This is a genomic window from Thalassobacillus devorans MSP14, from assembly GCF_000496835.1.
In the GTDB taxonomy this organism is placed as follows: domain Bacteria; phylum Bacillota; class Bacilli; order Bacillales; family Halobacillaceae; genus Thalassobacillus; species Thalassobacillus devorans_B.
Window position 1 is genome coordinate 243192 of the sequence record NZ_KI543237.1, and the last position, 50464, is coordinate 293655.

52 protein-coding genes and 1 riboswitch (1 of these 53 running past the window's edge) are annotated in these 50464 nt (G+C 42.8%); of the genes, 5 read left to right on the plus strand and 47 right to left on the minus strand.

Annotated elements, in window-relative coordinates:
* The 29 genes from P855_RS0111690 to P855_RS0111830 form a co-directional block, all read right to left on the minus strand.
* Positions 1–1010, minus strand: partial view of a murein hydrolase activator EnvC family protein gene (locus P855_RS0111690; protein WP_028783747.1) — the 5' portion only. It extends 355 nt beyond the left edge of the window; only the first 1010 of its 1365 coding nucleotides appear in the window; it begins with the start codon at positions 1008–1010; the stop codon falls past the left edge of the window.
* A 75-nt stretch (positions 1011–1085) separates the two neighbouring features.
* Complete coding sequence (gene ftsX, locus P855_RS0111695; protein WP_028783748.1) at positions 1086–1982, minus strand: permease-like cell division protein FtsX; 897 nt, start codon at positions 1980–1982, stop codon at positions 1086–1088.
* Positions 1972–2658, minus strand: coding sequence for a cell division ATP-binding protein FtsE (gene ftsE / locus P855_RS0111700; protein WP_028783749.1), 687 nt, complete (start codon positions 2656–2658; stop codon positions 1972–1974). The genes ftsX and ftsE overlap by 11 nt, the downstream gene beginning before the upstream one ends.
* Before the next feature lie 277 nt (positions 2659–2935).
* A complete protein-coding gene (gene cccB / locus P855_RS0111705; protein ID WP_028783750.1) occupies positions 2936–3295 on the minus strand; it encodes a cytochrome c551 in 360 nt (119 codons plus the stop codon).
* Between the two features lie 67 nt (positions 3296–3362).
* Positions 3363–4202 carry a YitT family protein gene (locus tag P855_RS0111710; RefSeq protein WP_419177278.1) on the minus strand — a complete coding sequence of 280 codons (840 nt, stop codon included), beginning with the start codon at positions 4200–4202 and terminating at the stop codon, positions 3363–3365.
* Positions 4203–4452: 250 nt separating this feature from the next.
* A complete protein-coding gene (gene galU, locus P855_RS0111715) occupies positions 4453–5331 on the minus strand; it encodes a UTP--glucose-1-phosphate uridylyltransferase GalU (RefSeq protein WP_028783752.1) in 879 nt (292 codons plus the stop codon).
* 69 nt (positions 5332–5400) lie between these two features.
* Positions 5401–6849 (minus strand): sodium/pantothenate symporter, encoded by a 1449-nt coding sequence (panF, locus tag P855_RS0111720; RefSeq protein ID WP_028783753.1) that lies wholly within the window; start codon positions 6847–6849, stop codon positions 5401–5403.
* Positions 6846–7118, minus strand: a complete 273-nt coding sequence (locus tag P855_RS0111725) for a YhdT family protein (protein ID WP_028783754.1) — start codon at positions 7116–7118, stop codon at positions 6846–6848. The genes panF and P855_RS0111725 overlap by 4 nt, the downstream gene beginning before the upstream one ends.
* 229 nt (positions 7119–7347) lie before the next feature.
* Positions 7348–8449 (minus strand): peptide chain release factor 2 gene (prfB, locus tag P855_RS0111730; RefSeq protein ID WP_152526231.1). Its coding sequence is split into 2 segments (ribosomal slippage): positions 7348–8376 and positions 8378–8449, totalling 1101 coding nucleotides; the frame shifts between segments, so codons are not numbered across the junction.
* A gap of 75 nt (positions 8450–8524) precedes the next feature.
* Positions 8525–11038: a preprotein translocase subunit SecA gene (gene secA, locus P855_RS0111735; protein ID WP_028783756.1), complete on the minus strand. Its 2514-nt coding sequence runs from the start codon at positions 11036–11038 to the stop codon at positions 8525–8527.
* A gap of 195 nt (positions 11039–11233) precedes the next feature.
* Entirely contained in the window at positions 11234–11458 is a 225-nt protein-coding gene (locus P855_RS0111740; protein WP_028783757.1) for a hypothetical protein, read from the minus strand.
* A 906-nt stretch (positions 11459–12364) separates the two neighbouring features.
* Complete coding sequence (gene hpf / locus P855_RS0111750) at positions 12365–12922, minus strand: ribosome hibernation-promoting factor, HPF/YfiA family (RefSeq protein ID WP_028783759.1); 558 nt, start codon at positions 12920–12922, stop codon at positions 12365–12367.
* Between the two features lie 294 nt (positions 12923–13216).
* Complete coding sequence (locus P855_RS0111755) at positions 13217–13570, minus strand: flagellar protein FliT (protein WP_028783760.1); 354 nt, start codon at positions 13568–13570, stop codon at positions 13217–13219.
* On the minus strand, positions 13570–13959 hold the full coding sequence (gene fliS, locus P855_RS0111760) for a flagellar export chaperone FliS (protein ID WP_028783761.1): 390 nt from the start codon (positions 13957–13959) through the stop codon (positions 13570–13572). The genes P855_RS0111755 and fliS overlap by 1 nt, the downstream gene beginning before the upstream one ends.
* Before the next feature lie 15 nt (positions 13960–13974).
* Positions 13975–15558, minus strand: coding sequence for a flagellar hook-associated protein 2 (locus P855_RS0111765; RefSeq protein WP_028783762.1), 1584 nt, complete (start codon positions 15556–15558; stop codon positions 13975–13977).
* Between the two features lie 15 nt (positions 15559–15573).
* The gene (locus P855_RS21830; RefSeq protein WP_327084781.1) at positions 15574–15687 is read right to left on the minus strand and encodes a flagellar protein FlaG; all 114 of its coding nucleotides are present in this window, start codon (positions 15685–15687) and stop codon (positions 15574–15576) included.
* Between the two features lie 92 nt (positions 15688–15779).
* Complete coding sequence (locus P855_RS0111770) at positions 15780–16703, minus strand: DMT family transporter (protein WP_235062639.1); 924 nt, start codon at positions 16701–16703, stop codon at positions 15780–15782.
* A gap of 18 nt (positions 16704–16721) precedes the next feature.
* Positions 16722–16955 (minus strand): carbon storage regulator CsrA, encoded by a 234-nt coding sequence (csrA, locus tag P855_RS0111775; RefSeq protein ID WP_028783764.1) that lies wholly within the window; start codon positions 16953–16955, stop codon positions 16722–16724.
* Entirely contained in the window at positions 16927–17397 is a 471-nt protein-coding gene (fliW, locus tag P855_RS0111780) for a flagellar assembly protein FliW (protein ID WP_028783765.1), read from the minus strand. The genes csrA and fliW overlap by 29 nt, the downstream gene beginning before the upstream one ends.
* A gap of 11 nt (positions 17398–17408) precedes the next feature.
* Entirely contained in the window at positions 17409–17996 is a 588-nt protein-coding gene (locus P855_RS0111785; protein WP_028783766.1) for a DUF6470 family protein, read from the minus strand.
* 137 nt (positions 17997–18133) lie between these two features.
* On the minus strand, positions 18134–19036 hold the full coding sequence (gene flgL / locus P855_RS0111790; RefSeq protein ID WP_028783767.1) for a flagellar hook-associated protein FlgL: 903 nt from the start codon (positions 19034–19036) through the stop codon (positions 18134–18136).
* An 11-nt stretch (positions 19037–19047) separates the two neighbouring features.
* Positions 19048–20637 (minus strand): flagellar hook-associated protein FlgK, encoded by a 1590-nt coding sequence (gene flgK / locus P855_RS0111795; protein WP_028783768.1) that lies wholly within the window; start codon positions 20635–20637, stop codon positions 19048–19050.
* 18 nt (positions 20638–20655) lie between these two features.
* On the minus strand, positions 20656–21147 hold the full coding sequence (locus tag P855_RS0111800; RefSeq protein WP_028783769.1) for a flagellar protein FlgN: 492 nt from the start codon (positions 21145–21147) through the stop codon (positions 20656–20658).
* A gap of 14 nt (positions 21148–21161) precedes the next feature.
* Positions 21162–21428 (minus strand): flagellar biosynthesis anti-sigma factor FlgM, encoded by a 267-nt coding sequence (flgM, locus tag P855_RS0111805; RefSeq protein ID WP_028783770.1) that lies wholly within the window; start codon positions 21426–21428, stop codon positions 21162–21164.
* Between the two features lie 302 nt (positions 21429–21730).
* Complete coding sequence (locus P855_RS0111810; RefSeq protein WP_028783771.1) at positions 21731–22414, minus strand: ComF family protein; 684 nt, start codon at positions 22412–22414, stop codon at positions 21731–21733.
* 1 nt (position 22415) lies between these two features.
* Positions 22416–23717, minus strand: a complete 1302-nt coding sequence (locus P855_RS0111815; RefSeq protein WP_235062640.1) for a DEAD/DEAH box helicase — start codon at positions 23715–23717, stop codon at positions 22416–22418.
* A gap of 184 nt (positions 23718–23901) precedes the next feature.
* Positions 23902–24744, minus strand: coding sequence for a DegV family protein (locus tag P855_RS0111820; RefSeq protein WP_028783773.1), 843 nt, complete (start codon positions 24742–24744; stop codon positions 23902–23904).
* A 171-nt stretch (positions 24745–24915) separates the two neighbouring features.
* Positions 24916–25596, minus strand: a complete 681-nt coding sequence (locus tag P855_RS0111825) for a response regulator (protein ID WP_028783774.1) — start codon at positions 25594–25596, stop codon at positions 24916–24918.
* Between the two features lie 170 nt (positions 25597–25766).
* Positions 25767–26909, minus strand: coding sequence for a sensor histidine kinase (locus tag P855_RS0111830; RefSeq protein WP_028783775.1), 1143 nt, complete (start codon positions 26907–26909; stop codon positions 25767–25769).
* 159 nt (positions 26910–27068) lie between these two features.
* Here P855_RS0111830 and P855_RS0111835 point away from each other — a divergent pair, with 159 nt between their 5' ends.
* The 3 genes from P855_RS0111835 to P855_RS0111845 all read left to right on the plus strand — a co-directional run bounded on the left by P855_RS0111835 (position 27069) and on the right by P855_RS0111845 (position 31109).
* Positions 27069–27710 carry a YigZ family protein gene (locus tag P855_RS0111835; protein ID WP_028783776.1) on the plus strand — a complete coding sequence of 214 codons (642 nt, stop codon included), beginning with the start codon at positions 27069–27071 and terminating at the stop codon, positions 27708–27710.
* A gap of 706 nt (positions 27711–28416) precedes the next feature.
* Entirely contained in the window at positions 28417–29418 is a 1002-nt protein-coding gene (locus P855_RS0111840) for an LCP family protein (RefSeq protein ID WP_037986026.1), read from the plus strand.
* Positions 29419–29657: 239 nt separating this feature from the next.
* Complete coding sequence (locus P855_RS0111845) at positions 29658–31109, plus strand: APC family permease (protein ID WP_028783778.1); 1452 nt, start codon at positions 29658–29660, stop codon at positions 31107–31109.
* A 28-nt stretch (positions 31110–31137) separates the two neighbouring features.
* Here P855_RS0111845 and P855_RS0111850 read toward each other — a convergent pair whose 3' ends face one another.
* The 14 genes from P855_RS0111850 to P855_RS0111915 all read right to left on the minus strand — a co-directional run bounded on the left by P855_RS0111850 (position 31138) and on the right by P855_RS0111915 (position 44795).
* Positions 31138–31389: a helix-turn-helix domain-containing protein gene (locus P855_RS0111850; RefSeq protein ID WP_028783779.1), complete on the minus strand. Its 252-nt coding sequence runs from the start codon at positions 31387–31389 to the stop codon at positions 31138–31140.
* A 245-nt stretch (positions 31390–31634) separates the two neighbouring features.
* Positions 31635–32093, minus strand: a complete 459-nt coding sequence (locus P855_RS0111855; RefSeq protein WP_235062641.1) for an IDEAL domain-containing protein — start codon at positions 32091–32093, stop codon at positions 31635–31637.
* A gap of 142 nt (positions 32094–32235) precedes the next feature.
* Positions 32236–32571 carry a helix-turn-helix domain-containing protein gene (locus P855_RS0111860; protein WP_028783781.1) on the minus strand — a complete coding sequence of 112 codons (336 nt, stop codon included), beginning with the start codon at positions 32569–32571 and terminating at the stop codon, positions 32236–32238.
* A gap of 55 nt (positions 32572–32626) precedes the next feature.
* Positions 32627–32788, minus strand: coding sequence for a hypothetical protein (locus P855_RS22405; protein WP_200865954.1), 162 nt, complete (start codon positions 32786–32788; stop codon positions 32627–32629).
* A 26-nt stretch (positions 32789–32814) separates the two neighbouring features.
* A riboswitch (cyclic di-GMP riboswitch) is annotated at positions 32815–32929 on the minus strand.
* A 101-nt stretch (positions 32930–33030) separates the two neighbouring features.
* Positions 33031–33318 carry a hypothetical protein gene (locus tag P855_RS0111870; RefSeq protein ID WP_028783782.1) on the minus strand — a complete coding sequence of 96 codons (288 nt, stop codon included), beginning with the start codon at positions 33316–33318 and terminating at the stop codon, positions 33031–33033.
* A gap of 120 nt (positions 33319–33438) precedes the next feature.
* On the minus strand, positions 33439–35163 hold the full coding sequence (locus tag P855_RS0111875) for a phospho-sugar mutase (RefSeq protein WP_028783783.1): 1725 nt from the start codon (positions 35161–35163) through the stop codon (positions 33439–33441).
* Positions 35164–35323: 160 nt separating this feature from the next.
* On the minus strand, positions 35324–36280 hold the full coding sequence (gene manA / locus P855_RS0111880) for a mannose-6-phosphate isomerase, class I (protein WP_028783784.1): 957 nt from the start codon (positions 36278–36280) through the stop codon (positions 35324–35326).
* 137 nt (positions 36281–36417) lie between these two features.
* Positions 36418–37347 (minus strand): manganese-dependent inorganic pyrophosphatase, encoded by a 930-nt coding sequence (locus P855_RS0111885; RefSeq protein WP_028783785.1) that lies wholly within the window; start codon positions 37345–37347, stop codon positions 36418–36420.
* 130 nt (positions 37348–37477) lie between these two features.
* Complete coding sequence (locus tag P855_RS0111890; RefSeq protein WP_028783786.1) at positions 37478–39157, minus strand: glycoside hydrolase family 13 protein; 1680 nt, start codon at positions 39155–39157, stop codon at positions 37478–37480.
* 155 nt (positions 39158–39312) lie between these two features.
* Positions 39313–40179, minus strand: coding sequence for an ROK family protein (locus tag P855_RS0111895; RefSeq protein ID WP_028783787.1), 867 nt, complete (start codon positions 40177–40179; stop codon positions 39313–39315).
* Between the two features lie 15 nt (positions 40180–40194).
* Positions 40195–41652 (minus strand): sucrose-6-phosphate hydrolase, encoded by a 1458-nt coding sequence (locus P855_RS20855; RefSeq protein ID WP_051353191.1) that lies wholly within the window; start codon positions 41650–41652, stop codon positions 40195–40197.
* 75 nt (positions 41653–41727) lie between these two features.
* Positions 41728–43125 (minus strand): sucrose-specific PTS transporter subunit IIBC, encoded by a 1398-nt coding sequence (locus tag P855_RS0111905; protein ID WP_028783788.1) that lies wholly within the window; start codon positions 43123–43125, stop codon positions 41728–41730.
* A gap of 193 nt (positions 43126–43318) precedes the next feature.
* A complete protein-coding gene (locus P855_RS0111910; RefSeq protein ID WP_028783789.1) occupies positions 43319–44308 on the minus strand; it encodes a LacI family DNA-binding transcriptional regulator in 990 nt (329 codons plus the stop codon).
* A 157-nt stretch (positions 44309–44465) separates the two neighbouring features.
* Positions 44466–44795, minus strand: coding sequence for a hypothetical protein (locus P855_RS0111915; RefSeq protein WP_028783790.1), 330 nt, complete (start codon positions 44793–44795; stop codon positions 44466–44468).
* Positions 44796–45080: 285 nt separating this feature from the next.
* On the opposite strand from P855_RS0111915, the gene P855_RS0111920 reads away from it, so the two are divergent.
* The gene (locus P855_RS0111920; protein ID WP_028783791.1) at positions 45081–45503 is read left to right on the plus strand and encodes a hypothetical protein; all 423 of its coding nucleotides are present in this window, start codon (positions 45081–45083) and stop codon (positions 45501–45503) included.
* A 49-nt stretch (positions 45504–45552) separates the two neighbouring features.
* On the opposite strand, the gene P855_RS21835 is transcribed toward P855_RS0111920, so the two are convergent.
* From P855_RS21835 to P855_RS0111940, 4 genes are all read right to left on the minus strand, one after another.
* The gene (locus P855_RS21835) at positions 45553–45702 is read right to left on the minus strand and encodes an aspartyl-phosphate phosphatase Spo0E family protein (protein WP_084315688.1); all 150 of its coding nucleotides are present in this window, start codon (positions 45700–45702) and stop codon (positions 45553–45555) included.
* 40 nt (positions 45703–45742) lie between these two features.
* Complete coding sequence (locus P855_RS0111930) at positions 45743–46486, minus strand: hypothetical protein (RefSeq protein ID WP_028783792.1); 744 nt, start codon at positions 46484–46486, stop codon at positions 45743–45745.
* A gap of 145 nt (positions 46487–46631) precedes the next feature.
* Positions 46632–48461 (minus strand): M6 family metalloprotease domain-containing protein, encoded by a 1830-nt coding sequence (locus P855_RS0111935; protein ID WP_028783793.1) that lies wholly within the window; start codon positions 48459–48461, stop codon positions 46632–46634.
* A gap of 289 nt (positions 48462–48750) precedes the next feature.
* Positions 48751–49686, minus strand: a complete 936-nt coding sequence (locus tag P855_RS0111940; protein ID WP_028783794.1) for an LCP family protein — start codon at positions 49684–49686, stop codon at positions 48751–48753.
* A 167-nt stretch (positions 49687–49853) separates the two neighbouring features.
* Between P855_RS0111940 and P855_RS0111945 the strand changes: the two genes are divergently transcribed.
* A complete protein-coding gene (locus tag P855_RS0111945; protein WP_028783795.1) occupies positions 49854–50444 on the plus strand; it encodes a hypothetical protein in 591 nt (196 codons plus the stop codon).
* Positions 50445–50464 lie beyond the last annotated feature (20 nt).

The following is a 50464-nucleotide window of genomic DNA, read 5'->3' on the forward strand; positions in this document are numbered from 1 at the left end:
CCGGATGCAGGCCAGCTGAAGATTCCGCTGCCACCTGAGCTGCTGCTTGCACTGGCTGAAGTCTGTTGTGGCTGGCTCTCTTCCTGCTGTGCTTGCAACGCCTCTAAACGCTCACGCTCTTTACGTGCGGCTTCTTCTTTTTTACGTTGTTTTTTCAGTCGTGCCTGACGCTCTAATTCTTTTTGACGGGCAATTTCCTGTTCAATTTGGCTTTTCTTTTGACCTGCCTGCTGCATTGCTTTTTCGATTGCAGCAGCCTGGTCTCTTAATACTTTCTCTTCTTCTTCCAGTGACATTTTATGTTCATGCAGGGATTCATGCTGCTTTTCCAGTTTCTTTAATAGCTCTTTCTTTTCTTTTTTCTGGCTATCAAGTTGCGCTTTCAAATCTTCCAGCTGTTTTTTCTGTGCTTTCAGCTGCTTCATCTTTTCTTCTACTTGTTTTTTCTTCTCTTCCAGTTCTTTCTTTTCTGCAATATGGGTATCCATGATGTTTTTATCCTGGTCCATGATTGTAGTTACCGCACTGGCCCTGTCCAGAAAATCACCAAAGTCCTGTGCTCCTAAAAGAACCTCTAAGTAGCTTACATTTCCTCCGTTGCTTTGAAGGGATTTCAAGCGATCCGTCAATACTTCTTCACGCTTGGCAATACGTTTCTTCAATGCTTTGATCTCTTCTTTTAATTTAGCGATTTCTTCTTCCGTTTTTTTGATTTCAGCTTGTTTGGCGTTCAGCTTTTCCTGTGTATCTGATAGTTTCCGATCCAAAGCAGCAATCTGTTCCTCTGTGTCTGCCTGCTCTGCAAGGTTCTTCTCTATCTTGTCTTCTGTTTTACTTTTTTCATCTCTGACAGAAGCTTTATCGGAATTTATATTTCCCTTTTCTTGTTCTAATTGGTTCAGTTCTTTCTTAATTTCTTCCAGTTCACTGTTGGCGAATACTTCACCTGTTGAGAAAAGAGTGGTTGCTGTCACCATTACTGTAGTTAAGACAGTGAAAAACTTCTTCATCTCCTGGTTCCTCCCCAAATTTTAACTATTCAAATCATGTTTTTCTATCTAATACACCGGATAATATAATTATCGTTATACTTTCAAAAACTTACGTACACTCATGACGCTTCCCCAGATTCCAATAAACACTCCGATGCCGAGAATCAATAAAGAAAGCTGCCATGCAAATGGATCGAAAGGAAGCAGCTGGATAAACTCGAATTGAATTTTATCTCTCAGCTTGTAATACAAGTAATAATAACCTGATACAACTGCCGTAATCGGGATGATAGCCCCGAGAACTCCCAGAAGCATTCCTTCAATGAAAAATGGCCAGCGAATGAAACCGTTTGTCGCTCCAACCAGCTTCATAATGCCTATTTCTTTTTTACGGGCAATAATTGTGATTTTAATCGTATTGGAAATCAGGAATATAGCCGTAAATACGAGCGCAATAATTAAAGCCAGACCGATGGTCCGTGCATATTCATTGAACTGAAGAAGTCTTTGGACGATTTCTTCTCCGTAGTTGACTTCTGAAACTCCTTTAATGCTTTTGATCTTATCCGCTACCGCTATGGTCTCGGTGGGATCTGAAGGTTTCACCACAAAAGCATCTTTCAGTGGGTTGCTTTGGTCAAATAGTTCAAAGGCTTTCCCTTCGTCGCCCATACTTTCAATCAACTGCTCCAGTTCCTTCTCTTTAGAAGAAAACTTGACACTTCTTACATCTGAAATCGACTTCAACTCTTTTTCGACACGGTTGATATCCTGATCATCCTGAAGTGTCCGATCCAGCAATACTTTAATTTCTACATCCTTTTCAACTTCCTGCGTGATTTGATTTAAATTCAACATCAATGCAAGGAATACACCGACAAGTAGCAGTGTGGTGGTTACTGCCCCGACGGATGAAACAGTCATCCAGCCATTACGCCATACACTCTTGCTGCCTTCACGAAAATGTCTGCCCATTGTCCTAAGCTTCATAACCGTACTCACCCCGGTGTTCATCACGCGCTACCAATCCATCTTCAATGGCTATGACCCGTTTTCTCATTTTATCGACAATATCTTTACTATGAGTAGCCATCACTACGGTAGTTCCTGATGCATTTATTTCCTCTAAGATGCTCATGATTTCCCATGAGGTTTCAGGATCAAGGTTTCCTGTAGGTTCGTCGGCAATCAGCAGCTTCGGATAATTGACGATAGCACGAGCAATCGATACCCGCTGCTGTTCACCACCCGACAACTCGTCCGGAATAAACCGTGCCTTGTTTTTCAGCCGAACCTGGTCTAATACATCCATGACCCGCTTTCGAATGTTTTTTTGCGACTCTTCTATCACTTCAAGTGCGAAAGCGATGTTTTCATAGACTGATAGTTTAGGAAGTAAACGGAAATCCTGATACACCACGCCGATTTGGCGGCGAAGTTTAGGGATTTTCCTTTCTTTTAATTTAGAAAGATTAATATTGTTCACTAATACGGTGCCTTTGGTCGGTTTCTCTTCACGGAACATCAATCGTGTAAACGTCGACTTCCCAGCCCCGCTTGGACCTACTACATATACAAACTCGCCTTGAGCTATATGTACATCTATTCCATTCAAAGCCGTAACCCCATTTGGATACGTCTTATAAACAGATTGCATTTCTATCATATAAAAATCACCTTTATTTTCCTTTGTTGTAATTCTCCTGTTGCTTAAGCATATATTTACCAAATCTGAATTCTGCTGGATAACCATAAACATTATAACATCATCATTCGCCTTTTTATGACACAAAATTATTACATTTTCATTTCAAATTGACTTATTGCTTAACAAAATTGCAATATTAGCCACGAATCGACAAATGATGCTGGCGGTTTTCATTGTAAAAAACACAAAAAAGCTCGAGCAAGTGCTCAAGCTTCTTTGTTAAGTATTACCTTTTTTACTTTTGAGTAGCTAACCAGCCAGCAATCATCTCTGCATCTTCACCAGTAGCTTGCCCGGCAGGCATAGAACCTTTTCCGTTCTTGATGATTTCAAGAATTTCCTCTTTGGAATACTTGGATCCAACCTCTTTGAGAGAAGGGCCCGCACCACCAGAAAGATCACCGCCATGACAGCTTGCGCAGCTTTCCTGAAAAGCCTGTTCAGCAGCTGCAGTGTCAACTTCACCGCCGCCACCGTTTTCTTCTGTACCGGCATCGCCGCCGCCATTCTCTTCAGCGCCTTCATCTCCGCCGCCACCGCATGCTCCGAGCACTAGCGCAGAACCAAAAAGTACAGCCATTAACGCTTTCTTCATTTCTTTACTCCCCCAATCGAAGTAGTTTTATGATAGCGTATACACCATCAAGAATATTATAACCAATTCAGGAAGTTTTAAAACCCTTGCCTAGAACCTCTGTGGCGTTCATTGCCACAACAAATGCCTCCGGGTCAATCATTTTAACAGTTTGTGTCAATTTGATGAATTCGTTCTGCTGGACCACACACATGATCACTTTTCGGCTTTGTTCCGTGTATCCGCCTGAACCTTCAAGCACTGTGACTCCACGATCAATTTCATTCAAAATCGCTGCTCGTACTTCTTCGACATTCTCGGATATAATCATGACATTTTTTGAAGTGTTCAGGCCAACTTGTACAAAATCGATGGTCCTGCTGGTAGCAAACAAACCGATCAATGCATATAAACCCTCTTCCACGGAGAAAACAACGGCTGAAGTAGTAACAATCATACCATCAAGCATTGCTAAGCTTATTCCCAACGGCAGGTGCGTATATTTATGAATGATTTGAGCTGCTAAATCAATTCCTCCAGTCGAGGCTCTGCCACGAAAAACAATGCCAAGGCCCAGCCCCACGCCCATGCCTCCGAAAATAGCTCCCAATAAAGGATTTGGCGTAGCTGGTGACAACCCGCTTGTCAGGTAAACGAAAAGCGGAAGAATAAGTGTTCCGACAAAAGATTTCAGTCCAAAGTTTTTACCAAGTATGATTACCCCTGTAATGAATAAGGGTACGTTCAATAAACCTTGCACCAGGCCTGGCTCCCAGCCGAAGACTCCTTTTGTGATGGTACTGATGCCGGCAACCCCACCTGATGCAATATTGTTAGGAAGTAAAAAGACGTTAAATGCTAAAGCCACAAAAAAAGATCCGATTATCACAAAGCTATATTCCAAAAAATGCCGCAGTATACCCGGCATAGGTTCCCTGCGGTATCGATTTGCCATCATCATCATTACTATCCACCTCATGTATGTTCATTCTGCACAGTAATAATCCTTCTATTCTCCATTATCTATCGCTCACGAGATAGGAGTATAACACTGGAAGCACACGCTGTAAACGACAATAAAATAACGTATTAACACGGTAAAGCGCATAAAAGCAACTGGACAGTAACTGGGATAAAAACAAAGCTGGAGGGATATTCGTCCCTCCAGCAAGAATTTTTTACATTTGTAGTGATTCTTCATCTACGATTTTTTTCAATAGTTCCATGATATCTTCGTGCATGTCGTCCCTGTTCAAAGCCATTTCGATAGTCGTTCGGATGAAACCGAATTGATCACCCACGTCAAAACGCTTGCCTTCAAATTCATAGGCGTAAACACCTTGGAAGCTGTTCAATCGCCCAATCGCATCTGTCAATTGTATTTCACCGCCTGTTCCTTCCCCCTGGTCTGCCAGCAAATCCAGTATTTCCGGAGTAAGGATATATCGACCCATAATAGCAAGATTAGAAGGCGCCTGTCCAGCTGGAGGCTTTTCAATAAAACTCTCCACTTCGTAGCTCCTGCCACCTTGTGACTTCGGTGCAATGATACCATAACGGGAAGTTTCCTCTTCTGGTACTTGTTTAACACCGATAATGGAGGATTCTTTTTGTTCGTATTGTTCAATCAACTGCTTCAAACACGGGGTTTCTCCTTGGACAATATCATCGCCAAGGAGAACCGCAAACGGTTCATTGCTAATGAACTTTCGCGCACACCAGACCGCATGACCGAGTCCCTTCGGTTCTTTTTGCCTGATATAATGGATATCCACTTCTCCCGGCTCTTTTACTTTTTCAAGAAGATCCATTTTCCCTCTTTTATAAAGACTTTCCTCCAGCTCAAACGCGTGATCAAAATGATCTTCAATTGCCCGCTTGCCTTTTCCCGTCACAATAATGATGTCTTCAATGCCAGATGCAATAGCTTCTTCGACAATATATTGGATAGTTGGTTTATCTACTATCGGAAGCATCTCTTTAGGCATCGCCTTCGTGGCCGGTAAAAAACGGGTACCGAGTCCTGCAGCCGGTATAATCGCTTTTTTAACCTTCATAACTATATCGCCTCATCCCAACAAATGTTTTCTTTCAGCATAGCAAATGCCCGTGCATTTAACTACTGATTAACTTTGTATCCATGATTCTTCACCGCTTCTTTGGGTAGCAAGACTGACAGCCACATAGCCAGCCAGTGAAAGAATGATCGGTACGACTACCGTGTGTAATCCAAATAGGTTTGGAAGGTAAAGATGAAATAATATATAGGAAAGGATTCCGATTAACATGGAAGCCAAAGCGCCATGTTTATTCCCTTTTTTCCAGTAAAGTCCCATGATGACCGGCCAGATGAATGCTGCTTCCAAACCTCCGAAAGCAAATAAGTTCAACCATATCAATAAATCCGGAGGATTTAGTGCCATTAAAAATACGAGTATTCCAAGCAAGGCAGTAATAGTAAAACTAAGCTTCTTTACCTTTTTATGAGTAGCTTTCGGTTCAACATAATTCAAATACACATCTTTGACGACAGCTGAACTGACAACCAGCAGTAAGGAGTCCACTGTGGACATGATTGCCGCCATCGGAGCAGCCAGCACCACACCGGCAAGCCAGGCTGGCAGAACTTCTAGGGCAATCAATGGCATGACCTTATCACCAACCTCAATGCCTGGCAGAATAGGACGTGCAAATACCCCGATCAGATGCATGTTGAGCATGATGAAACCTACCACGATGGTACCAATGATCAAAGCCCGATGCATGGCTTTGGAATTTTTATAAGACATCGCCCGAACGGTGACATGAGGAAGACCAACCACTCCCACACCTACCAGTATCCAAAAAGAAGATACGTAACTTGCCGAAAGAGTTCCCTCAGCTCCAAATGGCGTAATCAAATTAGGGTTTTCCGACCGCAAATCCGTCATGATACTATCGATGCCGCCCCCCGCAATGATGGTAGCAATCAACAGGACAAGCGTACCGAACAGCATGACAATCCCCTGGACCGTATCTGTCAAAGCTACCGCTCGAAAACCGCCTAGGATGACATAAATCAAAACAGAGACCGCAAAAATGAATAATGCCGATATATAACTCAAACCAGTTAGCGATTCAATCAGTCTCGCACCACCAACCCATTGTGCGGCCATGGCGGAAAACAAAAAAAGTATGATACTGAAAGCTGAAACCAGTACGACCCATTTACTCTGATACCGCCCTTTTAGAAAATCAATCAATGTTACAGCGTGATACCTGCGGCTCATAATTGCAAATTTTTTACCGAGAACCATCAATACAAAATAGCCTGTGACTACTTGGGACATGGCCAACAGTACCCAGCCAAGCCCTTCCGTGTAGGCAACTCCAGGACCTCCAATGAAGCTGCTGGCACTTCCGTATGTCGCAATCATGGTCATCGCAAGAATTAATCCACCCAGCTGCCGTCCCCCGAGAAAATATTCTGCTAAAAAAGAAGAATCGGTCATCCTTACATATTTACTTGCCCAGAAACCAATCACGAAAATCAGGATAAGAAAAATTATAAGAGGGATCATCACAGACCAATTCATGACTCTTCCCCTTTCTCTTCCTCAAACGGGACTTCGACAAATAAAAACTTAACCACGACCGTAACGAGTACTACCATCACAATAAAACCCAACACACAACTATAGAAAAACCAGGCCGGAAGACCAAGTATGTAATGGTAAGATGATGGAGATTTACCTCCTAACCCATAAGCAAACCCGAACCACCAGATGAAATTGAAAACTGCCAGCACCACACCAATCCATGCTTCCCGGTGAGCAATCCGAAAATATTCGCTATCTTTTGACATCATAAGTCCCTCCTCTCTTTCAAAATACTTCTTATATTGTAAGTGGAAATGATAGATTTTTCATCATAAACAAGCTAAAAACTTATTTAATGGGTCCGTTAAAGGTAATTGAAATCTAAAAACAGGATCATCCCACATCCATAACTCCTGGACCATATAAAATAATTCGCCTCATGGTTTACCCGAGAAAAAGACCTCGCTCTAAAAATCAGAGCGAGGTCTTGGGTGGTTAATTCATTTGCGAGCGAAGATAGGCGTTGATGAATGGGTCAAGATCCCCATCCATTACCCCTTGTGTATTCCCGATATCCAGATTGGTCCGGTGGTCTTTCACCATAGAATACGGATGAAAGACATAGGAGCGGATTTGGCTTCCCCAGCCAATTTCTTTCTGCTCTCCGCGAATTTCATCCAGTTCTTGCTGTTGCTTTTCAATTTCCAGCTGATAAAGCTTTGCCTTCAACATTTTCATCGCCTGTTCCCTGTTTTTGATTTGAGAACGTTCAGACTGGCAGGTCACCACAGTGTTGGTCGGTGTATGCGTGATTCGAACTGCCGAGTCCGTCGTATTGACGTGCTGACCGCCGGCACCACTGGAACGATAGGTGTCGATTTTCAAGTCTTCAGTCCTGACATCAATTTCGACTTGGTCATCGAACTCCGGCATTACTTCACAAGATACAAAGGAAGTATGGCGCCGCCCTGATGAATCAAAGGGGGAAATACGGACGAGGCGGTGCACCCCTTTTTCCGCTTTCAAATAACCATATGCATTATGACCTTTGATCATCAGCGTAACACTCTTTACGCCGGCTTCATCGCCAGGTAAGTAGTCCATTGTCTCCACTTTGAATCCTTTTCGTTCTGCCCAGCGGGTATACATACGTAAAAGCATGCTTGCCCAGTCCTGTGATTCTGTACCACCAGCACCAGGGTGCAATTCCAGGATGGCATTATTTTTATCATAAGGTTCACTTAACAGCATGTTGAGTTCAAACTGGTTCAAGTCTTTATTCAGCTGCTTGACATCTTCTTCCAACTCTGTCGCAAGCTCTTCATCATTTTCTTCTTTGACCAGTTCATAGGAAACTTCCAGGTTTTCAAGCGTTTCTTCATGATCTTCCAGTGTATGGACCATTTCTTTAAGACCGTTGACCTCATTAATTACTTTTTGAGCTGTGTTTTGATCGTCCCAAAACTTCGGGGCAGTCATTTCTTCTTCAAGCTCTGCGATACGTGCCTTCTTTTGTTCGGCGTCAAAGAGACCCCCTGAAGTCCGCTAATCGCTTAGCCATATTGTCTAATTCATGACGAATTTCCGCCATATCCATAACAATCACCTCTTAATTGAAATACGTACTTGGAACAGTGGAAGACACTCTCTCCGATGAGAGAGTGTCCAATCATTATCTGCCGTGACAGTTCTTATATTTCTTGCCGCTTCCGCATGGGCAAGGATCGTTACGCCCAACATCTTCTTTTTTCACATAGGGTTTTCGTGTTTTCTTTTCTTCGCTTTGCTCGCCGCCAGAAACGGCTTTTGCCCCCTGGGCGACCTCCTGCCGCTGGAGGTTATTGCGGACCTCGGCCTTCATCACATAACGGGAGACTTCTTCTTCAATGTTCTGTACCATTTGCTCAAACATGGAGAAGCCTTCCATCTGATACTCACGAAGCGGATCGTTTTGGCCATAAGCACGTAAATGAATACCCTGACGAAGCTGATCCATCTGATCGATGTGATCCATCCATTTCTGGTCGACAGTACGAAGTAAAATGACCCGTTCAAATTCACGCATCTGTCCTTCTTCCATCTCTGTTTCTTTCTCGTCATAACGCTGCTTCACTTTCTCCATCAGGAGTTCGGTCATTTCTTCCGGCTCTTTCCCTTTTAATTCGCCTTCAGTCACGTCTCCTTCGTGAAGCAGGTTCGCCTGCATATACTTGACGATGGAATCTAACTCCCAATTTTCATCGAGCTCATCCGTTGTATAAGCCTGGACGGTTCGTTCAATCGTGGAGTGAATCATTTCTTCAATAATTCCACGAAGATTCTCGGAGTCAAGCACTTCAAAGCGCTGCTTGTAAATAACTTCACGTTGTTGACGCAATACATCGTCATAAGAAAGCACTGTTTTACGGGCATCAAAGTTGTTACCCTCGACTCGTTTTTGTGCTGATTCCACGGCACGTGAAACCATTTTACTTTCAATAGGCTGGCTATCGTCCATACCTAAACGATCCATCATGTTACGCATATTGTCCGATCCGAAACGGCGCATCAGTTCATCTTCCATGGATAAATAGAACAGGGACATACCAGGATCCCCCTGACGACCGGAACGTCCACGGAGCTGATTATCAATTCGGCGGGATTCATGTCGCTCGGTACCAATGACCGCTAACCCCCCTCGCTCAACGACACCGTCTCCGAGCTTGATATCCGTTCCACGGCCCGCCATGTTGGTTGCAATTGTAACGGCGCCTTTCTGACCGGCATTTTCAATGATTTCCGCTTCCCTGAAATGGTTTTTTGCGTTCAAAACATTATGAGGTACGCCTGCCTTTTTCAAGTAGCGGGAAATCAATTCTGACGTTTCAACAGCAACCGTACCGACAAGTACTGGCTGGCCTTTTTCATGGCGCTGCTTGATTTCTTCAACAACCGCTCTAAACTTGCCTTCCGTCGTCTTATAGACAAGGTCAGCCTTGTCATCACGGATGATTGGCTTGTTCGTCGGAATAGCAATAACCCTCATATTATAAATATTCAGGAATTCTTCTTCTTCCGTTTTGGCTGTACCCGTCATACCAGCAAGCTTGTCATACATCCGGAAGAAGTTCTGGAACGTAATCGAAGCAAGTGTCATGCTTTCATTCTGGATTTCCAGTCCTTCTTTCGCCTCGATAGCCTGGTGAAGACCATCGCTGTAACGACGGCCTTTCATAAGACGGCCGGTGAACTGGTCGACGATGACTACATCTCCCTCTTCCACCACATAATCGGTATCACGGTGCATCGCTGCGTGAGCTTTCAAAGCCTGGTTAATGTGATGGATCAGTGACACATTGGAAAGATCAAATAAATTCTCAATCGCAAAATAACGTTCTGCTTTATTGATACCTTCCTCTGTCAATTGTACGCCTTTGGTTTTTTCTTCATACGTATAGTCTTCTTCTTTTTCAAGCAGGCGGACAAAGGCATTTGCTTTCACGTAAAGATCCGCAGACTTTTGAGCGGTACCCGATATAATCAATGGTGTACGAGCTTCATCTATCAAAATCGAGTCGACTTCGTCAATGATTGCAAATGGCAGGGAACGCTGTACCATTTGTTCCTTGTATAAGACCATGTTGTCCCTCAAATAGTCAAAACCGAATTCGTTATTCGTTCCATATGTGATGTCAGCATCATAAGCTTCACGTTTTTCTTCTTTCATCATTCCGTTCAAATTCAAACCCACTGTCAATCCCAGGAATTCATAAAGCTTTCCCATTTCGGCGGCATCACGGCTGGCCAGATAATCGTTGACCGTGATGATGTGTACGCCTTTGCCACTCAGCGCATTCAGGTAAGCCGGCATTGTGGAAGCAAGCGTTTTACCTTCCCCGGTTTTCATCTCGGCGATGTTCCCCTCATGCAGAGCAATCGCACCAAGCAGCTGTACGTTGAACGGGCGCATCCCAAGGACACGCTTAGCCCCTTCTCGAACGACTGCATAAGCTTCAGGCAATAGGTCGTCCAGACTTTCACCATCCTGATAGCGTTGTTTGAATTCATCTGTTTTATTTCGCAGACTATCGTCTGATAGTTTCTCCATTTCAGGCTCCAACGCTTCAATTTCCTCGGCTTGCTTTTGCAGGCGATTGATTTGGCGCTGGTTGCCGTCACCAAATATTTTCTTTAAGGTTCCAAGCATTGCAACCGCTCCTCTATTAAATTGGTAGTTATCCGATTGTATAGTTTAATCCACACTTAATAATAACACTTCCATGAGTTGCCTGACAACAAACTCCCCTGTTTAGCAAACCACAAAGAAACAAGAGCAACCCGGGGATGAGCTGCTCTTGTTCTGGAGACGTAGAGGGGGCAGACGTGGAAGCATGCGTGGTGGTCATTCAGCAGCTTGTGGCGAACGGACCGCTTTGCTTGTCAACGACAAGGAATGATGTTCCCGTATAAGCAGGCGATGTTCAAACCCCAGCTGTCTTCGATCCAAATCGTAGATTCGTTTATTCGCAGCCGCAATAATCTCCACAAGCTGGGCAATTGTTTTTTCTTGCTGCTTGAGTTTATGGTATAGCTCCTGGTACTCCTGATTATTCACATAAGTATTCAAATTGGGTACGCCTCCCTGGAAGGTAATTATTGCTGGCTCCTATGTTATACCATGTGGTGTTTTTTATAGCTAATTTCGCTTTTGCCAAAACGGACGGTGGTTTTCGCAAAAAACGCCTGTTTTCCCAGTGAAAATTCTCCTTTATAACTGAATCTGGAGTAGATTTTGCAAAAAGGCATCTTTTTTTAGAAAACCCTCAAGTTTTTTAAATTTCCATGTCCATGTTACATATAAGCTCCCAATTGCTGAAGACTCAGTTTCAAGATACATTGTTTCCGTTACGATAGTAACGGTTTGGAGGTCCGGGAAATCACTCGCTTTCCATGGGCGGACGGTGAGCTTCCTCAGGCTACGCCTTGCGGGGTCTCACCATGTCCTATCCTCCCATAGGACTTTGACTAAGCTTCCTGAATAAACACCGCACGAAGAAAATGCGTAGCATTTTCGAGGAGTCTCGCAATTTCCCGGCCCTCCTTGCGTTTGTAAGACTAACGGAAACATCGATATGCGGAACCACCATCTTAACAGCTGAAAAGAGTTTATGTCCTGATTCATTGAGCTTTTCATGCAGAAAATGTGGAAGATATCTTCTCACAACGTAGGGTTCGTTCGTCAAAATATGGATAAGGTGGCGGGGAAATGGTGAGACTCCCGTGGGAGAAGGGGCTAGGCGAGACCCCACAGGTCGTGAAACGGCCGAGGAGGCTTGCCAGCCTCCCCCACAGGAAAGCGAATCGTTTTCCAGCCACCCTTTCGCCTGTCTCGGTAACGAACCCAAATTACTTTGAAACTGAGTCTTCCACAATTCGACCAAATAGTTGAATAAGTATATTATGAATAGGAGCAGCAATTCCTCCATTGAAAAAGGCGATCCTTTACAGGATCGCCTTAGTATGATGTTTTATATCAGCTTGGTTCAATCAATCCGTATTTACCATCACGACGACGATAAACTACGTTCGTTTCATTTGTTTCTGCATTTGTGTAAACGTAAAAATTGTGCCCTAACATATCCATCTGCAGTACTGCTTCTTCAGAGTCCATCGGTTTCAAATCGAAACGTTTTTGTCTAACGATTTCGATATCTTCATCTTCACTGGCCCCATTTTGATACTCCTGGGCTTCTTTCTCCAGTTCCGCAAATACGTATTTCGGAGCACCTTCCTGACGGAACTTACGGTTTACTTTTGTTTTATGCTTTCGGATTTGTCGTTCCAGTTTATCAACCACAAGGTCGATGGCAGCGTACAGATCCGTGTGTCTTTCCTCTGCACGTAGAAGCAGATCCTTCATTGGAATCGTTACCTCGATTTCCTGCTCATCATTATAGACACTTAAATTAACATGGACCTCGGAAGTTACCGGTTCATCGAAGTAGCGCTCTAGCTTTCCTACTTTCTTCTCCACGTAATCTTTAATAGCCTCGGTCACTTCTAGGTTTTCACCACGAATGTTGTATTTCATATAGAAGTGTCCTCCTTTCATCCTTATGTGATTATTATTCTATCATACCCTGGTATATTCCTGCACAAACTTTCGAAATTTTCCGAATTAATTGTGTCGGAACTTGTTGGAAATTGCAGAAATATAAGTTAGGGTCTACTTATATCATACCCGATTTCACCTATGATTAAGGTAGATAAATTGTGAACAACTTCACGGAAACACATTGAATCCAAGTGCTTTTCTGTTGACTTTTTTCTTTGGTTGTATATACAGGAAAGCCTGCTTCCATATAGGAAACAGGGGATGACTCCACTATTTTTTTTGATCTAAAAACATCCCGTCATAGCTTTTTACACTCTGGTAAGGATTGGAGTATTTTCTGGTGGATGATCCTTGCTTTTTATGCAGACGCATTTCTTTTTTCAAATCTTCAAAGTTTTGTTCCAGGCTATCTTGTATCTCTACTTCCATCGACAAAATCTCCCGCAGTAAATTCTTCTCTTCTTCATTGACCGGTTTCTTTACCAGGTGGATGATATCCCCTCGTCGATCAATCAAAGCAGTCACTTCATCCAGGATTCTCTGGCGTTCGATGGAGGGAAAAGGTTCCTGTAACCGCTCTTTCAACCTAACTGTAAGTTGATGAAATTCAGCAATATGCCCCACTAGGCACTGCCGCCTTTTCCAAACTGCCCCTGCCTTGTCCGGCGCAGGACCTCTTTCCATGTAACACGCAGTTCACCTACTAATTCATTTGCTTCCTCTAATATGGCAGCATCATTTTTCAGGTTAGCATCAAGAAGACGTCGATTAATATAGTCATATAAGGGCATAATCTCTTTAGATATAGATATGTCAGGATCCAGTGTTACCAGCAGTTCCTGAATGATCTTCTGCGCCTTTTGGATATTGATATTTTTCTGCTCGTAATCCTTATTGTCTATCGCTTTTCCAGCTAGCTTGATGAATTTCAAGCAGCCATTGTAAAGCATCAAAGTCAGTTCCCCTGGGGATGCTGTTTCAACCGCATTCGTCTGGTAAGCTTGTATTGACATAATTACACTCCTTCATTAAAATTCTCCGCCAAATTGCTGCATTAAGTAATTAGACTGTGAATTCATTTTCTGGATCGCTTGCTCCATCTGAGTAAATTGAGACCAGTATCGATCTTCTATTTGAATTAAACGGTCCTGGAATGCATCCATGCGATCATTGATATTCTTCAATTGCCTTCCCAGAACAAAATTATTATCCAGACTGGTGGACTTTCCCGCTTTCTTTTCAATAGTTTCTACTGTACGCTCCAAGGTGGTCTCCAATCTACGGACAATCCCTTTTTCAGTTCCTTTCCCGTCTGCCGCAAAGAGCTGATGGACGGAGTCAGGGTTTTCTCTCAGTGCAGCTCGCAGCTTATCTTCATCAATCAGAAGCTTGCCGCCATCACGGTAATTGGGGGAAGTAGTGATTCCTATTTGAGCCAGGTGGTTATATGCTCCAGCTCCTTCCACGGTGTTATACCAGTTATTACGCATTTCTGATAATGCACCACGGATAGCGGCATCCCCACTGAGCATCCCTTTTTTGGCTTTTTCTTCCCACAGCTCGATTTCTTTCTCTTCCATGTTTTCCCGCTGTTGTTCAGTCAATGGTTTAAACTCACGATTTCTTCGTTCACCGATTTTTTCATTCAAACTTTCGATGATGCCATTATATTTGTCAATATACTTCGTAATTTTCTCTAAAGACGCCTCAGTATTGCTGCTTACATTGATTTTAGCCTGGCCGTTTGTGATGTTATTGAAACTAAACGTAATCCCATTTAACGTATAGCTATTTTTGAATGATTCGATTTCCAATGCACCGTTATAGGTGAATAGAGCGTTATCTCCACCTTGTTCTGCTCTATCCCAAGTACCATCAGCCTGTTTCCTGCCATTTTTTATGTCTAATAGGTCAACAAAGAAACTACTATCGGTAGAAGAGTCAAACCCAATTTCAGCTCCTAAATAAACGGAAGGGTCTTGATTGAAATCACCTGTTTCCGTTCGCTCGATTACTACCTTATCCGCCTGCGAATCAAAAAATGCCCGGACACCATTATCCGCATCTGTTATTTTCTTCAAAATATCATTCAATGATTCTTCCCCTGAAACTGTATACGTGTGCTGTACAGGAGTCCCATCTTTTTTAAAAGTAAAGAACTCGTACGATGTTTCCGCAGTGGGGTCAGTACTGAAATCAAACCCTGCACTATTCTTCAAATTTGCAGCAGCAGTTTTAAGGGGGGCTTCTGGATCGAACATTTTCCCAGCGGATGATATACCATTTTGGCTGACGTTGATTGCAGAAGATGCCAGTTGCTTCACTTCTACATTATAACTTCCTGTGGAAGCACTGGCTGTAGCCGTCGCAGCTACAGCTCCTTCTTGTGAAGAGGTAGTAGTTTTTGAGTTGAATGTACGCTGAAGCTTCATATCCAGAGTCAGGTTATCAAGCTCTAATAACTGCTTGTTGACATCGCGATAGGCATCCCGCTGCCACGTCAGCCACGTTTTATCCTGTTCCATTTTATCAAGCGGCATCCGTTCCGCTTTCATAAGATCTTTGACAATGCCATCGATGTCCATGCCGGAAGCTAAACCACCTATACGCATATCCGTTGCACCACCTTATATTTTATGATCGACGATGAAGCTGAGGGATCCAGCCATTGCCGCGTATATATCAAGCAGACGTTTGGGTGGTATTTCCTTCACTGCTTCTTTCGTCTTCGTATCTATCAATGTTATATATGCAATTCATATTTTATATCGGCTGAAATCAAAAGGAGTTAAAGTGATGCAACCAAAAAGAACCTCCACCTCGGACGCTCCACTTATTGAGGATTCCGAGGCAAAGGTTTTTCTTTAAAAATCTGGGAAACAGCTATTCCTGAGAGTATAAAGGCAGCGCCCAGTAATACGTTCAAGGTCAATTGTTCATTTAACAAAACCGCTCCAAAAAACATACCAAATACCGGCACTAACAAAGTTGATAATGTGGCGGTTACCATATCTATATTAGTCAAGATAATGAACCAGAGGGTAAAACATAAGGCCGATGCCAGCACACCAGTAAATAACACATAATAGATGCTTTCCGGGGTCAGGCGAAGAGGTTTCCCCCATTCCATAATGAAGGCGGCGAGCGCCAGGCCGATAGAACCGAATAACATCTGATAAGCGGAAACTTGCAGATTCGTAATGTTCTTTAACTTTTTTCTATAATAGACATTAGAAGCCCCCCATGAAATCGCAGCTATGATAATCAATGCTTCCCCTGTCAAAACTGTCATATTCTGGGCGATAAGTACGTCCCACCCCAATATGGTAATAAGACCAATCATGCCGAGCGCAAGTCCTGCCGCTTTGATCTTCTGTATTTTTTCACCTAAAAACCTCGCAGCGAGCAAACTGCTCCAAAGTGGCATGGAATACAGGAGAACGGATGACTTCCCGGCATCGACAAATCGGAGACCATACATGACCAGCAAAAAAACCACCGTCGTTTGCAATAAACCCACGATAGCCAGATGCCGCCATTGGTCTTTTGACGGTGGTCCTACTTTGAATAGCAATAACACTATAAACATAGTCAATGTTCCGGTACCGAAACGAAGCGCAGAAAAAGTAAAAGGCCCCATGAAATCAAGCGATGCTTTCATGAGTGCCCACGCATAGCCCCATATGAGGGTAATCGACAGAATCAAGAACCCCAATAGCCCTTTCTTGTTACCTAAGGAAAATATTGATGATTTCAATATGATCCCCCCCTTAATCTATTCCTTTGTCTTATCACCGTTCTTGATCATATCCAACCAAGCTGCCGGAGCTTGAATAGCTTCCTTGTTCTCTTCTGTAATCTTCTCATAGACTTCCTGACGATGAATATCGATATGCTTCGGAGCAGCTATACCGATTTTTACTTGATCGCCCTCAACGGCAATCACCTTCACTTCAATGTCATCTCCGATTTTCAGGGACTCATTTACTTTTCGATTCAGCACCAGCATGCTGTACGTCCTCCTTTCTAAATGAAGCGAGCAAGTGTTTCGTGTGATAGGAGGTATCATTCAATATCACTTGTTTCCCTATATTTTCATTATAGTTCACTACTAGAGGAGCCTGAAGGTTGACGGTGGTTTTTGAAAAAGGATTTCTTAGTGTCACCACGGATAAAATGATAACGTCTTCAGGTGTAGATGCCTTCAATAGCTTTTGTGTCTGTGTGTCTATTTCAAATTCATAATTGGATAAGAACAAGTATGGATTTGTGACAACCAAGGCAACTTCCGGGTGATGAACCGACTGCAGGACCTGATACACCCCTTCCTTGTCCATTTTCAATAGCACAAACGCTTTTTCCTGCTCAAAGCCGGGAAGGCCGGCCGGAAAGTCAATGATTTCATTTTTTCCTATAGTCAATTCCCCAAAAAATTTCGTTGCTATCTTCATATGTATCACCCTTATATTTCAGTTTCGAATTGGTAACCTTTATATGTTAAGTTTACAAAATCAAGGTCCAATGAAGCATATTTACTCATGGAAATGTTAACCTCACCAGGCTTATAGTCGTGTCGAAGATTTTGTGGTACTGTTTCAATGACCGGGGCGTTGGGCGTCACATGAATGTCAGGTCGCTGCACATGGTATTTCAAACCTACCAGGTCATACGCCGGCATACCGCCCGGCTGATAATAAAAGTTCCAGACCGCATTACGGGCTGCCTGATCTGCTATAGGGCTGCCCCCCTGTTCTATCTGCATCAGTTCATCCCCCTCCACAGATGCTCTTGCAATACCTTCCAACAATGCCTTCCTGACGTGAACAGCGGTCTCCCTTGTTCTTTCCTGAGAGCTCTTCAGACCAAGGTTATGCCTGGCATTGGTCTGATCGATCGTCAGTTTACCCGGTCGCTGCCTGATCGTCACATCTGCTTTTGGCTGCTGGATGCTCTGACGGGCTTTCGGCTGCTCGAGGGACTGACTGGCCGGCTGGGTCTCTATTTTGAGAGTTGCACGTTGACTGGAAAGTCTGATTTGAGGAAAATTCATCTTCTCACCTCTTATTAGAAAACCCTGGCTTGTCGCCAAGTAATTACGGCAAAAGCCTCAGTAATTCTTATACTTTAATCTTTTAACAAATTTAAACTTTCCTAAAGTATAAAAAAAGCTACCTGAATTCAGATAGCTTATCGTAAAAAGTCCATCAAGGTTGGCTGGATGATGCGCGCACCTACTCCAAGCGCAGCACGGTGCACACTTTCCTGTGTTTTTAACTCTGTAATCACCTTTTCGATATCAGCATCTTCATTGTCGGAAAGAATCCTGGTTGCTGTAATTTCCTGTTGCGCCAAACGATCTTCTACCAGTTCAACACGATTCATCCTTGCTCCTAAATCGGCACGTTCGTCCACAATAGTGTTGATATGACGATCAATTATATCCAGGTAACCATTCAACCTGCTTTCATCGTTACCTTTCAAAGCACCTTCGAGCCCTTGAAGATCTGAGAACAACTCATCCGAAAACACATTTACCGGGTCGATATTGGCTTTTAAAGAGTTACCTTTAGAAATCTCAATCATCACTTTTCCGGAATTGTTACTTACTTTGACTGTACCGGGATCGTCTGCGGGCGGATCCGCTTCTACTATATCGACAGGAGCATTCAACGTATCAGTACCATTAAATATATATTTATTATTCACTTTAGTATTCGCAATATCAATCATATGGTCCTTCAGCTGACCGATTTCTTTTGCGATATTTGCTTTTTGATCCTGGTCGTATGTGCCATTGCTCGCCTGTACGGTCAATTCCCGTACACGCTGCATAGCTTGTGTAGCCTTATCCATCGCACTGTCCGAGTTTTCCATCCAATTATGCATCTCATTAAGGTTACGCTGAAATTGCTTGACTTCATTCAACTGAGTACGATAATTCATCCCCTTCATAGCAACCACCGGGTCATCGGAAGGCCGATTGATTTTTTTTCCGGTTGAAAGCTGCTCCTGGAATTTACCCATCCGTTCATAACTGTTACTAAGATGGCTTAGCATATTACTGCTTAACATCCCTTGTGTCACCCGCATCGTTTATCCACCTACCTTCCTACTAATCCCATTTGATTGATAATCCGATCGAGCATCTCGTCCACGGCTGTCATATTTCTTGCAGCAGCGTTATAGGCATGCTGAAACTTGATCATATTGGTCATTTCTTCATCAAGGGAAACTGCACTGACAGACTGTCTGCGCTGGGCCACGGATTCTTTGAGTGCTAAGGAATTATTTTCAAAACGTTGGTATTCCTGGGATTCTACCCCCATTTTTCCAATGACACCCTCATAGTAGCTTTTCATACTTGTCCCTTTGCCCAGACCTGCCAATTCAGCATCTTTGACATCAGCTAAAGCAAGAGCGTTCGAACCATCTCCGGCAAATGGCTGCTCCTTTGCTGCAGCAGCGATATAGTCTGTATCCTCTTTGATGTCAACATGAATACCCAACCGGCCAGCCAGACCTGTCGTACCTTCTTCTGTAAGAAGAGAAGTCCCATCTGTAAAGAAAGGTGGAGAACTGACGGATGGCTGCTCCCCATTTATATTATTTTTAATATCTTTCAAGTTGGCTCCATCCTGGTGGACTCTGTTAAATTCGTCTGCAAACGCGTAAGCCATTTCATCTAAATCCATCAGCATCTCAGGGTACATACCGCGGGGTTCTCCCTCACTATTCCGATAACCATGAGCCTCTTTAAGTGCCAGCAGTTTCCCCTGGGAATCATATGTATCCATATTTTCACTATCGCCATTACCATCTATGGGAGACAATGAAAAACGTGTAACCATACTTCTGCCGGCAGTTTCATTAAATTCAGCTTTCAAGTGGTAGATCTGTGCCTCCCCTTGCTCCGGCTTGCCATTTACGAGTACATATTTTTCCGTTCCGTTCACTAATTGAATAGTCGCCTGGCCCACCGCCATTGCATCCGGCTTACCATTACTCTTTTCATAATTAACTTCGACAGCCATCAACTGTGATAATTCATCAATTAAGCGGTCACGTTCATCATACAAATCATTAGGCAGATAACCATGCGGCTCGTCATTCCCTATCTGCTGATTGAGCTTGTCGATTTGGGTAATCAGAGAATTAGCATCTTTGACCGTTACATCTATTTCGTTTGCTAAATCCTTTTGAATACCTTTTAAAGATTCAGATAAATATTTGAAAGTTTCTGCAACTGCTATCCCGCGCTGGCGTACGACAGATCTTGCGCCAGCATCTTCCGGGTTGGTCGCTAAGTCCTGTAACGATCGCCAAAAACGATCCATCGTTTTGGAAAGTCCCTGTTCACTCGGCTCATTCATAATTTCTTCCATTTTACGGATAGCATCAGCCTTCGACTCCCAATATCCTGTCTTATTTGCCTCTCCTCGAAATTGGATATCTAAAAATTGTTCACGCACACGTTCAATGGAACCTGCCTGGACTCCACTCCCAACTTGCCCCGGGATTTCCGGACGGTTTCTTGAAGCTGGCGGATATGGTGCCGTTTGCTCAAAATTGACTCGCTGGCGTGTGTAGCCTGGGGTATTTGCATTTGCAATATTATGCCCTGTCGTATGTAAAGCGGACTGCTGGGTGAACAATCCGCGTTTGGCTACCTCTAAGCCATGGAATGTCGACATTTAGAATAGACTCCTCTCTTACGCTTTCGAATCAAAAACAGAACTTTTTTCTTTGTCAGAAGCTCCGGTTTGTTTATTGTAATTCATGCTATTAAGGCTTGGCTGCAGCATATCCAGTGATAAATGGATAAATTGCAATGATTGCTTCGTCAACTCAACGTTGAGCTGTTCCTGCTGCTTCAATTCGGTGACAAGGAAGACCAGGTCTTCAAATAATGCTTCCAACAAGTTTTTTTCTTGCGTATCTTCCAGACATTCAAGCACTCCTGACAGGGTGGGAGCTGCTGATTCTATATCTTGATGGCAGCACCAGTCAGTAACTGTATGAACGCGTTCATTTTCGATTTTTGTAATCGCCTGGATATGTTTGCGCTCTTTGGCCAACAATTGCTGAAGACTCCCTGTATCTCCTTTTTTTAACAGTTCTGTTTTTTTGCAGGATAAATATAACAGACTTTCATGCAATTGTTTCAGATTTTCCATTTGATCCCTGATTTTAGTTATGGACACCAGTTGCCCCCCCCTTACTTACGGCTGTTCCAGAATTGGATCATTTTTTTTGCAGTCTTCTCCGCATTGATTTTATATTCCCCTTGATCAATGACATGTTTGATTTCCGCTACTTTCTTCTCACGTGCTGCATCCGGGCGGGCATTCTCCTGCAGGTTCTTTGCCTGATGGGATATTTCCACCTTATCTTCCTTCTGCGATGCTTTCCTGATCTCTGTCTGTTTGTTCAGCTGCTTTTGATAAGGGTTCAAACCGGTATGGTTCGGCCCATTGATTTTCATTCCCCTTCACCTCACTCTTTATAGCTTCCGACATTCATTTTACTCTATTTATCGGTTCAACAAAGCCATCATTTAATATTACTTTTTACCCCTTTTCAAATAGGTCCCTGACCCAGCAGAAACTGTAAAATGCGGGGAGCCTTTACAGCGGGGGAGACTGTGTGAGGCTTGCAGAACCTTATTGTATGAAGTAAAAGCGCCCATCTGGATGAATTTGTCAATTCTCCTGCAATTAAAATGCCATTCCCCATACAGGCCTTCTAATGATTTTATCGGAAAATGGATTCTGATTTATTAACATTTCACCCACTTCTTATTAGAGTTAAGGAATAAACGTTCGGTGTACCGTTTGCTTTTAACAATTTCGCTGCATGCCTCAAAGTCATCCCTGTCGTATAGATATCATCCACTAAAAGCACAGGCTGGCGGACTGGCTCGACCAGCAGAAATGGATTGATGGTTTCCATTCGTTCCTGCCGTGATTTTTTAGACTGTTTTTCACCATGAAGGCGGGACAGTGCCTGTTTCCTTGGAGCCTTAATGAAGGATGCCAACGCATCTGCCTGGTTGAACCCTCTTTCTTCGAGACGCTCTCCGCTTAACGGTATAGGGACAACTACCACACCGTCGTGCATAAAGGATTCTTGGAATTTAACTTGGATGAACCCACGAAACAACTCTGCCAAAATATAATCACCACGGTATTTCCAACGTGCCATCACATCTTTCATTTGTTCATTATAGTAGAAAATGGAAACATTTCGTTCAAGGACACCTCTCCACCTTTCCTGCTCTTCCCACTGTTTACAATCAGGACAGAGCCCAGGTGTCTCCATAGGACGACCGCACGATAGACATGTGATTCCCGTAATCTTTTCCCACCCTGACTGACATTCGTGACATACCACTTGATTCTGTGGGAGTGAAAGAAAGTTGGACCAGGTTACCTGATGTAAAATCACATGGTGACAATTCAAACAGCGCATGTCATTTCCTCCTTCCTAACCGGTTCATCTTTAATATGGTTTCCACTGCTTTTACCATGGCATCGGTTTTACCTCGATGAAAAAAGATGACCTCACCATCCGGATCTTTGGAACTCCTGCCCGCCCGGCCTGCTATTTGGATTAAGGCAGCCTGATCGAATACCTGGTGACCGCTGTCTAATACGATTACATCCACAGAAGGAAACGTCACCCCTCGCTCCAATATCGTCGTTGTTACTAACACGTCATATTCTTTTTCACGGAATTGATGCACTTTTTCTTGACGAGCCGAATCAGAAGCATGAACATAAGCGATTCGCTTGTAATGAAGGGCAAGGATTTTTACTGTTTTTTCAGCATCGCTGATGGTTGGCACAAAGATGAGGAGTTGCCGGTCCGGCCTTTTACGATGCACAAGCCATTTCCAAACCTTGGGAGAAAGCATTGCTTTTTCAAGAGATTTTCTAATATCGAAGGCAGCATGAAAGCGGGGAACAGGAAGCGGATGGCCATGGAAGCGTCTTGGTACGAAAACAACGGGGAGCTTTTTTTGTTTGATTTCCCGTTCATGGTTCTGACGTGGAGTAGCTGTCAAATAGATGAACGAAGCTTGTTCCTTAGCAGCCCGTTCTGTCGCATAAGGGAGGGAAGCATCGGTATGATAGGGAAATGCATCGATTTCATCGATAATCATGACATCAAATGCCCGCCCGAATCGGAGCAGTTGATGCGTTGTTGCAATGAGGAATTGGGAATTTCCCTGTTTATCGGGGCTGTCCCCATATAGAGCCTGAATCGACACATCAGGAAAAGCAGAGATGAAACGGGGGAGCAGCTCTTTGACAACGTCCGCACGCGGAGTCGCCAAGCATACTCTTTTCCCTTGTGAGAAGGCCAGGCTCAGACCTGGAAACAGCATTTCCGTCTTTCCAGCCCCACATACTGCCCACACCAGCAGACGCTGGTTTGCGTCTGTTATGACTTTGGTGATACGGTCTGCCGCCTGCTGTTGAAAAGTGGTGAGTTCTCCTGTCCATTGACAGGCCTGGGGATGACAGTTCCAACTTACAGGGCTTCGCCATACATATAAGTGTTCCTGATCCGATACTCTTCCCATGCCAATACATTTACGGCAATAGACGCTATGATCCGGCAACATTGCAAATAGGTGACTTTTTTGATTCCCGCATCGGCGGCATCGTTTTCCCCAAGCGTGCTTTTCAATCGCAGGAATTTCTTCTAACAAGCCCGCAGATACCAGTTCATTTAATTGTTGTGAATCTATAGATATTTCTTTTTTCAAGAGAAGTTTTCCAGATAAACAGGTGGTAAGAAAGGTGTTAATAAATGAAGGGGTGACAGGTGGCTGTTTGAGAGGTGACGGAATCCAGGAAAAATCATCGAAAAAATAATTATGTAAGTCACGAACCAGATTATTCAATTTTTTATCGCTCCATTATGACGTAGGGAGGGGTAGCTCCCTCCCTTTATTTTTTATACCAGCCGAGCCCGAGGGCACCTTCTCCAAGGTGAGTACCAATCACTGGACCGAAATAGCTTATGGCTACCTCTGCATTAGGAAAACGCGTCTCTAATTCCTGTTGGATTTGTTCGGCATCTTCCAGGCAATTAGCGTGGATAACAGTAGCTGTGATAACATCTCCGCCGGCTGCATCTTCTTCAAATAAAGATAGAAGCCGTTTGACTGCTTTTTTTCTTGTCCGGATTCTTTCAAACGGAACTATCTTTGTATCGACAAAATGGAGGACCGGTTTTACCTGAAGCAAACTGCCAACTATTTTTTGGGCTCCTGTTAGTCGACCACCCCGATAAAGGTTAGTGAGATCATCGACCATAAAATAAGCACGAATCGTCTGTTTCATTTCCTCCAGGCGTACGAGAATTTGTTGAGGAGTCGCCCCATTGTCTGCCATTTCAGCTGCCTCCAGCACATAAAACCCCTGCATCATCGCACTTAATTCACTATCAAAAGGATGAACTTCAATTCCTTCTACCATATCCCCGGCAGTGATAGTCCCCTGGTACGTTCCACTGATGCCACTGGAAAGGTGAATAGCCACGACTGCATCGTATTCCCGGGAAAGCTCCTCCAGCTTCTCTGTCACAAGTCCGACCGATGGCTGGGATGTTTTAGGGAGCTCTTCACTGTTACGCATCATTTCATAAAATTCATCTGCCTGGATATCAACTTCTTCCCGGTAGGATTCCGCATTGATGATCACATTCAAAGGAACCATATGTATGTTATGTGCTTTACGTATATTTTCTGGTATATATGCTGTACTATCGGTCAAAACCGCTGTTTTCATCAGACATCGTGCTCCTTGTAATCAATTATAAATCATATCTTCATTCATTTTACATGAAGCCCATCCTTTTTTCATCAGCGGGAATGAGATATGAAGAAATATTTTAATATCGAAAAACTGATCGGTAAATAGAAAAGACCCTGAACAAAAAGTCCAGAGTCCGGTTAAAAGTTATAATACTTCTACCCAGCCATTTTTTATAGCGGTAACAACTGCCTGGGTGCGATCATTGACATTCATTTTCTGCAGGATATTGCTGACATGGTTTTTGACTGTCTTTTCGCTGATGTAAAGTGATTCAGCTACACCCCGGTTACTCTTTCCATCTGCCAGCAATTGAAGCACTTCGCATTCACGGCGAGTCAATAAGTGAAGCGGCTTCCGATACTCAATCGTCTGGAACGATTGCCCGTTTTCTGCTGTTTCAGATAGACGGCGGTATTCGGCAACCAGGTTGTGGGTGACTTTCGGATGAAGGTAAGAGCCGCCTTCACTTACTACCTTGATCGCCTCAATCAATGCATCAGAGTCCATTTCCTTCAACAGGTATCCCTGGGCACCAGTCTTCAAAGCATGCGTTACATAATTTTCATCATCGTGGATGGAAAGAACGATTACCTTCAATTCCGGATAACGGCTCATCAGCTCCGCAGTCGCCTCCACACCGTTCATATTGGGCATATTTATGTCCATAAGTACAACGTCGGGGTCATGTTCTTCCACTAAATCCACTGCAGTGTCCCCGTCATCCCCCTCTGCCACTACTTCAAAGCTTACTTCGAAATCTAAAATACGTTTGACACCTTCACGAAAAAGTTTATGGTCATCAATCAATACAATTTTTGTTGTCATCGTCCTTTTCCTCCCCATCTCATAATTTCTGGGTTAACTCTGTGACTTATTTCCCTAATCCAATTCTCAAAAAACTTCAAATTGAAACATTACCGGATATATAAGTCTATATTCCTATTTATTTACCTATTATAAATGATTTTTTAATTTTTAGGTAGGGCTACCTAAAATTACCTCTCAGTGGGAATTTGGATAATCACTACTGTCCCTTGTCCAAGCTTGGAATCGATGGTCAACTCGCCTTCAAGCATATCTACCCTTTCCCGCATGCCGACGAGGCCGAATGATTTATCCTTTTTAACATTGGTATCAAAGCCTTTGCCATTATCTTTTATCACTAAAATGGCTGCTTTTGGTTTTAACTCTACTTTCACCTGAATTTCAGTAGCTTCAGCGTGCTTGACAGCATTTTGTACGGATTCCTGGACCAGACGGAATAATGCAACTTCGTATTTGCTGTCGATCCGTCTTTCTTTTCCAAGGTTGGTAAACTGCACATGTAGATCCTTATTATATTCCTCTACCGTATTCAAATATTTTTTTAATGTTGGGATGATGCCAAGGTCATCCAAGGCCATCGGTCTCAAATCATAAATGATGCGGCGGACTTCATGCAGAGCAGAGCGTACCATTTGTTTGACACTCTTGATTTCCGCTAGAGCTTCCTCAACGCCCCGTTCCCGGAATGTCCGGTCGACAAGATCGGACCGTATCATTACATTGGCCAACATTTGAGCTGGACCATCATGGATCTCCCGGGAGAGCTTACGGCGCTCCTCTTCCTGCGCCTCAATAATCTGCAAGCCAAATTCCTGCTTTTCTTTCGCGTCCTCGAGCGCTTCGGATACTTTCCTGAAGTCTTCGTTCAAATAATTGAGGACAACGGAAATCTTGCTTACCAACCCTTCAGCACGCTGGACAGTGGATTCTAAATTTTTCAGCCTGCGTTCTAAATCGTCACGGCGTTCTCTCAGCTGCTTTTCCTTTTCTCTTTTAACTGAAAGATCCATTTGCAGTTTATGAGTTTTTTCATATACTTCACGTATTTCTTCTTCTGAATACTGATTGAAATATTTACTTACTTCAGAAAGGCGCATTCGGGAGAAACGCACTTGTTGTTCGAGCTTATCTCCTTCATCTATGAGAGAATTGACCTGTCTTTTTGTCTCTTGCAGCTCTTCATGAAGTTTTTCGAACTCATGACGGGACTCTTCTCCTATATGGAAAATTTCGTCCTTGCTGTTCGTGACATTTTCGATCATTTCTTCGATGACTTGATCAAGTGCTTTTTCCTCAATTCTCGTCTCTTTCATATAGGTCTCCTCCATCAATATTCACATACTCATTCGAATTTCCTAAGTATTTTTGTGGGGGTGTTGCAATAAAAAATAATTCATTTCATAATCCAAACAAGCATTTGCCGACACACAGAAACCGCTATATAATTAAGTTCTTAGGAGGTTTGTTATATTATGTTGGAAAGCTATTATACCGTAAAAACTGAAGGTTCAGAAGAAATAACCATCCAAAAGTCACGGTTTATAGGATACATACGCCGCTGTGAAACTGAAGAAGCGGCTCAGGCATTCATTCAGGAAATCAAGAAAAAACACTACGATGCCAACCATAACTGTTCTGCTTACATGATTGGTGAAAATGACCTGATCCAGAAAGCAAATGATGACGGAGAGCCAAGCGGCACTGCTGGAGTTCCGATGCTGGAGGTGCTCAAGAAAAAAGGTTTGAAGGATACTGCAGTAGTAGTCACCCGGTACTTCGGTGGTACAAAACTTGGAGCAGGCGGGTTAATCCGCGCTTATTCGACTGCAACTTCTGCAGCTATCAAAGCCACTGGGATTGTTAAACGTCAATTAATGGAGGAAATGAGAGTTACTGTCGACTATAAATTACTTGGGAAGCTGGAAAACATACTTCGTAATTCAAATTACTTATTAAAAGAGATTAAATATCTGGAAAATGTGGAATTTATTATATATGTAGAAAGTGGTCAGGAAGAGCCCTTCTCTCAATGGATCATAGATTTGACGAGTGATCAGGCAAAAATTGAACAAGGTGATAAAAGTTATATGGAGCAAGATGTACCTAATGAATAATTCCCTCCCTTTTCCTGGCTTACTTCGCGGATAAAAGGCTTCGTTAGATTTTAGTAATGACCTTTCCATTAAAGCTCCCTTTTATGGAAGACTCAGTTTCGAGATAGTTGGGGCCGTTACCATGAGAGAAAGGGGATAGTCCGGGAAACGACTCGCTTTCCTGCGGGGGATCTGGCAAGCTTCCTCGGGCTAAAGCCCTGCGGGATCTCGCCTAGCCCCTTCTCCCGCGGGAGTCTCCCCGTTTCCCTTCCCATCCAGCCAGTTTAGTAATTAACGGCCCCTCCAAAAAGAGAAAAAATGAAGCTTAAACCTTCATCTTGAAGCATTTTACAAAGGATGTAAATGCACTAAAATCTTCAATCATAGGGCAGTTTTCTTAGGCTGATTTCGAGAACTACCCATGGAAAGGGCGTAGGGAAACGGTGAGACTCCTCGAAAATGCTACGCATTTCCTTCGTGCGTGGGTTAAGTCAAGATGAAAATTCAAAGTCCTGTGGGAGCTGAGTGATAGATGAGGCCCCGCAAGGCGAAGCCTGAGGAGACTCAGCACACGCCCACGGAAAGCGAATCGTTTCCCGAAGACCCTCACCTCCAACAATATCTCGAAATCAAGTCTTCGACTTTTCGGCCATTTGGTGGAATGGTTCTTTTCTCATAAATTAACATCTATGTGGAACGGAGCCAAATAAAAAGGAGCGCACTTATCATGAAAAGAAAAGTAAAGATCGGCCTGCTGGTCGTGCTATTTATCATGACGGCAGGAATAGGAACAGCAGGAGGATATGCACTGTATTTATCTCACAAAGCCCAACAAGCAGTTTCCGACTCCCGCCAGGAGCTCAATCGAGGCGAAAAATCAGAAATGCGAGGTACAACAGTAAACCCATTTGAAGATAATATTTCTGTTTTGTTTGTTGGTATCGACGATAGTACGAAACGGGAAAAAGACGGAAATGCGCTATCCGACGCACTCATTCTTGCCACATTCAACGAGGAAAACAAATCAGTGAAAATGGTGAGTATTCCACGTGACTCGTACGTCAACATCCCAGAGGTCGGATATAAAGACAAAATCACCCATGCACACGCATTCGGTGGTATTGACGCTACCATCGAGGCAGTCGAGGGCATGTTTGGCATCCCAGTCGACTATTATGTCCGATTGAATTTTAATTCATTTGTTGCAATTGTCAATGCCCTGGATGGGATTAAGTACGATGTACCCTTTGAAATGAAAGAGCAGAACAGTGAAGACCAGCAAGAAGCTATCCATTTACAGCCTGGGTTGCAGGAATTGACCGGAGAAGAAGCCTTAGCTTTAGCAAGAACAAGGAAATATGATAGTGATTTGGCAAGAGGACAAAGACAAATGGAGCTAATCCAGGCTATTGTCCAGAAAGCAAAAACAGCAGAGGCGGTAAATGACTACGGCAAGCTTATCGATTCCATTGAAGATAATTTCAAGACAAATATGACCTTTAATGAGTTAGTATCCTTTAAAGACTATGTTCTTAATGAAAACGGGTTACAATACGAGGAGATGCAGCTGGAAGGAAAAGGAATTTGGATCAATAATGGCTGGTACTACGAGGTTGAAGAAACCAGTTTAGTTACCATCAGAAAGGAACTGAAGAACCATTTAGATATTGAGCTACATCAAAATAAGGATAGCGAGTTCACAGCAGAGGAATCTATCCCCTATTACTAAGTCTCTTTCAAATAACTATGTCTGATAATTAGACAAAATATTTCCCCGGAAATGAGCAATTAATAAAGAATTCTGTCAAAATTAAGAAACAGCACTCTATTACGGCTAGTGCTGTTTTTAGTTTTTATGAATACGCATATAAAACCTGTAACCCTATGCCGTATTTGCGTCTGCAGCATAAAACACTTAAAATGGGGAAATGCTATTTTTTTAGGAGGAGTTATTGACATATGAAAAAAATGAGAGAAAGAAGGACGCTTGAACGTTCCTTAAAACCCCATTGGGTTTGGGCCATTGCTTTTGGTTCAGCTATTGGCTGGGGTGCATTTGTTCTGCCAACGGATTGGATCTCCCAGGCTGGACCTATGGGTGTTGTGATAGGGATCCTTCTTGGCGCAATATTAATGATGGTAATAGGCGTAAGTTATGGTTTTCTTATTGAAAAATTTCCGGTTACCGGCGGTGAGTTCGCCTATGCCTATATCGGATTCGGTCGTACCAGCGCATTTATTGCAGGATGGTTTCTTACATTAGGTTATATATGTATTGTCGCTTTGAACGCCTCGGCATTAGCGTTATTAAGTAAGTTTTTGTTTCCTGGGATTGTAAATCAGGGTTATTTATATACAGTTGCCGGTTACGACGTATACATCGTACAAATTCTGGTTGCCAGTGCTGCTTTAGTAGCATTCGCATTCCTGAATATTAAGGGTGCCAGCTTTTCTGGTCGGTCCCAGTTCATTTTCAGCATGATTTTAATCGGAGGCATTGTTTTGCTCGGTACAGGAGCTATTGTCAGCAGCGGACCCAGCCTGGGAAATACACTCCCCGCATTCGAACCAAGCCAGTCAGCTATCGCTTCCATACTCACAATTCTTGCACTGGCGCCATTCGCTTATGTCGGATTTGATAACATCCCTCAAGCAGCTGAAGAATTCAATTTTGAATCTAAAAAAGCATTTGGTTTGATTATCTGGTCATTATTAGCAGCCGGGCTTGCTTATGCGGTGATGATACTCATTACCGCCAGCACCATGCCATGGCAGGAACTTCTCGTACAAACGGAAAACTCGGTCTGGGGTACCGGAGACGCTATCGAAAGTTATATGGGGAGAATTGGAGTCTTCGTTATTGCTATCGCAGTGTCCATGGGTATCTTCACCGGCTTGAACGGCTTCTATATTTCATCCAGCCGTTTGACATTCGCTATGGGAAGAGCGCGTATCCTTCCCAATATGTTCAGGACATTGCACTCAAAACATCATACGCCATATGTTGGAATTTTGTTCACCATGACAGTGTGCCTGATCGCTCCGTGGTTCGGTCGTGAAGCCTTGCTTTGGGTTGTGGATATGTCTTCTACTGGAGTAGCCATCGCGTACTTCTTCACTACTGCAACTGCTTATAAGTATTTCAGTTGGTCAAAAAAACAGCCAGCTCAGGGAGAAAACGCAACAACCGCTTCACCGGTAAAAAAACTGCTTTCCCTGGTGGGAATGGTCAGTTCTTTATCCTTTTTAGGGCTATTGTTACTACCATTCTCACCCGCTGCTCTCGGAAAAGAATCTTATATCGCTCTTGGAGTATGGGTTTTGATTGGCGTCATTTTCTATCTGACAAATATAAGCCGCCAAAAGAAAATCGGAGAAAAAGAATTGAATTACCTTATTTTAGGAAAAGAAAAAATATAGGTTTCCACAAAAATCGGGCAGGGAGTATTTACCTGCTCGATTTTTCATTTTTAAACCTTCCTTCTGGCTTTTTGGTTTGTCCCAGCTTCCAGGCTGTTAAGTCTTCCAATGGTACTCTTAGTGTTTCGGCCAATTTTTTCATAATAATTAAGGAGGGGTTCCTCTGAATTCCTCTTTCAATATTGCTGATATAAGATTTAGAAACACCAGAGCGACTTGCTAATACACTCAGTGACATTCCCCGTTCCTCGCGTAGCTCCCTGATTCGCTCTCCAATCATTAGTGATCCCTCGCCTCTCCTTCATTTGTTCTTAAAAAAGAACTGATGAACAAAAAATTAATAAGCTATTTATGTTCATTATAACGAATTATAGTAATAAGTATATTTGAAAATTTATGAAATGGGAAAGTCCATATTTATATTGATTGTTTAAATATTCTGTACATACTCTTCTAAACGTTTATTTACTGCTGTTTTCTAACTAATTCAAATCAAGCGTTCCGCAAGAAGCAGAACGCTTATCGTTACACAAAGTTCTTCTTTCCTAATAGATCATAAAACGTTTCACGGTCTCGATTATCTAATGCCCGATCGATCATTCTGTTAAAGTTAAGCTGCTCTAATTGTTCAAATAGACCTTCTAATGCTTCATCATTTTCAGTTCGTTTTTCAAATTTAGTACGAGACTTCTCTTTTAAGTACGGAGCTACGATCGAATTTAAATGGGTGAGGAAATCAGGTAATTGTAACAGATCTGTAACAGCAACATTGATCATCTTCTTACCACGTTGAAATACAAAAATATCTAAAACATTGTGCACTTTTTGTTTCTTGCGATCAATTATTATCTCACTAGCTTCCAGGGGAACAAAGTGGTAAAGCTTTTCATCTACATATAAAGAAAAATACTGGTAGGCCAGAACAACACGTACAAAGCGTTCATCCTCTTTGACATAATAGGGCTTCAACATTTTAATCGACAACAATCTGACCACCCTCTCTTTTAATCTGAATATTCAGTATTTTATATATATTATGACGTATTCGGAGGGATATGAAAAGGAAAGATAACTGGAAAATAAAAAAACAAGCTATGTTAGCACCTGGAATACATAGCTTGTTTTTTTATTTTTTATTTTGCTGTTTTAATTTCCATTCATTGAATTCTAAAAACTCCCGGAATTGCTCTTTTGTTACACCTGAGTCCATCGCAGTCTGGACCAATTCCAGCCAATCATCATCCAATCCTGAACCTGCATTGGGTTCGTCACCTTCTATCAATTGATTGACGGAAACACCCAGGACTTTGCCGACTTTTTCTAAAAATTGAATGGATGGATTCGTTTGACGGCTTCGTTCAATTGAACTTAAATATGATTTTGCTACTCCTGCTTTTTCTGCCAGTTCCGACATCGACAGCCCTTTTGATTGCCGTAATTCTTTAATACGTTTCCCAATCAACTTTCTCACCTACTTTCACTGCGATTATACCACAGCGGAAATAAGCGGTTCTACATTATTTCAGAAAAATCATACTTATTGGCTTATCCTGTGACTTTTTACACGCAGCTTTCAAAAAGAGCTCTACTTCTGATTTTGTTAATCCTAAAGCCCAGGCTTGTTCCATCAGCAACAACCACTCTGCATCCAACCGACCGTTTAGCTGATTCTTTTTCATGAATGATCCCTCCATCACTCATCACCCAAGGAAACCCGGCGATGTTAGCCGCAAAATATGTATTCATGTATAAGTTGTGGCTTTAGACCCGAGGCTTTGGCTTTGCGTCCTTATCTTTAGATAAGTTTGCCTTTTCAAAAGCGATTTATTTAAATATTCTGATATTTCACATTATACTATAGCCCCTTTGGATTTTCTAGTAAAATATCATCAGATAAATAGGCGGAAATAACTATTTATCATCAACTTTCATCAGGAAACATATTAAACAAATATACATTTTCCGTTTCTTCCGAAGAAAGTTGATAGGATTCAATATCTACATTTTCAAAATGGGTTCCATTTTCCTGAACAAAGCTGATCGTTGTAATGAGACTATCCTCTTCATTTGAAGGAGAAGGATCAGGATTGACAATTTCTATTACCCATTCATAGTCAAACCGTTCAATACATGCTTGTTGGAAAGCGATAGGACGTTGATTAAAATATATTTCTTTTATCTTACAAATATTTCTTTTACGTTGTTGCATGTTTGCCCCTTCTTTCCAATGGTAGGAGATAGTATTATATTCCCCTTACCCGTATTTGAAAACCTTCATTAATGAAAAAGGGCCAGAGCCCTCCTGATCATGGAAGGCCTGCCCTTACTCTTATAATTCAGGCAAATATTTTTCTACAGCTTCTTTTAATCTTACAAGCCTTTGCTGACTTTCTTCCTTACTGGATGATTTTACTCCATAATAGAATTTGATTTTCGGTTCCGTGCCAGAGGGGCGTAAACAGAACCAGCAATCGTCCTCCAATACGAATTTCAGCACATTGGCGGGTGGGAGTTTAATCGTTTCTTCTTCTCCAGTATCAACTATCTGTCTGCGTGATTTTGAATAATCTTCTACTGCGATTACCTTTAAGCCACCAGCTTCCGTCAGCTTTTCTTCCCGGAAAGTATCCATGATTGTCTGGATTTTATCGGCTCCCTGCTTGCCATCAAGTTTAATCGATTGCAAATCTTCCATGTAATAACCATGTCGCTCATAAAGGGTGTCCAAAGCCTGAAGCAGGGTCTTCCCTTTTGTCTTCCAAAACAATGCCAGTTCTGTCGCGAGAACAGCTGCCTGGACGGCGTCCTTATCCCGGGCGAAATCTTTGGCAAGAAAGCCATAACTTTCTTCATAACCAAATAAAAACTCATATTCACCTGTACGTTCATACTCGCGTATTTTTTCTCCTATGAACTTGAAACCTGTCAATGTATCCAACGTTTCAATGTTATAGTAGGAGGCAATAGCGCGGCCGAATTCAGAAGTGACAATCGTCTTGATCATGATGCCATTGTCAGGAAGATCGAGGTGTTGGGAGAGCAGATAGTCCAGCATCAGAGCTCCAAGCTGATTACCTGTTAAAACCTGATATTCTCCTTCAGCGTCTGGAACAGCCACTCCCAGCCGATCAGCGTCGGGATCTGTTCCGATTAATATGTCAGCTCCAACTTCCTTGCCTTGGGCAATAGCCATTTCAAATGCCTGGTGTTCTTCCGGGTTCGGAGAAGCAACCGTAGAAAATTCAGGATCGGCTTCGGCCTGCTCAGCTACGACATGGATGTTTTTAAAGCCGGCCTGCGCCAAGCCTTTTTTGACCAATACATTTGCTGTGCCATGCAGCGGGGTGAAAACTACCTGGAAATCGTCACCTGCATCATGGGTGATGTGTGGATTCAAGTTGACACTCCTAAGCTCCTTCAAATAAGCTTCATCTACTCTTTCATCTATCCATTCCAGTAAGCCCCTGGCTTCCAGTTCCGACTGGTCAGCCGCTTCTACTTCCAATTCATTTTCGACTTGATTGACCATTTCAATCACAGCTCCTGCCTCTGCAGGCGGTAACTGACCCCCATCTTCATTATAAACCTTGAAGCCATTATACTCAGGCGGGTTATGGCTGGCTGTGATGACAATGCCACCGGCCGTATACAGATAACGGACAGCATAGGATAATACAGGGGTTGGTCGAAGGGAAGTGAACACATATGTCTTGATACCGTGATTCCCGAGGACCTTCGCGGTTTCTATGGCAAATTCCTGTGACATATGGCGATTGTCATAGGCAATTACAATCCCATTCTGCTTCCACGCTTCGCCACGTTTTTCTATGTATCTCGCAAGTCCTTCCGCAGCACGGCGGATCGTATAGATATTCATACGGTTGGTTCCAGGTCCCAGTTTTCCCCGCATGCCGCCGGTACCGAATTCCAGGTTCTTGTAAAAAGCATCCTCTAAAGATAGTTCATCCGATTGGATTTCTGTAAGTTTATCGCGTAATTCTTTTTCTAACAGTTTAAAATCATTCCATCGTTGATAAGAAGTCTGCCAGGTCATAGGATCATCCTTTTTGTTAGAATAATATACTCTTGCTCATTATATCAGACACGCAACAATTTTTTATGACATTTCATGTCGAATTCTATTAAAAATAATAGACTATTCTGGCGAAACTACTAGAAATCCCCAAGGTCGCAGGACGTCCTCAGGGAAATTTTTATTTATTCGACCATGAAACGACCATTTTCGCTTTTCCTTCGATTTCAAATGGATCCATTGTGGTGGGCAGGACGAAATGGCTGCCTTTTTTAATCGTGTATCGGCGATCACCTGTTTTAATCATACCTTTTCCTTCGATGACACTGACAAGAATATATTTGTCAAATCGAAATTGCGGCGAGCGGCCATCCAGCTCCCACAGCACTACCCCAAAATAATCCGCTTCGACTAAGCTTTCTTCCGTAAGCCCTTTATCTTTCCGCGACTTACGTTCAAGATCTGGATCCTGATGGGGGACAGTAGTCACTTCCAGTGATTCTTTAAGATGAAGGTCTCTTTTTTTTCCATCATCACCTGTACGGTCATAATCATAGACACGGTAAGTGATATCCGAGCTCTGCTGGGTTTCAAGTATTTGTACACCTGCTCCGATTGCATGTATAGTACCACTCGGCACATAGAAGAAGTCTCCTGGATGCACTTTGACTCTGCGCAGGAGCTTCTCCCATTCTCCCTGCTCTGCCATCGACTCCAACTCTTCCTGCGATGTCGCATGGTGCCCGAAGACGATTTCCGCACCTTCTTCGCAATCGATGACATACCAGCATTCCGTCTTTCCGTACGCTTCGTTTTCTTTTTCCTGCGCATATGTATCATCAGGATGTACCTGAACAGACAGGTCCTTTTCTGCATCAAGAATTTTGACCAGCAAAGGGAACTCTTCACCTGCTTGATCTCCAAACAGCTCCCTGTGATCATTCCAGGCTTCGGTCAATGTCTTCCCTTCTAAAGGTCCATTCATGATTTCATTCGGTCCATTGGAATGAGCTGAAATTCCCCAGCATTCACCTGTCTGCTCTGATGGAATCTCATAGCCGAAGATTTCACGCAGCTGTGTGCCCCCCCATATCCTTTCTTTGAATACAGGCTTTAGAAAAATCGGTTCGTTGTACATGAATCATGCTCCTTCAATTAAGTATTCCTTATCATTTCTAATGAAAGTGTACTATATCAGTAATTGGATAGCTATCGTTTTGGATACATGGAAAAAGCTTGCTTACCGAAATCCAATCGATAAGCAAGCTTGTTTTTTTATGATGATAATGCATCAGTGAGTGGTGGTACGATTTGTTTCTTACGGGAAACGACGCCTTCTAAGACTGCCTTATTTTCAGACAAGGTGACGTCAAAAGCTTTTTCTACAGCAGCTGCCTTTTCCCCCAGCACTACCGCAGTAGAATCATTCGTTAAAATATCAGTAACAACAAACACAAACAAATCCAGGCCTTTTTCATCAATCGCTTTTTGCATTTCTGTTTCAATTTCAGACTGGTTGGCAAGTACATCACTTGTATCAACCGTGTTGACTTGTGCTACTTCGACGTTTGCACCGCTCATGTCAAAGTTTTTGGCATCGAGGCTGATCAGCTCTGCCATCGTTTTATCACTGATATCAGCGCCTGCTTTCAACATTTCCAGACCGTACTTTTCTGCATCAATACCGGCGATATTCTCCAGCTCTTTCGCTGCTGCTACATCTTCATCTGTACATGTCGGTGATTTGAATAACAAGGAGTCAGAGATAATCGCTGATACCATCAGTCCAGCCATTTGCTTGCTGATCTCAACGTTGTGTTCCTTATATAATTTGTTCAGGATTGTCGCGGTACAACCGACCGGCTCGGCACGATAGTAAAGAGGACCCTGTGTTTCAAAGTTTGCAATACGATGATGGTCGATGACTTCCATTACCTGAACTTCATCAATATCATCAACGCTTTGCTGCCGTTCGTTATGGTCGACAAGGATGACCTGCTCTACTTCGTCAGATGCTTTTTCGATCAGACGCGGTGCTTCGACACCGAACTGTTCCAAAGCATATTGTGTCTCGCCATTCACCTCACCCAAACGGACCGGTTCGACATCCTCCCCAATTTTGGATTTTAAATCAGCATAGACAAGTGCTGATGTAATCGTGTCGGTATCCGGGTTCTTATGTCCGAAAATTAACTTTTTAGCCATGAAAAAACTCCTTTATTGTTGATGTATGTCGCCATTATAACATTCATTATCTCCAGAGGGGAGAGAAAAGATGAAACAAACCACCCCGGAGCCCACCAAATTCTGGAGGACCTGGGGTGGTGTTCACTTGTCAGCTGGTTTTATAGACTCTTGTTTCATATGGTTTTAAAGTAAAGTCCTGAAGCATGTCAGATGCTTCATAATTGCTGATTAATAATTTGCTGTTTTGGACGCCCTTGAATTCTTCAGGGATATGAAAATCCACTTCAGCAGCTGTGAAATTGTTGATGACCAGGAGTTTTTCATCATCCAGCTCACGGATATAAGCAAAAATTTTCTCATCCTTCTCCAGTAAAGGCCGGTAATCTCCATATACGATAATGTCGTGTTGCTTACGAAGGGTAATCAGCTTTTTATAAAAGTGAAACACGGAATTACCGTCATTCACGTTGGCTTCTGCATTAATCCTCTCATAATTTGGATTCACGTTGATCCATGGGGTACCATCTGTAAACCCAGCATGCTTACTGTTGTCCCACTGGACTGGTGTACGTGCATTATCCCTTGACTTGACATGGATTGCTTTCATTAAGTCTTCGGGATTTTCACCAGCTTCAACCCTCTCCCGATACATGTTCAATGTTTCGATATCCTGATAGTCTTCGATACTGTCAAAAGGCACATTCGTCATCCCGAGCTCTTCCCCCTGGTAGATATACGGAGTACCTTTCATCATATGCAAAGCCGCGGCCAGCATTTTAGCAGAAATTTCGCGATAAGCCTCGGAGTCGTTACCGAAACGGGATACCACTCTTGGCTGGTCATGGTTATTCCAGTAAAGACTATTCCAGGCTTCACCGGACAAACGTGTCTGCCATTTTGTGAAAATCTTTTTCAACTCTACTAAAGACCAGGGACGCAGCTCCCATTTCCCGCCAGGACCTGCATCAAGATCCATATGTTCAAAATGGAAGACCATATTCAATTCTTCCCGGTCCTCCCGTGTATAAAGCTCCGCTTGTTCCGGAGTTACCCCTGGCATTTCTCCGACAGTCATAATATCGTATTCAGAAAGGACTTTCTGATTCATTTCATGCAGATAATCATGTATTTTGGGTCCATTCATGAAGTACTTATGCCCGGATGCATAGGCTTTCCCTTCTATAACTTCCCCATCCGCATAACTCGGGTCTTTGGAAATGAAATTGATGACATCCATACGGAAACCATCGATTCCTTTATCAAGCCACCATTTGATCATGCTGAAAACCTCTGAACGAAGCTTAGGATTCTCCCAGTTCAGGTCAGGCTGTTTCCTGGAGAACAGATGCAGATAATAGTCGTCTGTAGCTTCATTATATTCCCATACAGACCCGCTGAAGGCGGATTCCCAGTTATTCGGTTCTTTGCCATCTTTACCAGGACGCCAAATATAATAGTCCCGATATGGATTATCTAATGATTTCCTGGCTTCCATAAACCATTGGTGCTCGTCTGACGTGTGATTGACGACGAGATCCATAATCAGTTTCATCCCACGGTTATGTATTTCAGCAAGCATTTGCTCCCAGTCTTCCATCGTCCCAAACTCGCCCATGATTTTCTGGTAGTCACTGATATCGTATCCATTATCATCATTAGGAGATTCATAAACAGGGGATAGCCAGATGACGTCAATTCCCAGCTCTTTTAAGTAGTCCAGTTTTTCAATAATCCCGGGTATATCACCAATTCCGTCACCGTTACTGTCATTAAAGCTTCGTGGGTAGATTTGATAAATGACACTTTCTTTCCACCAGGTCCGTTTCATAGCAAATTCCTCCCTAAATAGGTGTGCAAACGTTTTCTCTTTATTATTTTAACATACACATTACTACATAAAACCCTATATAAACCGGAAAAAGACTTAGTAATTATTCGAATTGATAATTTAAAAAAAGCGTGGAGGTTTCCCACGCTTTCTAATTATTCAGCTGCTAAAATCAAAGCTCCTTTTATACCGGCTTCATTGGTCAAGCCAGGCGGCACAATATAGTTATCCACCCGATCCGGAGTCAATAATGGGGAACTTACATAACCATTCAGCATGTCCACTACCTTAGTTCGGATTAGATCGAACAAGTGGGCCTGCTGCATGACGCCGCCCCCCATGATCACCCGTTCTGGTGACAAAATGTAAATGTAATTCACGATTGCCTGGGCTAAGTAATAGGATTCGATTTCCCATACAAGTTCTTTCTCTTTTAAATCTTTACCAGGCCTTCCCCAGCGCTGTTCAATGGCAGGACCTGCAGCCATGCCTTCCAGACAGTCCCTATGATAAGGGCAGGTCCCGGCGAAGGTATCTTTTTCATGGCGTCTGATAGCAATGTGTCCCATTTCCGGGTGCGATAAACCTTTCAGCGTTGCCCCGTTTACAATGGCTCCGGCACCTATACCGGTACCGACTGTAATATAAAGGCAGGAATGCACATCCGTCGCACTTCCCCATCGGGATTCCGACAAAGCTGCCACGTTGACGTCGGTATCTACAACTACAGGGACCCCTGTATGCTTGCTTACTTCGTCCCCAAGGGGAAAACCGATCCATTCGGTCTTTGGTGTCTTTTGAATCGTACCATACGTTCCTGTTCCTTCATTTAAATCAATCGGACCAAAGCTCCCGATGCCTATCCGTTCTATTCCTGTACCTTTGAAAAAATCATAAACCTTAGGCATGGTAACTTCAGGTTTTTCAGTAGGAATCACGATTTTTTCAAAAACATCACCATCTTCATTCCCGACTGCGCACACAAACTTTGTACCACCTGCTTCAATTGCACCAAGCTTCATAGATTTTCTTCCTTCCTAAATATTATTCACATGAATATCCTGATCGATAGCGTCATTTCTCAGTTGCCATGCTGTCAGTTTCAACCGCTCTTTTCCTTTATGCACAACCTTAACCATGCGTTCATCCGGTTCAGCAAACATGCGTGATGTGAATACTTCTTTTCCATCATTTAAAAAGATCTCAACAGAAGAATGATCAATGAAAACCTTCATTTGCTGTAATCCTTCAATTAAACGGCAGCTGCGGCTTTCTGTATTGCCTGTAGCCAGGCTCGTACGTTCCATGGTAAAATATCCAGTTTCCTTACTATAAGTCAAACTCAGATAATCGAACAGGTGTAATTCAAACTGGCTAAGCGAGCCATCTACGTCCATTTCCAGTTCAGCAGTGCGGGGCAGCGTTTTCGATAAATCAGCTCCTACTACTTCTTCAAACAGTTTTTCTTCCCGCAGTTGTTTCATTTCCTCTATGGGCAGTTGATGAATTTTTCCATTTATAAATTTCAGCTCTCTGGGCAGAGTCAGATTATGGATCCAATGGTGTTTGATGGTCGGATGATGTTCCTCATTCTGGTCTGGCACACCCATCCATCCTACCAGCAGTCGCCGACCTTTTTTATCTATCATTGACTGAGGAGCATAAAATTCAAATCCGCGGTCCAACTCAGTAAACGCCCCATGATTAAGCTTTCCTGCTTCATAATCAAGCTCGCCAGTTACATATCCCGTCTGGTACTGGTTGTTGAAATCGATTCCCTGCGCTTCCACTCCTTGAGGCGAAAAAATCAACACTCCTTGCCCATCCAGTTCAAAAGTATCCGGGCATTCCCACATATAACCGAGTCCTTCTACAGGACCTGCCAGTTCGCCTTTGTGGGTCCAAATTTCCAGGTCCTCGGATTCCAGCAAAGCGACAGCCCCTTGCCTTTCCAATGTTTGAGCTCCGACAACCATATACCATTTGCCTTCATGCTTCCACACTTTAGGATCCCGGAAATGAGCGGTATAGCCTTCAGGTAATTCGGCTTTTACACCTTTTTTGACAAAATCGTTTCCATTTATTGATTCAGCCAGGCATTGATACGTTTCCCGTTCTCCCTGGTTATTGCGTACATTTCCTGTATAAAAAACTTTCAATTTATCATCATGTTCGATAGCACTGCCAGAATAGCAGCCATTTTTGTCAAACCAGTCACCAGGAGTCAATGCAATAGGTTCAAGCTTCCAATCGACCAGGTTTTCAGAACTATAATGCCCCCAGTACTTGGCGCCGTGTCCAGTATGGAACGGCATCCATTGAAAAAACATATGATACGTCCCTCGCCATTGGATCCATCCATTCGGATCATTCAGCAAACCGACCGGAGGCATCATGTGATAACCCTGGCGGTAAGGGTCCGCCTGTACGGTTTCTTTATTTTTTTCAACAGCTTCATAAGCTTGTTTCCGCAACTTTTCTTCACTAGTAATCATGGCTCACTCTCCTAAACTTCCAATATCATAACGGAAGAAGACCCAGTACAGGATACCCAGGTCTCCTTATCCTCCCTATTTGTTATCTACCATTTTATCGTTGAAACCAAACAGGTAAGTCAATACAAATGCTGTTCCAACTGCTACCAGATTGACTAAAATGTAGCCGAAGATCTGGCCGTTCAAATAGAGCAATGTTCCAGGGATAACTGTAATTGCCATTCCTGTCGCTTTCAATCCCATGATTGCAGCCAGGAATCCGGAAACACCCCCGCCGATCAGCGCCATTACGAAAGGTTTCATATAGCGAAGATTGACACCGAAAATGGCAGGTTCCGTAATACCGAGGAATGCAGACAGAGCAGAAGGATAACAAAGTGCCTTCAATTTTTTCGACTTAGTTTTGACACCGACAGCCAGTGCCGCTCCACCCTGGGCAGCAATCGCACCTGTAATGATTGGGTTGAATGGGTTAAACCCTAAACGTTCCAGTAATTGAATTTCCATAAAGTTAAAAATGTGATGGACCCCTGTGATTACAATAATTTGGTTGAAGAAACCAATCAGCAGACCACTGAGACCAAACGGTAGTTCCAATAAGAACATAGTTCCTGCGAAAATCCAATTTTCTACCGTGTGGAATACCGGTCCGATTGCAAGTAATGCCGCTGCTATCATGACGAGCAACACTAAAAATGGGGTAAGAATTAAATCGAGTGCTTCCGGGATCCGTTTTCGCAGCGCCTTTTCAAGTTTCGCTCCAAGGATACCGGCAATAAAGGCTGGCAAGACTGAACCCTGATAGCCGACTACTGGAATAAATCCCAGGAACGTAATCGGTGAGGCATCTCCAGATGCTACTTCCCAGGCATTAGGTAAAGCCGGCGATACCAGCATCAGACCGAGCACAAGACCGATGACAGGCGTACCTCCGAACACCCGGAAAGTCGACCAGGCGACGAGCGCCGGCAGGAAGACGAATGCTGTATCTGTCAATACTTGGGTAAATAAAATGAAATTTTCCGGTACACTCTCCGGTGTGAGGCCAAACCATGACAGAATCGCTTCCTGCATCACCAGTCCGCGAAGTCCCATAAATAAACCAGTGGCAACCAATACAGGGATGATTGGTACAAATACATCCCCAAACGTGCGGATGGCACGCTGGAATGCATTACCTTGCTTGGCCGTTTCTTCTTTCATTTCTGACTTGGATGTCCCATTGACATTATATTTATTGATCTCTTCATAAATCCTGTTGACCGTACCCGTGCCAAAGATAATCTGATATTGACCAGAATTGTAAAAGGCACCCTTGACTTTTTCAATTTGTTCCACTGCACTAACGTCCACTTTATCTTTATCATGGACCATGACCCGCAGCCGCGTCGCACAGTGAGCGACGGACTGAATGTTTTCTTCGCCTCCGACAGCCTCTAATACTTCCTTAGCAATTTGAGAATTACTGGCCATTGTTCGAATCCTCCTTAAGGTGATTAGTTGTGTAATCGATTACACACACAACAAAAAAATATAAACGGTGCAATGAGTCCACATCAGGGAATCGATTCCATATTTAATAAAAAAATAATGTAAGCGGTTAATTCATAGTTCAAAAAAAGAGAGAAACGTGTGTAATCGATTCCACATACTCTGTTGATATGTACTATACACTATCTCTCTCAATTAGTCTATAATTTTGAAGAAACTTTTTATTAGTATTTTGATCCTGTAACTGCTCCAGCAGTAATTCAGCTGCCATGATTCCAGCCTCTTTATTGAAATAATCAATAGTCGTCAGGGAGGGACTCACATATTTTGACATGACCGAAGCACCTATTCCAGTAATGGCAATATCTTGTGGAATCTGTAATCCTTGTTCCTTTAGATATTCCATTGCGCCTATCGCCATTCGATCTGTGACGACAAAAACGGCTGTAGGAAAATTACCAGGATTGGTTTCGATGATCTGCTTCATACTTTCATAACCTGATTCGATGCTGAAATCACCATAACTTAACCAGCTTTCTTCCAGTTTAAGCCCTGCTTCCTCTATTGTTTCTATAAAACCTTGTTTACGTAAGACCCCTACTGCCGGGTCATCTTCTCCTACTCCTATATAGGCAATTTTTTTATGCCCTTTATTAATGATCATATTCGTCATATCCTTTGAAGCATGATAATCATCGTATACGATCGATGTGACACCAGGAAGCTCCTGGCCGAGCGATATAAATGGCAGGCGGGCGTCCTCGATCGCATGCAGGAGACGGTCATTGACATTGGTAGCAAGCAAAATGATGCCATCTACATGGCGACTATGCAACAACCGGATATATTCTATCTCTTTTTCGTGGTTTAATTCAGTATCGGTCAAGAGAATCTGAAAACCTTCTTTTGCCACAACTTCATTGATACCGCCTACCACTCTACTGGCTGTTTCTGTACTGATTTTTGGTAAAATCACCCCGATTACACCAGAGCGTTTGGTGCGTAATGATTTAGCTGAAACACTTGGGATATAACCTGTTTCTTCCACTACTTTCATAACGCGCTCCCGGGCAGATTCACTGACATAACCATTATTATTAAGTACTCGGGAAACGGTCGTACGGGAAACATTAGCCATCTTTGCAATATCGTTGATTGTTGTCATAAGCCTGTCCTCCATGAATCTGAATCTATGTACATACTATTGCAAATGACTGGAAATGTCCATCATGAAGAGAACCTCATTTCAGGCTGAAGACCTGTGAGAAACAAGAACACCCCAGGTCCTCAAAATTCAAAGAAACCGGGGTGTCATGTAGTTACTAAAATGGAATTTTTTCGCCATCAAGCTCGATCACTCGTTGCACCGGTTCCTGGAGTAGAGCCCTTCCATTCATGTATGCATCTTCTTCATACATAATCTTTAACTGGACTTTTCCGATGAACGGGGAACCTTCCCAGGGAACCATTATAATGTCAAAGACCTCACCACTGGTAAAGTATTGCTTCATTTCCTCGCTTACAGAAACCCCATTCACCATCACAAACCAATTACGCTTATCTTCTTCATGAGCAATTAATATACCATGTTCAAATACTAACGGTTTCCCGTCAGGCATCATGACTGTTCTTAACGGAAAAGACAATGGCATTTGCAATATCACTCCTTCATCTATGCAATTCGACAGTTTTAGATAAAACCCTCTCATCCAATTTTCATATTTTCACTTGTATATATACGTGGATACTCTTGTTTTTGTAAAACTTTCATCCTACACAGAGGAAGGTTGAAATAATATACTTATCGATATAAAACAAACAAATCTACAATATTTCTAATTTGTAATGTCGAAAAAATTAATATGACAAATTCAATAAATTCGTTTATGATAAAATAATACTACTCATGTTAAAAATTTATATAAAGGAGCATTCTTATGGCAAAAGGTAACAAAAAATACGATTATGACCTCAACCAAGTCAAACAACTCCTCGAAGAATCAGACAAAAACTACCGCCAGATTGCTGCAGAAACAGGCTGTCCCTACTCTAACGTAGTATACCACGGCCGTAAAATCCGCGGAAAACGATACAAAAACAACGTACAGGAAGTCGTTTCGTTTGTAACGACAGAGGACAAAGCGCCAGCACAATCTCTTCGATCAGGAAATGATACAGCTTCCAATGAAGCTGATACGTCACAATCAGACAATAGCATTCCAGCATTTGAAATCACTACCTCTAATCTCTCACTGGAACAGGCTGAAGAGAAAGCGAAAAATATGATAGAAGCAGCAAGAGTGTTAGGGGTCAATAAAGTGACCCTGCAAATCAGCAGTTATGAAGAAGAAAATAAATAAAAAAATAAACCGCTGGTCGATCAGCGGTTTATTTTTTATTTGGATCACCTTAAGATTGTAACATCAATTTATTCAAAAGCTGATCTAATATTTGGGATACAGTAACTAATTGCGGGTCAGAAGGGTCATTTTTATATAATTGATACATTTCCTGTCGTAAGGCTTCTATTTCAACTTCTAACTCGATTGCAGCAACCATGTTATGTCCTCCTTATGTAAGCTCTAAAGGTTGTCTAAACTTAATTTTCTAAACCGCCATCACTTTCCTTCGGATCCTCAGGTGCAGGAGGTTCTTCCTCTCCCTCTTTTGAAGGTGGAGTTTCACCCTCCTCTGGTGGGGCGGTTTGGTCTTCATCCTCACTTGCTTCTTCATTATTTACATCATTCTCTTTTTCTGTATTCTGGTCCTGGCCTGTTTCCTCTTTTACATCTTTTATTTTCTCAGATTCTTCTGTCTGAGCAGGGCTTTCCTTGCTTTCGTTTGTTTCTTCATTAACTCCCTGCGTATTTTCAGTCTCAGTTACAGCTTCATTTTTATCTTCATCACCTTTGCTGGTATTAGAGGAAGATGAGGGTGGCGCTGTTGAACTGGAAGATGGGGGAGTTGATTTTTTTTCGGCTGAATTGTCGTCCGGTTCCCATGTTGATTGCAGCGTACTCTCCTGGCTTTCTATGACCTTCGCTTCTGCTTCGGTCCCTGATTCAAGTTCCAGACTTTCTTTCTCAAGGTCAGTTTCAGCCTCTTGCAGATTTTCATTCATTCTATTAAAAAAGTCATCTATTGGATTATCTACTCCCGATTTATGAAAATAATCTTTTTCTTGATGCAGCCGTGCATCACGAGGTACCTGGTAATCAGCCTGGGCAGTCAGGACAGTCCTTCCATCCTTTATACTCTTAACAATGAAAAAGCCGCTAACAGCTAGACCTGCTGCCAGCATTACTGTTGCCATAATAGCGATGGTTTCTTTATTTATTTCCATTACCTTCTCTCCTCCCTCCTCACTAATTTACCATAAAATCATCTTCTTTATTTATACTTCGGCAGGATTAGCGGGTAATTTTAGGATATTGTCGAAATAAAAAGACCAGACGACAAAGTTCGCCTGGCCATGGTGGTTATTAGCTTTATTCTGTCGGGAAGTCATAAAAGAACTTCGCTGTGACAGTACCATCTTCATTTTGTTTAATATCAGTTACATGGATACCGGAGTCTGCAGGGACAGGATTATCCTCTCTCCAGAAGTAATAGGAACCTGTATGGACATTTGCAGAATTCGGAGTGATTTCATCTCCAGTTGTGAAGAAATCAGCTTCGTCCCCACGGTTGTTATACCTTTCCAAGTCATACTCACCATCTGCCTGCAAGACAGACAAACCGTAATGAGTAATCAGGGATCCATCTGCCGCAGTTGCAGATTGGTTATATTGAAAACGTTTGTTCATCCAGTTTTCTACGTTATTCGGGCGCAGACCGGCAGTGTAATATTTATTGATGATATTTTCATCAACATGCCATGCAACCAGCCCTTCTGCGTTTTCCCCAACGCGGGCAAGCCCTTTATTGAAGCCTTCCTGCTGAACATTTTCAAATAGGAAGTACTCGGTGCCATTAGACCCAGGAACATTCATTTTCACCACATCTTCAGATTCATTGACTGGATTCAATGTCAATTCCTGAACGCCGTCTTCAGGAGTAACTTCGATCGGCTCCAACCATCCTAAGAACATCTTGGAATATGGATCAAAACCGGTTGGTGAATTGCCGGAATAAGCGGAAGCATTCGGATAGCGCATCCAGGAACCGCCAGCCATCATTGAAAAGTTCCCGACTCCTTCAGATGAATAGGCAGTGTCATAAAAATCAGGCAATCCAAGCGCATGTCCGAATTCATGGGCGAATACCCCTGGCTGCGCCGGGTAAGGTCCCTCTTTCAATTCTTCTTTGTAAGTGTCGTTAGCGAAATCATAACCAGCAACGTTTCCGCCGATCGCCGGCTCGACAGTGTAGTTGTTGACGACTACGCCATCATAAGTCAAATCCTCTTCAATTGTTTTATTAATCCATTCAGCATCGGTCAAACCTGCTTTTTGAGCAGCGGTCACCCCGTCATCGTAATATGGTCCATAATACAATGCGCTTAGTACGCCCCATTTATGCGACCAGATTTGTGCAGGGTCACGGCTGAATTCTGCTCCTGTACCTTCATGGACAACAAAGATGTTTGGAACTTCACCGTTTTCTGCATATTTGGAAAAATCAACTTCAGGGTCAGCAGCTTTCAATAAATCACGGACTAGCTCTCCCATATGGGCATCCCCATTGGCATTACCATTTACGTAGGTGCCGCCATTGGCATATTCGCCGGTCTGATCCAGGTAATACGAAGCTCCTTTCGGAAGCTCGACCCAGCCGATATCCGTCATATTGTCATATGTAGTCAACTCGACTTTTCCATAACTGGATTCCTTATAAATATTCTGCATGGTGCTGTTTGTCGGCACCTTCTTACCTTCAAACTCTGCATATTGTTTGAATTGCTCTAATTCATACGGATTATATTCTTCTCCGAAAATCAAATCATTCAAATACTCCGCTGGTACCGGTTTATCCAGTGCTCCTTTTGGCTTATCACCATCGTTGTACTTTGCCAACAGAACAAGCATCGGTACTTCGCCTTCTGCTTTTTGATACGTAACTTTATCTCCTGCTGCCTGTTCGAATTTAGAACCTTTATTGGCAAATTTCTCTGCTGGATCGTCTTTAGAAATATCGATGCCAGCTTCCTTTGCTTTCTCAGCCAATTCCGGTGCTGCCGGGACATAATGACCTGGTGATAGTTTATAATTCTCAGCTGCTTCAGCATCAGTAGCTGTTCCGCCTGCAAGCCCTGTCGTCAGTCCGGAGACTAACAATAAAGAAGCTGCTGCGGAAGATAAAAATTTCTTATTCAACATTGTGTTTCCTCCCCCTATTTCTAGTTGCTTCCAGTTAATTGTAGAATATTCAGAATATATTTGAAACAAAAACTTACAAATTAAGTAATTAAGTCTATTAATTCTTACTAAAACGACAAAAAACGACATATACCTGATGATTCTTTTGTCACATGAGCAAACTCCTTTTCCTACTAAAATACCTATAATACATGACGCTCTTCTAACAAAAATCCAAAAAAATCTCATGGGCACCTCTTCCCATGAGATTTTTTCACGATATGATGGAGTTGTTAATGTTATTCTCTTTCTATGATTGGTATTCTCCAATCATCCCATGGACTTTTTCAACTTCTTCCTGAGGAACATTTAAATAGTAGATTCCATCTATTCGAGTTCCATTCCCTTTCATTTGATAGGTCTCTATATTTTTACGTGCGCTCCGGTAATCGGTCACTAACCTGCGCATGTCTGAAAAATCCATGTTGGTATTGACGTTCGTGCCAAGGACATCCATAATATCGCCGATTTTATTTACACCTCCCAGACTTGCTCCTTTTTCGATCACACCTTCGATTACCTGACGCTGTCTTTCATTTCTTCCTGCGTCACCTTGAGGATCCTGCTTTCGCATACGAACATAAGCTAATGCTTCTTCACCATTCAAATTCAGCTTACCTTTCGGGAACTCGTAGCCCCCATTTGTAAATGCCAGGTTATTATTCACTGTGATCCCCCCAACAGCGTCAACCAGCTGTTCCAATCCTTCCATATTCATTCGGACATAATAGTCAATTTGAATGTCCAGGAAGTTCTCGACGGTATCTACAGACATATCACTGCCTCCAAAAGCATAGGCATGATTGATTTTATCTTGTATCCCTTTTCCTACAATTTTGGTCCGGGTATCACGAGGAATACTGATCATCTGCATCCGATCATTGTCCGGATCCAACGTCATTACAATCATCGTATCGGAACGGCCTTTATCATAATTCCTTTCATCAACGCCTAACAGAAGTATATTTAATGGTTCTTTGCTTTTTACCTTTTTCTTAGTCAAATCCGTGTCGATGGAGGAAACTGGGGCGTGCAAATCATTATCCACCGTGTTCTTAACATTACTATAAATTGAATATACATAGGCACCTGCACCTAACACAATCAATAACATCACTAACAGCGTTACTTTCCACCACTTGCCTTTCTTACGCTGTTTCTTCTTTTGTTCTTTACGACTACTCATGTCTCCACCTCATTACATAAATATCAAACCATTACTCTATTATACTGAAATTGGCGAATGATGTAAAAGTAGATTCTGCCTCTATGGTCAGTGCCCGGGTTTATTTTCGCAATAATTTACCCATACTTGTGATATTAAGAAAAATCCATGTTGGATGGGGGTTGAGTATGAATAAATTAAGAGCAATGCTGGCACTATTATCATTTTTGACCGTACTTGCTTCCACAAGTGCGTTACTTTTAATGATGATAAAGATGCCGGAAGACACAACCGATGATGATTGGAAAGCGTTAGTACGTTCTGATTATAAACTGGAAGCAAATGAACAAATATCCTGGGACGAACCGATTACTGAAAAACCGATCAGCACCCTTCCTTATAGACAGGAAAGCCAGGATCAGGAAGTCACAGTGGAAAATATAAAAAATGATTTTCAACCAAAGCTCAATAAACTGGAAAAACAAGTGAACGTACGGATTGATCAGCTAATTGAAAATGCAATAGCAGAATACCAGGAACAAGTGGAAAGCGGAGAACCAGTCTCTTTCGTCCAGCTGTATCAGAAATACACGAGGGCCGCAGAAGCATTAGAAGAAAAAACGGATGAGGCTTTCCAGGAGATATACAGCGACTATCAGAGTGAATTGAAAACCAATGGGTTCAGCCCGACAGAGGCAGAGGATTTGAAAAGACAATACGAGGAAACCAAAGAAAGCATCCGAACCAACCTCCTCCGCGAAGTAGCCAGCCGCAGCTGAAAAAAGACACCCCACTTCCC

Coding starts and splice junctions, on each gene's coding strand:
- ftsX (WP_028783748.1), bottom strand. CDS start 1,982: ATGAAGCTTAGGACAATGGGCAGACATTTTCGTGAAGGCAGCAAGAGT.
- ftsE (WP_028783749.1), bottom strand. CDS start 2,658: ATGATAGAAATGCAATCTGTTTATAAGACGTATCCAAATGGGGTTACG.
- cccB (WP_028783750.1), bottom strand. CDS start 3,295: ATGAAGAAAGCGTTAATGGCTGTACTTTTTGGTTCTGCGCTAGTGCTC.
- P855_RS0111710 (WP_419177278.1), bottom strand. CDS start 4,202: ATGCCGGGTATACTGCGGCATTTTTTGGAATATAGCTTTGTGATAATC.
- galU (WP_028783752.1), bottom strand. CDS start 5,331: ATGAAGGTTAAAAAAGCGATTATACCGGCTGCAGGACTCGGTACCCGT.
- panF (WP_028783753.1), bottom strand. CDS start 6,849: ATGAATTGGTCTGTGATGATCCCTCTTATAATTTTTCTTATCCTGATT.
- P855_RS0111725 (WP_028783754.1), bottom strand. CDS start 7,118: ATGTCAAAAGATAGCGAATATTTTCGGATTGCTCACCGGGAAGCATGG.
- secA (WP_028783756.1), bottom strand. CDS start 11,038: ATGCTTGGAACCTTAAAGAAAATATTTGGTGACGGCAACCAGCGCCAA.
- hpf (WP_028783759.1), bottom strand. CDS start 12,922: ATGAAATACAACATTCGTGGTGAAAACCTAGAAGTGACCGAGGCTATT.
- fliS (WP_028783761.1), bottom strand. CDS start 13,959: ATGTCAATACAAGCTTACCAGACGAATGCGGTTGAAACAGCATCCCCA.
- P855_RS0111765 (WP_028783762.1), bottom strand. CDS start 15,558: ATGCGTATAGGTGGTTTAGCTTCCGGCATGGACATCGATGGCATTGTC.
- csrA (WP_028783764.1), bottom strand. CDS start 16,955: ATGCTGGTGCTGAATCGAAAAGTAAATGAGTCCCTGAAAATCGGAGAT.
- fliW (WP_028783765.1), bottom strand. CDS start 17,397: ATGAAGATAGCAACGAAATTTTTTGGGGAATTGACTATAGGAAAAAAT.
- P855_RS0111785 (WP_028783766.1), bottom strand. CDS start 17,996: ATGAATTTTCCTCAAATCAGACTTTCCAGTCAACGTGCAACTCTCAAA.
- flgL (WP_028783767.1), bottom strand. CDS start 19,036: ATGCGGGTGACACAAGGGATGTTAAGCAGTAATATGCTAAGCCATCTT.
- flgK (WP_028783768.1), bottom strand. CDS start 20,637: ATGTCGACATTCCATGGCTTAGAGGTAGCCAAACGCGGATTGTTCACC.
- flgM (WP_028783770.1), bottom strand. CDS start 21,428: ATGAAAATCAATGGGCCGAACCATACCGGTTTGAACCCTTATCAAAAG.
- P855_RS0111810 (WP_028783771.1), bottom strand. CDS start 22,414: ATGCGCTGTTTGAATTGTCACCATGTGATTTTACATCAGGTAACCTGG.
- P855_RS0111820 (WP_028783773.1), bottom strand. CDS start 24,744: ATGAAAACAGCGGTTTTGACCGATAGTACAGCATATATACCAGAAAAT.
- P855_RS0111825 (WP_028783774.1), bottom strand. CDS start 25,596: ATGACAACAAAAATTGTATTGATTGATGACCATAAACTTTTTCGTGAA.
- P855_RS0111830 (WP_028783775.1), bottom strand. CDS start 26,909: ATGAAAGAGACGAGAATTGAGGAAAAAGCACTTGATCAAGTCATCGAA.
- P855_RS0111835 (WP_028783776.1), top strand. CDS start 27,069: ATGTTGGAAAGCTATTATACCGTAAAAACTGAAGGTTCAGAAGAAATA.
- P855_RS0111840 (WP_037986026.1), top strand. CDS start 28,417: ATGAAAAGAAAAGTAAAGATCGGCCTGCTGGTCGTGCTATTTATCATG.
- P855_RS0111845 (WP_028783778.1), top strand. CDS start 29,658: ATGAGAGAAAGAAGGACGCTTGAACGTTCCTTAAAACCCCATTGGGTT.
- P855_RS0111850 (WP_028783779.1), bottom strand. CDS start 31,389: ATGATTGGAGAGCGAATCAGGGAGCTACGCGAGGAACGGGGAATGTCA.
- P855_RS22405 (WP_200865954.1), bottom strand. CDS start 32,788: ATGAAAAAGAATCAGCTAAACGGTCGGTTGGATGCAGAGTGGTTGTTG.
- P855_RS0111870 (WP_028783782.1), bottom strand. CDS start 33,318: ATGCAACAACGTAAAAGAAATATTTGTAAGATAAAAGAAATATATTTT.
- P855_RS0111875 (WP_028783783.1), bottom strand. CDS start 35,163: ATGACCTGGCAGACTTCTTATCAACGATGGAATGATTTTAAACTGTTA.
- manA (WP_028783784.1), bottom strand. CDS start 36,280: ATGTACAACGAACCGATTTTTCTAAAGCCTGTATTCAAAGAAAGGATA.
- P855_RS0111885 (WP_028783785.1), bottom strand. CDS start 37,347: ATGGCTAAAAAGTTAATTTTCGGACATAAGAACCCGGATACCGACACG.
- P855_RS0111890 (WP_028783786.1), bottom strand. CDS start 39,157: ATGAAACGGACCTGGTGGAAAGAAAGTGTCATTTATCAAATCTACCCA.
- P855_RS0111895 (WP_028783787.1), bottom strand. CDS start 40,179: ATGAAGCTTGGTGCAATTGAAGCAGGTGGTACAAAGTTTGTGTGCGCA.
- P855_RS20855 (WP_051353191.1), bottom strand. CDS start 41,652: ATGATTACTAGTGAAGAAAAGTTGCGGAAACAAGCTTATGAAGCTGTT.
- P855_RS0111905 (WP_028783788.1), bottom strand. CDS start 43,125: ATGGCCAGTAATTCTCAAATTGCTAAGGAAGTATTAGAGGCTGTCGGA.
- P855_RS0111910 (WP_028783789.1), bottom strand. CDS start 44,308: ATGACAACAATCAACGATATTGCAAAGATGGCTAATGTTTCCCGTACG.
- P855_RS0111915 (WP_028783790.1), bottom strand. CDS start 44,795: ATGCCATTGTCTTTTCCGTTAAGAACAGTCATGATGCCTGACGGGAAA.
- P855_RS0111920 (WP_028783791.1), top strand. CDS start 45,081: ATGGCAAAAGGTAACAAAAAATACGATTATGACCTCAACCAAGTCAAA.
- P855_RS21835 (WP_084315688.1), bottom strand. CDS start 45,702: ATGGTTGCTGCAATCGAGTTAGAAGTTGAAATAGAAGCCTTACGACAG.
- P855_RS0111930 (WP_028783792.1), bottom strand. CDS start 46,486: ATGGAAATAAATAAAGAAACCATCGCTATTATGGCAACAGTAATGCTG.
- P855_RS0111935 (WP_028783793.1), bottom strand. CDS start 48,461: ATGTTGAATAAGAAATTTTTATCTTCCGCAGCAGCTTCTTTATTGTTA.
- P855_RS0111940 (WP_028783794.1), bottom strand. CDS start 49,686: ATGAGTAGTCGTAAAGAACAAAAGAAGAAACAGCGTAAGAAAGGCAAG.
- P855_RS0111945 (WP_028783795.1), top strand. CDS start 49,854: ATGAATAAATTAAGAGCAATGCTGGCACTATTATCATTTTTGACCGTA.